Below are 54,546 nucleotides of genomic sequence, written 5' to 3'. Positions count from 1 at the left end.
AAGCGTACATCCGGAACAACTACGGCATCACGCTGGAGGACGAGTAAAATGGCAACAGGACCACGATACCGCGTCCCGATGCGTCGCCGTCGCGAGGTTCGGACCGACTACCATCAGAGGTTGCGCCTGCTGAAATCCGGCAAGCCGCGCCTCGTCGCGCGCCTGTCGAACAAGCACGTCAGGGCGCAGCTGGCGACACCCGGTCCGAACGGCGACGAGATTCACGCCGCCGCGACCAGCGAGGACCTGTCGGAGTACGGCTGGGAGGCGCCGACCGCGAACCTCCCCGCAGCGTACCTGACGGGCTACCTCGCCGGCACGCGCGCGGTCGAGGCCGGCCTCGAGGAGGCGGTCCTCGACATCGGTCTCAACACGGCGACGCCGGGAAGCAAAGCGTTCGCAGTACAGGAAGGCGCAATCGACGCGGGGCTCGAGATTCCCCACAACGAGAGCGTGCTGGCGGACTGGTCGCGTAACCGCGGCGAGCACATCGCCGAGTACGCAGAGCAGCTCGACGAGCCGCTCTACGGCGGGGAGTTCGACGCCACCGAACTGCCCGAGCACTTCGACGACGTGCTCGGTCGACTGCAGGAGGACGACTCATGAGCCGAAACAACAACGGCTGGGAGCCGCGCACGCGGCTCGGCCGCAAGGTACAGGACGGCGACATCACCGACATGCAGCAGGCCCTCGACTCGGGCCTGCCACTGAAGGAGTCCGAGATCGTCGACCAGCTCCTCCCCGGACTGGACGACGAGGTGCTGGACATCAACATGGTCCAGCGCATGACCGACTCCGGTCGGCGCGTGAAGTTCCGGTGTGTCTGTGCGGTGGGCAACCGGGACGGGTTCCTCGGCTACGCCGAGGCTCGCGACGACCAGGTCGGCTCGGCCATCCAGAAGGCCATCAACGTCGCCAAGCTGAACATCATCTCCGTGGACCGCGGCTCCGGTTCGTGGGAGGACCGCCCCGGCGGCGTCAACTCCCTCACCCGGAAGGCCGAGGGGAAGGCCGGCTCGGTCACCGTCGAGATCATCCCCGCCCCGCAGGGACTGGGGCTCGCGGCGGCGCCGACCGTCCGTAACATCCTCGAACTCGCCGGCGTGCAGGACGCCTGGACGCAGTCCAACGGGAACACGCGTACAACGGTCAACCTCGCGAAGGCGACCTACAACGCGCTGACCAACGCCTCGCAGTCGCGGATGCCCCGACGGGCCCGCGAGAAGCGCCGCGAGGTGGAGCGATGAAAGCGGTCGTGCAGCTCCGCGGCGAGAAGGACCTGCCGCAGGACAAGCGCGACACGCTGAAGATGCTCAACATCCACAACGTGAACCACTGCGTGTTCATCCCCGAGAGCGACACGTACACCGGGATGGTGACGAAGGTCAACGACCACGTCGCCTACGGCGAACCCTCAGTGGAGACGGTCGCCACCCTGCTCGCGAAGCGCGCCGAACCCCTCCAGGGGAAGGAGGCCGTCGACGAGCAGTGGCTCGCCGACAACACGGAGTACGACTCCTTCGAGGCGCTCGCCGAGGCCATCCACGCCGAGGAGACGCACCTCAAGGAGCAGGGGCTCTCGCCTGCGCTCCGCCTCCACCCGCCGCGCGGCGGGCACCGTGGCATCAAGCACCCGACCAAGGAGGGCGGTCAGCTCGGGAAGCACACGACCGAGCAGATCGACGAACTCCTGGAGGACATGCGATGACGGACAAGAAGCGACGCCAGCGCGGCTCGCGCACGCACGGCGGCGGCACGCACAAGAACCGGCGCGGCGCCGGAAACCGCGGCGGTCGCGGGAAGGCGGGCCGCGACAAGCACGAGATGCACAACTACCCCTCCCGTGAGAAGCACGGGTTCAAGCGCCCCGAGGACGCCCAGGAGGACGTCCTCGAGGTGCGCGTGCAGAAGCTCGACGAGGACGCGGCGCTGTACGCCGCCGACGGTCTCGCCGAGGAGGAGGGTGACGGCTACCGTCTCGACGCCCGCGATGTCGTCGAGGACGCCTACGACGCCGACGTGGTGAAGGTGCTCGCCGGCGGGCAGGTCCGCCAGGAGCTGCACGTCGTCGCCGACGCGTTCACCGACCGCGCCCGCGAACTCATCGAGGACGCGGGCGGCAGCGCGGAGCTCTCCGAGCGCGGCGAGGAGCGCGCGGAGCGGATGGCGGCGTCCGACGAGGACGACGACGAGTCGGACGAGTAAGCCGGCCTTTTCCCTTCACCGTCGTTTCGCCGTTTTCGGATTTTGGTCACGCGAAGTACGCTTCGTGAGCGTCGCCGCTCCGTTCACGACCGGGTCGGTCGTGTGACTTCGACCCTGGTAGTATCGACTCCGAGTGCGTTCGTGTCTAGCAAACCGAGAGTAGAGCGAGCTACAGTTTCCGGACGAATTGACGAAAGCCCCCGCCGTCTCGGCGGTTCTGACTCGCTGTGCGCCTCGGCTCACTCACTCCGTTCGTTCGCCTCCGGTGCTTGCTTCGTCAGCTACCGCCGAGACGACGGCCCCTTTCGAAGTCCCACCTACAGCACAGCCTCACACCTCCCCAGCCTCCGGACGGCCGCCACGGGAGCGGCCGCGGTCCTTCGCGCGAGAGCCGACGCGACACAGAGGTCGCGTCGGCGCGCGCCGCCGCGACTCAGCCACTGGCGTCGCCGACGACGGTGCCGCCGGCTGCAAGCGGGACCTTCGGTCCCGCACGGCTCCCTACTCCCGGCTCACTCCAGCGCGTCCACCACCACGGAAGACTCCCAAACATCCGCGAACTCTCGGTACAGGTGCGCCAGCGCGGCGCGGTGATTCTCCTCCGCCGTCAACGACACGTCGCCCGGCCCCTCGCGGGCGAACGTCGCCGTCGCGTCCGAGACGAGCACCACGTCGAACCCCCGGTTCTCGGCCATCCGCGTCGTCGTCGACACGCAGTGGTCGGTCGTCAGCCCGCAGACGACGAGCGTCCCCACGCCGCGCCCGGTCAGCCACTCCTCCAGACCGGTCCCGGCGAACGCGCCGTTCACCCGCTTGACGACGGTGTGTTCGTCCTCCTCCGGCTCCAGTCCCGGCTTCCAGTCGAATCCCGGCCCGTCGCCGCGGAGCGGCGAGTCGGCCTCCTGTGAGTCGTGGCGAACGTGGACGACCGGCCGGCCGGACTCGCGCCATCCGACGAGGAGGTCGGCGGCGCGGCTCTCTGCGTCGGGATTGTTGCGCTCGCCCCAGACGGCGTCGTCGAAGCCGACCTGGAAGTCGACGAGGACGAGCGCGGCGTCGGGTGGGAGGTCGAGGTCGTCCGCGTTCGGCGTCGTCGCCTCCGAACCCGCGCTCGAATCCGCCACGCCTCAGTCCCCCAAGACCGCCCACTGCTCGGGGACGGTCGCCTTCGGGTGTTGGCGGGTCACCCGCAGCGGACACTCGTCGGGCGCCTGGTCGGGGTCCCCCGAGAGGAGGTACTGCGGCCACTCGCGGTCGCCATCGACGCCCCAGTCACCGATGTCGGCGTGGGGACAGACCGCGTCGTAGGCCTCAATGCGGGACTGGATGACCTCGCGGGCGTGCTGGCCCGCTTCGGTGTCGGCCGTGATGCCGTCGAACAGCGCCCGCGGTTGGAACGTGATTTCGAGGCCGACCGGGCAGTACCGACTCATCCGAGCGTCGTAGAACGGCGCCCGACAGGTCGGGAACATCGGCGTCCCGGCGAAGCAGAACTCCCAGCGCGAGTCGTCGGGGTCGGTCGGGATGTCCGCCGGCCACGGCTCGGGGTCGTGGACGTGGAGGAACTCGAGGACGTTCCAGAGGCGCTCGTGGTAGTCCGCCTCGGTCGTCACCTCGGGGTCGGGCCGGAAGAAGGCGACGAGGGGCGACGGGGCGTCACGCTTGGGGAAGCGGTCGAGATACTCGAGCAGGGTGCGCCGGAGGGTGAACAGCGCGTCGGGGTGCGTCGTCGACTCGACGAAGGTGTAGAAGTTGTCGCCCGCCCGTTCTGACTCGACGCCGAAGTAACAGGGGAACGGCTCGCCGTCGCGCTCGCCGAGCATCCCCTCGCGGAAGGAGTCGTAGTGCTCGACAGCCCAGTCGGGGAGGTAACCCGCCGTCTGTCGGTCGTGGAGCGTCTCCTGGTCGAGGAGCGCTCCGGTCTCCGCCTCGTTCATACCGGTACGCGGGACCGGAGGGTTATCGCGGTTACGCCTCGGCGCGGAGGGGACCACACCCAGTGGCGTCGGGCCGGGCCGCCCAGTGTCGGTAGTCGTCCGTCGACCAGTGTCTATCCCGGTTAGGCAACCGACGAACGAGCGTATTGAAGAAAAATTCTCTTCGGTATCTTCTATTGGTGGCTTCAATCCAAACATACTAAGTCAGGTGACTCCTACTGACCGGTACGCGATATGGCACGACAGAATCCGTCGACCTCGTCGGCGACCGACGGCGGCACCGTCTCGGTGTCACAGGTGATGGACCGCATCCCGGTGGGGCGCTACCACCGCAAACTGCTCGCCATCTGTGGGAGCGCGTGGGCGTTCGACGGGATGGAGGTCATCATCATCAGCTTCACCCTCCCCGTTCTCATCGGCGCGTGGGGGCTCTCCGGGTTCGCGGCCGGCCTGCTCGGCGCCGCGAGCCTGATGGGGATGATCGTCGGCAACTGGGGCTGGGGCTGGTACGCCGACCGCTACGGCCGTAAAGGGGCGTTCCAGTGGACCGTCCTCACCTACTCGCTGTTTGCCGGGCTGACGGCGTTCGCGACGGGGTTCGGCTCCGGGTTCGCCCTGCGATTCCTCACCGGCGTCGGCCTCGGCGGCGCGCTCGCGGTCGACACCTCCTACCTCTCGGAACACCTGCCGACCGACCGGCGGGGCCGCTACCTCGTCTACCTCGACGCGTTCTGGCCCATCGGCAACATCCTCGCGGTCGCCCTCGCGTGGACGTTCCTCGCCGCGTTGCCCGGCGAGGCTGGCACCATCGCGGTTCCCGTCCTCGGTGAGGTCGCTGGCTGGCGGCTCCTGTTCGCGAGTTCGGCGTTCCCCGCCCTGCTCGTGTTCGTCATCCGTTCTCAGCTCCGCGAGACGCCGTACTTCCTCGCCCGCACGGGCGACGTGGCGGGCGCGAACGAGCGCATCCGCGAAATCGCCGAGGCGAACGGCGAGGAGTACACCCCCATCGACGCCGCCGACGTGCGGGAGACGCCCGCCGCGGACTTCTCGCGGCTGTTCGAGGCCGACATCAGAACGCAGACCGTGATGATCGCCGCCGCGTGGTTCGCCATCAACTTCGGCTACTACGGCGTGTTCATCTGGCTGCCCCAGACCGTCGGCGCGGCGAACGTCGTCGGCAACGTCTACCTCTACTTCGTGCTCATCGGGCTGGTGCAGATTCCGGGGTACTTCAGCGCCGCGTACCTCGTCGAGAAGGTCGGCCGCAAGGCGACGCTCGGCTCGTACCTCCTCCTCTCGGGGGTGTTCACGTTCGTCTTCGCGGCGGCGATGCCGGGCGTTGGCCTGTTCGGCCTCGGACTCTCCGGCTTCTGGCCGTTCTTCGGCGGCCTGCTCGCGGCGAGTTTCTTCACCCTCGGCGCGTGGGGCGCCATCTACGCCTACACCCCAGAACTGTTCCCGACCGAGGCCCGCGCGACGGGTAACGGGTTCGCGGGCGGCGTCGGCAAGATCGCGGCCGTCGTCGGCCCCATCCTGGCCGGCGCGCTCGTCACCGACGGCTACCTGCTCGCGCTGACCCCCCTCGCCGTGGCGTTCGTCCTCGGCGGGCTCGTCGTTCTCGCGTTCGGCCGCGAGACGATGGGCGAGCCGCTGTTCTGAGTCCGGTCCATCCCCCCTTTTCGCCCGCCGTCCCGGACGACCCGCTTAAACCGTTCTCCAGTACGATAGGTATTTCCGGCGGGGGCAACTTATATAAGGACGAGCGGTTTCACCCGTCTCGGATTCACCATCATCACCCCACGGAGGGGATTCCATCATGGACGACACATCCAAATACCTCATTCACGCGGCGATCACGGCAGACGGCGTCGTCGAGCGGAGCGACGTCGTCGGTGCCGTCTTCGGGCAGACCGAGGGGTTGCTCGGGGACGACCTCGACCTCCGCGACCTCCAGCAGTCCTCGAAAGTCGGGCGTATCGACGTCGAAATCGGCAGCGAGAACGGCCAGTCCTTCGGCGAAATCACCATCGCCAGCAGCCTCGACAAGGTCGAGACGGCCATCCTCGCCGCCGCCCTCGAGACTATCAGTCGGGTCGGCCCCTGCCGCGCCCGGGTCGAAGTCACCGAGGTCGAGGACGTGCGCGCCGCCAAACGGCGTGAGGTCGTCGACCGCGCGAAGGAGCTGCTCGGCGAGGCGTTCGACGACAGCGTGATGAGCTCCCGGGAGATACTCGACGAGGTCCGCGAGTCGGTCCGCGTCGAGGACATCACCGAGTACGCCGGCTACCCGGCCGGCCCCCACGTCGAGAGCTCCGACGCCGTCATCGTCGTCGAGGGGCGTGCGGACGTGCTCACCCTCCTGCGCTACGGCATCAAGAACGCCGTCGCCGTCGAGGGGACGAACGTCCCCGACGCGGTCGCGGCCCTGTCGGAGGAGCGCAACGTCACCGCCTTCCTCGACGGCGACCGCGGCGGGAAGCTCATCCTCCGCGAACTCGCGCAGGTCGGGGACGTGGACTACGTCGCCTTCGCCCCCGAGGGTCGCTCCGTCGAGGACCTCGCCCGCCACGAGGTGATGACGGCCCTGCGCGGGAAGGTACCGTACGAGCGCTACGTCGCCGACGAGGGCGTCGAGGTCGAAAGCGACGAGGGGACCGCGGCGGCCGCCACCGCCGACACGCCGCCCGACCCCTCGACGGCCGTCGCGGCCACGGACGGGAGCGCCACGCCCGCCCCGGAGGAACCCACGGACCCTCGGACGGAGTCGCCGGAGACGACTGACGCTCCCGCGACTCCCACCCCCGACTCGGAGACCGAAACCGAGACCGACGAGCCCACCGGCGGCGGCTCGGCCGGTGACGAGTCGACCGGCGACGAACCGAACGGCGAATCGACCCCGGAAGCCGACGAGTCCGGTGACGGCGACGCCGAGACGACTGCCGAGACCGAAGCCGGGGTCGACTCGGCGTCGGCCGCCGGCAACGAACCGGACGACCCCGACCGGCCCCCGACGCTCGCCGAGCACGTCGAGCAGGTCGTCGACGCCGATTCCGGGCTCGTACGGCTGCTCGACGCCGACCTCGGGACGGTCGACGAGGCGTCGGTCGGCGACGCCTTCGACGCGGTCCGCGACGCAGACCCCGTCCCGCACGTCGTCGTCGTCGACGGCGAGTTGACTCAGCGCGTGCTCGACGTGGCCGCCCAGCGCGGCGTCGCCCACGTCGTCGCCCGCTCGACCGGCGAGTTCGTGAAGAAGCCGGTGAGCGTGCGGATTCGGACGGCCGACCAGCTGAAAGTGGACTGACGGGACGTTCGTCCGCCGGACACGTCGACGCCGGGAGCGAAGTCCCGCTCACCGGGCCGCACAGACCGGCCCGCCACCGGCCGAGTTCTTCGCGGAGACGCTGAACGCCGCTGTCAGCCCCTTGTCCACCGGGTCGGGCACCTCGGCGACCCACGCGTACTCGCCGGGGTGCAGGTCGACGTGGACGTACTGGGTGACCGGCTCCCCGTCGAGCAGGTCCGGCGTGAGAACCGTCTCCGCCCCGCCGAGAAACGGCCCCGGTTCGGTCCCGTCGGACACCAGCCCGTCGGCCGTCATCCAGTTCGTCCAGTCGTTCACCGCGTCGACGGTGGTGTCGGCCAGCGACACGAGGTGGGCATCGTGGCCAAGGTCCTTCGAGGCGACCCCCATCGACGACAACTGCTCGCTGTGTGGCGCTCCAACGACCCTCACGTACCGCGACGGCTGGCTCTTCCTCTCCTGTACGGCCTGTGAGGGGTTCTTCGGCGACCGGGAGGATTTCCCGCCGGGGACGAACATCGCGACGACGTTCGACCCGGGTGGCGCCGCCGGTCGCGAACCCCTCGAGATGCTCCGTGCGGCCCGTCTCCGCGCGCAGTGGGCCTTCGAGTGTTCCCTCGAAGGGGTGTGTAACACCTGCTCGGGCCCCATCGAGGCCCGGCTCGACTGCTGTCCCGACCACGCCTCGGATGGTGTCTGTCCGACCTGTGAGCGCCGGAAACGCGCCATGGCACAGTTCACGTGCCCCGTCTGCAAGCAGCATCGCGAGTGTTCGCCCTGGGGTGCCTGCCTGCTCCACCCGGCGGTGGTCGCGTTCTTCTACGACCGCGACGTCCTGCTGACACACAGCCCCGCCGGCGTCGGCGAACCCACCCGCGCATCGCGCTGAAGACCGACGCGGCGGTCGAGGAGGAACTCGTCTCGACCGACCCGCCGCGGGTTCGCATCACGTTCGGGTACGACGGGGACGAACTGGAACTGACGGTCGGCGACACGCTCGCGGTCACGGACGTGAGCCGACCTGCCTGAGTCGAAGCGGGGTCAGACGCTCGGGCGCGAACCGCTCACCGGCCGTCCGTCGTCTCGGCTTCCCGCTCCCGCGACACCGACCGCGACAACACCAACGCCGGCCCGCCTGCGAAGTACCCCTCGCGCTCCTCGACGACCTCGAAGCCGTACCCCTCGTACAGCGCCAGCGCGGCGTCGTTGTCCGGAGCGACGGCGATGGTCACCTCGTCGCCCGGCGGGAGGGAGTCGAACAGCGCGTCGAGCAGCGCCGTGGCGCGCCCCTCCCGGCGGTGGTTCTCGCCGACGACGAGTTCGGCGACGTGGGCGCCGTCGCCGTGGGCCGGGAGGAGGTAGCCGACCGGCCGTCCCCCCGCCGTGGAGACGAGCACGTCGCCGACGACGACGCCGTAGTCGAGGAGTTCGGGACTGCGCTCGGGGAGGCGTCGCTGGAGGTCGACGAGGGTCGGGCGGTCGGCGGTGGTCGCCCGGCGAATCTCGGCACCTCCGGCCGGTTCTCTCGAAGCGCCCGTCACGGAACCACCACGAACAGGGCGACGAGCGTGGCGGCGACGGCGCCCGCGAGCGTCGCGAGGAAGTTCACGGCCTCGTTGCCGACGCGGTCGCCCTCGACGAGCGCGCCGAGGAGGCTGTCGACGGTCATCCCCACCACGCCGCCGACGAGGACGACCCCGGCGCCGAGGAGGTCGACGCGCTCGAACAGCGCGAAGGCGATGAGCGCGACGAGCGCGGCGCCGGCGACGCCCGCGAGTTCGCCCTGCCACGTCACACCGCCGTCGGTGCCGGGTTCCACGCGTTCGAGGGAGGTGATGAGTCGGGGCGTGTCGAAGAGGCCGCCGATCTCCGAGGAGAGGGTGTCGCTCATCGCCGCCGCGAGCGAGCCGGCGAACGCGAAGAGAAACAGCGTGGCGTCGACCGGGAGGCCGGCGCTGGCGGCGTAGGCGAGGACGGCCGCGAGGGCGACCGCGGAGTTGCCGAGTACGTTGCCCGTGCCGCGGGCGCCCTCGTTCTCCTCGGCGACGCCGCGGCTCAGCTTCGCGTCGTAGCGGAACTTCGTCGAGAGGCCGCCGACCGCGAAGAAGGTGATGAGGACGGCGAACCAGCCGACGCCGCCGAGGACGATAGTCAGCAGGCTGAGGAGGACGCCGGTGAGCATCCCCTCGATGGAGGCCGTCTGGAGCACGTAGGAGACGATGCCGAGGCCGACGGTGACCGCGAGCGCGACCGCGACACCGGTCGTCGTCACGTTCGTCGGGAGGTAGCTGAGAAACCACAGGAGCAGCCCGACCGAGAGCATCACGAGCGGGTCGTCGCGTTCGAACAGCATCGACCGGAGGAGCGCGGCCGTCAGCGCCCCGGCGGCGGCGAGAAAGGCGGCGTCGGCGACGGTCACCGTGACGACGGGACCGGCTCCGGCCCCGGCGTCGATGCCGGCGACACGGCCGACCGTCGAGACGACAAGCTGACCGAGGAACGCCGCGAGAAAGCCGACGACGGTGAAGCCGGCGGCAGAGAGGAAGGGGTCGTCGCGGACCGTCTGGACCAGTCGCTCGCCGAGGTTCCCGTAGCCGAGAACGAGCACGCCCGCGACGAAGGCGTAGACGGGGAGCGGTGCCCCAGTCTCCCGGGAGAACTGCGGAGCCGTCGCGAACAGCGACAGCCCGGCCGCCGCCAGCGAGAACCCGAGGAGGCCGTTGAGCCGGCCGTCCTCGCGGTCGCCGACGCGGGCGAACAGTTCGAACAGGGGTCCGTCGTCGACGAGGAACGCGACCGCGGCGACGGCGCCGAACGCGACGGCGATTCCGACGCCGAGCGGCGCCGCGGCGAGCGAGAGCGTCCCCACGGCGGCGAACCCGCCGGCACGACGGAGTGGGGTCGTCACGCCCGGAGATTCCGCAGAGGGCCACTTAACCCTCCCGACACGAAGCCGTTTAGGCGTTCGACCGCGACGTGCGGCCGTGGGACTGTACGACGCCTACCTCGCCGTCCGCCACCGCCGACACGACGCGCCGCCCCCGGCTCACGTCGCCGTCGTCATCACGGAGCGTGACCTGCTGGAGAACGGCGCCTACGACACCCTCGCGGAGTTTCTCGACTGGGCGTTCGAGTACGGCGCCGACCGCGTCACCATCTCCGTCTCGGTGCTCGACGAGGCCGTCGTCCCGACGCTCGAACGCGAACTCCGGGAGGTCGACGCCCCGCGGTCCGTCGCCGTCCGGAGCCCGGGCGACACCGAACGCGCCGACGCGCCCATCCAGGTGAGCATCGGCCTCGGCGGCAAGCGCGAGTTCGCGGAGGCCGTCCGGGGGGTCGCCCAGGAGGTCGCCGCCGGCGAGGTCGACCCCGAGGAAATCGACGAGACGGACGTAGAGTCCCGACTCGTCTTCCCCGAGGAGCCGGACCTCGTCATCAAGACCGGCGCCGAACGCCTCTCCGACTTCATGATATGGCAGTCGGTCTACTCGGAACTGTACTTCACCGACGTGAACTGGCGGGACTTCCGCAAACGCGACTACCTCCGGGCGGTGCTCGACTACCAGAACCGCTTGCGGCGGTTCGGACGCTGAACGAAGTGAGGCGTCCGAGCCTCGTCGCGAACGAGGTGAGCGACGGCGGTTCGGGCGTTGAGCGTAGCGAGACGCCCGAAACTCGGTGAGCACAGCTCACCGGTGGTTCGGGCGGTAGGCCGAAACGTGGCGAGCCGTGCTTCCCAGGCTCGGCCGAGACACCGACCCCCGTCTCGGCTCGCCCGACCGACCTCGTCTCCGTACCGAACCGTGTGAAACAGTGACCAACTCTCCCGGGAGTTTATGACAGGTGCACCCATACGACGCGTTGGTCGGTAACACGGCACACTCACTACGGTGATTCCCATGCAATGTACCCAGTGCGGACACGTCAGCGACTGGATCGGCGCCGAGAGCGACTGGAACCCCGTCGGCGAGGGGAGCGCCCACTCGATGTACCAGTGCGGCCAGTGCGGCCACGCACAGCACGGCCGCTGAACGGCCGGTTCGTTCCTGTCCCTCGAACTCGGGACTACTCGACGCCTCGTCGACGCCCGCCAGCCGCCGGCTACTCCGTCGCGTCCTGCCGTTCCAACTCGGCGGACACCTGCTTCGCCCCGCCGCTGGGGAGCTGTTCGCGGAGCCGCGCGGCGACGGTGCTCGCCTCCTCCAGTTCGACGCCCGCGATGGCCCGGACCAGCGCGACGGCCCGTTCGGTGCGGGTGCGCTGCCACGACGCTTCCCGCGACTGGTAGGTGCGGATGCCCCGCAGGAGGTCGACCTTCGAGAACTCCGGCCAGTAGGGCGCACAGAAGTAGACGGCGGCCTCGTTCCCGTTCGCGTGCCACGGGAGGAAGTTGGAGGTACGCTCGTCGCCGCCGGTACGGATGATGAGGTCGACGTCGCGGACGCTCCCGCGGTAGAGCCGGCGTTCGACCTCTTCTGCCGTGACCTCCTCGGGGTCGAGCCCCTCCTCCTTCACGGCGGTCGCCACGTCGCGGGCGGCCCGGAGCAGTTCGTTCCGGCCGCCGTAGGCGAGCGCGACGTTCAGCGTGAGTTCGTCGTAGTCGGCCGTCCGCGCCTCGGCGTAGTCGACGGCCTCGCGGACGCGCTCGGGGAGCCGTTCGATGTCGCCGATGGCGCGGATGCGGATGTTCCCGTCGTGGACGCGCTCGGCGTCCGCGAACTCGTACAGCTTGTCCTCGATGAGGTCGAAGAGCGGTTCGCGCTCCTCGGGCGGGCGCTCGAAGTTCTCCGTCGAGAAGGTGTAGAGGGTGAGCTCCTCGACGCCGAGCTCCTTGCACCACTCGGAGACCTGCTCGGTGGTCCGGGCGCCGGCGCGGTGGCCCTCCGGCGCGTCGTCCCCCTGACTGCGGGCGTAGCGGCGGTTGCCGTCCTGGATGATGGCGACGTGACTCGGACCCTCGCCCACCTCCCCCTCCCGGTGGAGCAGTCGCTCGTAGGCCCTGACGAACCCCGACCGCGCCCGACGCAACATACCCGCACCGTCGCCGTCGGGGTTGATGTGTCTTGTGCAACGGACGACGGCTGGCCGACGCGGGCCGTCGTCGGAGGGGCCTCGGAGGTGACCGGACGTCGACGGCTGCGGCGCGACCCCCGCCGACGAACCGCCACCCGTATTACCGACCGGCGGCCACCGTAGGCCATGAGCGACACGCTCGACGACGACCTCTACCGCCGGACGAAGGCGCTGCTCGAACCCGGCGACATCCAGCTCAACGGGCTCATCGTCCACACCGACCTCGGGAGCGACGAGGACCTCGAGATGCACGAACTCACCGTCGAGCTCAACGACGCCATCGCCGAGCACGCCGGCAAGGGCGAGACGTACATCTACGCTGGCAACGACGACACGAACTTCGCGTCGAACCAGTTCCACGGCCTGACACTGGAGGACGACGAGTTCGTCTGGGAGTGTCAACAGCTGCTGCGCGAGGGGACGTTCGACATCGTGTTCTACTACGAGGCCGACGCCGACCAGGACGCCCTCGTCGCCGACGTGGAAGAGCGCGGCTACCGCGTCACGAGCGTCCTCGGCGACTGAACGACGCGCCCGCGGTCGGCCGGCATGCAACCTGGGGCGGCGTCCACACACTTGTCGAAAAATCTGTATGTGACGAAGATTTATGTACTGGGGGTGCTTCGCTTCGCGTGCTTCTCACCAGGGATGGGAAGTCCGGGAGTCGTCGGGTGGTCCAGCGGGGACCGGGGGAAACGCACCTGACGCCCCACGCCGCATCGAGTCGTCGAGCGGCGGCTCCGAGACGCTTATCCCGCGTCCGTCCCGAGCCTCGCGTATGCAACGCGAACGGGTCGACGCCGACCTCTCCACGCTCGACCGCGCCGTCCTCAACGCCTTCCAGGGCGGGTTCCCGGTCGTCGAACGCCCCTTCGAGCCGGCCGCCGCCGCCCTGCGCGAACGCGGCGTCGAGGTGTCGGCGGTCGAGCTCTGTGCCCGCGTCCGCGACCTCGACGAGCGCGGCGTCCTCTCGCGGTTCGGCGCGCTCGTCAACGCCGAGGAAATCGGCGGCGCGGCGACGCTCGTCGCCACCCACGCCCCGCCCGAGCGCTTCGACGAGCACGCCGAACTCGTCAACGCCCACCGCGAGGTCGCACACAACTACGAGCGCGCCCATCCGCACCTCAACATGTGGTTCGTCGTCTCGGTCGCCGACCCCGACCGCGTCGACGAGGTGCTCGCCGAAATCGAGGAGGAGACGGGCGAGGAGACGTACAACCTCCCCAAGGAGCGGGAGTTCCGCGTCGAGGCGAAGTTCCTCCTCGACGGTCCCATCCCCGACGGCAACGTAAACCTCTCTGACCTCGGTCCCGCGGTCGAGCGCTCCGGCCGCGACTCGCTCACCCCCGAGGAGCGCGACCTCGTCCTGGAGATTCAGGGCGGACTCCCGGTCACGGAGACCCCCTACGCCGACGTGGCCGACGCGCTCGGCACGGACACCGAGTGGGTCGTCCGGACCATAAAACGGTTCGAGCGGGAGGGGAAGGTCCGCCGCGTCGGGGTCGTCCCCAACCACTACGCGCTCGGCTACACGGAGAACGGGATGACCGTCTGGGACGTCCCCGACGACCTCGTCGCCGAGGTCGGTCCCGAAATCGCCTCGCTGGACTTCGTCACCCACTGCTATCAGCGCCCGCGCCACGAGGGCGTCTGGCCGTACAACTTCTTCGCGATGACCCACGGCCGAAGCGAGGCGGAGAGCGGGGAGCGCATCGAACAGGTGCGCGACCGGATGGCCGACTTCTGGGCGGTAGACGAGGAACCGGCCACGGAGGCCGACGGCGAGTCGAACTGGGACACGCTGTTCTCGACGCGCATCCTGAAGAAGACGGGCATCAGGCTGGACGAGCGCGCCGCGGCGAACACCTTGGAGTGAATCGTTTCGGGATGAGCAGGAATCGTCATCGGGCCATTCACCGAAGCCGTGATGCACGCGAAAGCCCCCCGGCTCTCGGGTCGGGGGCCTCGCCGTGCTCCTCAGTCGCTCGCGTTGCTCGCTCCCTGCGGTGCCTGTGTCGGCCGCCTTCCCCGAGAGCCGGGCCCCTTTCGAAACCCCACCCGACCACGGGTGTGGCGGCTCGCGTCGTCGCCGGCTGTCAGGCCCGAGTCGACGCCGACTGCGGCGCTCGCACCGTCACCCACCGCGGGGGTCGTCGCCGATGATACCCCTGTTCCACGACTTCGCGGGTGAGACCGTGCTCGTCGTCGGCGGCGGCTCCGTTGGGGCACGGAAGGCCCGGCGGTTCGCCCGGGAAGCGCGCGTGGTCGTCGTCAGCCCCGCGTTCGACGCGCGGTTCGACGACGCCGAGTCGTGGGGCGACGACGTGGAGGGCGAGGGTGCCGGCGTCGACCTCGTGCGAGCGGCGCCGACGCCCGATTCCGTCGGCGAGTGGGTCCGGCGGGCGGAGCCGGTCCTCGTCGTCGCCGCCACCGACGACGGCGAGTTGAACGCCGCGGTCGAACGGGCGGCCCGCGAGGCGGGTGCGCTCGTCAATCGGACCGACCAGTCCGGAGGTCGGGAGGCCGGGAGCGTCGTCGTCCCGGCGACGGTCCGCGACGACCCCGTGACGGTGGCGATATCGACCGGCGGGGGGAGTCCCGCGCTCTCGAAACACCTGCGCGAGCGTCTCGAGGACGAACTAGCCGGCGCCGGGGCGATGGCGACGCTGAGCGCCGAGGTACGGGCCGACCTGAAGGCTCGCGGAATCGCCCCGGAGCGACGGCGAACGGCCGTCAGAGCGGTGGTTCGGAGCGATACTGTTTGGAAGGCTTTACGTACGGGGGATTCCAAGGCGGGGCAAGAGGCAGCGCGCGTGATACGGAACGAACTCGACGAACTCGACGCCGAAGATGTGGGGAACAGCGGGGGTGACCCGTCACGGTGACCGCCGGAGTCATCTCGAGCGTCAGCGTCTCGCACCGGCGCGCGGGCGTCGACGAAATCGAGGCCGTGGCGCCGACCGACGAACGGACGGCCGTCTCGGACCTCTTGGGACGCGACGGCGTCTCGGAGGCGTTCGTCCTCGTCACGTGCAACCGCGTCGAGGCGTACGTCGTGAGCGACGACGCCCCCGCCGGCCGTGCGGCGCTCGAGGATTTCGTCCCTCTGGCCCGCGAGGACGCCGTCGAGCGCTTCGGTCACGAGGAGTCCATCCGCCACCTGATGCGTGTCGCCTGCGGGCTGGAGTCGCTCGTCGTCGGCGAGGACCAGATAATCGGCCAAGTGAAGACGGCGATGGCGGAGGCCGGCGCCGTCGGCGGCCTCGGCCCGACGCTCGAGGACGCCCTCACCAAGGCCGTCCACGTCGGCGAGCGCGCCCGCACCGAGACCGCCATCAACGAAGGGGTCGTCTCGCTGGCGAGCGCCGCCGTCGAACTGGCCGCCCGGGAGACCGACCTCGACGGCGTGACCGCGCTCGTCGTCGGCGCCGGCGAGATGGGGACGCTCGCGGCCCGGTCGCTGACCGCCGCCGGCGTCGGCACCGTGCTCGTCGCCAACCGCACCGTCCCCCACGCCGAGCACGTCGCCGAGGAGTTAGCGACCGAGGCCCGAGCCGTCGGCCTCGACGCGGCCCCCGCCGCCGCCACGGAGGCGGACGTCGTCATCACGGCGACCGGGGCCCCCGAGTACGTCCTCGACCGGTCGGCGCTCGAAGCCGCCGGCCGGACCGTCGTCGTCGACATCGCCCAGCCCCGCGACGTGGCGCCCGGCGTGGAGGCGGTCGACGACGTGGTCGTGCACGACATCGACGCCCTCGAAGCCGTCACCGACGAGACGAAGGCCCACCGCGAGGCGGCCGCCCGCGAGGTGGAGGCGCTCATCGACGACGAGCTCGACCGCCTGCTGGACTCGTTCAAGCGCAAGCGCGCCGACGAGGCCGTCAGCGCCATGTACGAGGGTGCAGAGCGCGTCAAGAGCCGCGAGCTGGAGACGGCACTGAACAAGCTCGAATCGCAGGGCGAGCTCACCGACGAACAGCGCGAGACGGTCGCCGCCCTCGCCGACTCGCTGGTCGGTCAACTGCTCGCGGCGCCGACGAAGAGCCTCCGGGACGCCGCCGCCGAGGACGACTGGTCGACCATCCACACCGCGATGAAGCTGTTCGACCCCGAGTTCGACCGCGCGCCCGAGTTCGCCCCGTCGGCGGTGCCCGAGGACGCGGACATCCCCGAGAGCGTCGTCGAAGGGTTCGCAGACGACTGATTCTCCCCTCGACGAGCACGTTCTAGCACTTTCTCCCACCGTCCACGGGCAAACCATTAACCGCCCACCGGTCGACAGTGCGGCCATGGCCGAAGTACTCGACGCCGACGAGGTCGACAACCGCGTGCCCGAAGGCTGGGAACGGGAGGACGACGAGATCGTCCGCGTCTACGAGTTCGACGACTACCTCAAGGGCGTCTCCTTCGCTCAGAGCGTCGGTGAGGTCGCGGAGGAGGAGTTCCACCACCCGACCATCACCATCCGGTACGAGGAGGTCGAGGTCCGCCTCACCAGCCACGAGGAGGGCGGCATCACCGAGAAGGACATCCGCCTCGCCGGGCTGTTCGACGACGAGTTCTGAGCCGCCGGAGAGGACGAATGAACGCCGCCTACGTCTTTCGCGTCCGCTTCCGCCTCGACCCCGAGGGGGCCCGCGTCGACCCGAACGAGTTCGAGACCGTGCTTCGGATACCCGCCGACCCGCCGGGCGAGGACGGCTGGCTGTTCTTCCGTGACAACCTCTGGCGCGGCGAGGCGGGCGACGAGCGCCACCTCCGTGACGAGGCGGAGTCGCTGCTCTCGGTTCCCGTCTCCTCGGTGCGGTTCAGCGAACTCGAGACCGACCCCGAGTACCTCTCGGCGCTGAAGCGTGCCATCGAGGACGATATCGAGGGAACCGACGGGACGAACAGCTTCAACGCGACGACCGTCGACGAGACCCTCTCGAAGTACCTCGGCAGTTCGATTCGGGTGCGCGAGAGCGACCGGGGCGAGTGAGTCGGCAGGGGCAACGGCTCGAACTGCAGAACACGAATCGTGAGTCCGGACCGGACCGCGGCGGCGACACGGGCCGGGCAACCGGTGTCGGACCGGCGGTCGGTTCGGTCGTCCCTCGTTCGGAGACCGTCCGGGAGTTCCCGGACGAGTCAGAGGTAGGAGTCGCCGACGAGGTGCTGCTCTCTGCGACGTACAACGGCTTGATTCGTCGCGTTGGGGGATGAAGGCCGTTAGATACCGTCGGGGAACCGTGCGGTCCGTCGACAGGACGCCGACCGGGTCGTGTGTGGGAGTGACACGGGCTCGAAACCGACTTTACCACCCGGCTCCTACTCACGAAATCCGAACGATGGTGGAGGACTACGAGTTCTGGCTGTTCGACCTCGACGGGACGCTGGTCGACGCGGACTGGGCGTACACCCGGGACGTGTACGACCGGGTGGGCGACCGGTTGAACCACGAGTTCACCGACCGTGAGGCGGAGCTACTCTGGCACGGGCTCTCCGGGGCGCGGAACCCGCTCCTTCGCGAGTGGGGGTTCGACCCCGAGGCGTTCTGGCCGGCGTTCCACGCCGAGGAGGACCCCCAGCGCCGCGCGCGGGCGACGTACCTCCACGACGACGCCGAACGCCTGCTCGACGCGCTCGAGGACCGCGACGTGCCGATGGGCGTGGTGACCCACTGCCAGCGCTTCCTCGCGGAGCCGGTGCTCGACAGGCTCGGCCTCGCGGAGCGCTTCGACGCGGTCGTCTGCTGTACCGACGAGGTGGGCTGGAAACCGGACCCGGCGCCCGTCCGTCACGCCATGGCCGAACTCGGGGTCGCCGACTCGGGGACCGCCGAGGGCGGCTCGGGGACGGACGCCGTCAGGAGCGACGGCGGAAGCGACGTCGGGACCGGGGACGCCACCGGAACCGTCCCGGACCACCGTGGGGTGCTCGTCGGCGACGGCCCGAACGACATCGGAGCGGCCTGGAACGCCGGGCTCGACGGGGTCCACGTCGAGCGCCACGGCGCCGACCGGCGTGGCTGGTGTGTGCTCGGCGACCGCCGCGTCTCGTCGCTCGACGAACTGCTCGACGCGTCCGCTAGCTCGTCCTGAACGGTCCGTCGACCGCCGGTCACCTACCGGTCGTCGAAGACGTCGACCGCCGGTGTCCGTCTGACTGCGACCGCGCCCGCGCTCGTGACGGCGAGGTCGAGGCCGCGGTAGGGGAACCGGACGACGGTCGTCCCGTCGTCGCCCCGTCGGTGGCGGAGCAGGTCCTCGAGCGCTTCGCCGTTGACCACGTCGTAGAGGGTCGTTCGACCGTCGTCCGACCCGAGAATCCCGTCGACGGCGTCGACGACGGTGACGACGAGCTCCGCATCCGCGTCCCAGTCGTGCGTCGCGACCACCACCCAGTCGTCGCCGAGCGCACCGGCCACGACCGGGTCGGCCGCACCTCTCACCTCGCCGGTCCCGGCCAGCTCTCCCGTCTCGTGTGGCTCTCCGGCCTCAGTCGGTCCTGCCGCCTCGCCCGGGTCGTCGGTCGACGTCCGACGGTCGCTCACGTCGGTCGCGACCGCCGCCAACTCCTGCTCGAGGGTCTCGACCGACGTCTCGCCGCTCTTCTGGACGTACGCCGTCACGCCGGCTCGCTGCGCGTCGTCGGCGACGCGGTCCCACTCGGCTCCGGTGAAGAGGACGACCGGGAGGTCCGGATACTGTCGGCGGAGCGCGACGACGAACGACTCCCCGTCGCTCGTCCGAATCGAGTCGCTGACGACGCAGTCGAACCGCCCGCCGTCGAGGAGCGAGAACGCCTCTTCGGCGGTCGTAGCCGTCACGAACCGGGTACGGTACTCCTCCGCGTCGATGCGGCGACCGGTGAGCCGGAGGAAGGATGGGTCGTCGTCGACGTGGAGAACGCTCAACTGCCGGTCCATGGGTACGGTCTCGCCGGGGGCGATATAAAGTCTGGTGTAAAAATCTCACCAGCCGTCTCAGCGGTCGGTCGTCCCGGTGAGCCCGTCGATGTGCTCGGCTACGTGCTCCAGTTCCCGCTCCAGCGCGGCGACGCTCGACTTGTCGGTTCGGGCGGGGTTCGCGAGGACGGTCACGGGCTGGTCCCCGAGGGGGACGAACGAGAGTCCGAGGCTCTCGGCCGTCGCTCGGAGGCCCAGGCCGGCGTCGGCCTTCCCGGCGAGCACCTTCCGTGCGGGGCTCTCGTAAGCCTTCGCCGCGAGGTCGAACCCGTCGATTGCGTCGACGAGGTCGTGACGCGTCGACCCACGCTCCTCGGCGAGGGCGGCGAGGGCGTTCGAGAGGTCGGTTCGGAGCCCGGAGTTCGTGTCCCGGTTGACGAACCGGAGGTCGCGGTCGACGAGGTCTGCGAGCCCCGACACCGACTCGGGGTTGCCCGCGGGGACGACGAGCCCCCACTCGCGGCGCCACCCGCCGAGGTCGACGCCGTCGACGTCGCGCTCTCGCTCGCCGGCGACGACGGCCACGTCGGGAACGCCGCCACGCAGCCGGCGGAGTCCCTCGCGGCTCCCGACGGCGAGGTAGCGCGGGCGGTCCAGGCGGTCGAGCAGGCGGTTGAGGACCGGGTCGTCCTCGCCGACGCCGAGGAGGGTCGGCGGGCGCACGTCCGGCGAGAACAGTTGGACCTCGACCCGCTCGCCCTCGGCGAGGTACTCTGTGTCGGGGTGGACGGCGACGACCCCGTCGGCCTCGACGAGGCTCGTCGTCGCCCCGCTCCCCTTGTCGACGGGGTAGACCAGCGGCGCTTCGTCCCCGTCGCCGTCGGAGTCGCCTTCGAGCAGTCCCACCGGCATGTAGCGCAGTCGCCCCTCCGCGTAGCGCTCCCGGACGGCCATCCGCCCCGCGACGGTGGCGGTTCGGGGCTCGGGGAGCCCCGCCGCCTCCCGAATCGCCGGCGCGACGAACGTCCGGAAGATGGTGAGCGCCGAGACGGGGTAGCCGGGGAGGCCGACGTACGCCGAGTCGGCGAGGCGACCGACGAGCATCGGCTTCCCGGGCTTGACGGCGACGCCGTGAAGCAGGAGTTCGCCGCGCTCTTCGACGACGCGGTAGATGACGTCGACGGCGCTCGCCGACGTGGAACCCGAGGAGAGCACGAGGTCACACTCCGCGGCGGCCTCCCGGAGCACGCGCTCCATCTCGTCGTAGTCGTCGCCGGCGTGGGGGTAGAGGACGGCTTCGCCGCCGGCCTCCTCGACGCCCGCGGCGACCGTCGTGGAGTTCACGTCGTATATCTGGCCGGCCTCGCTGTCGAGTTCGTCGCCGGGCCGGACGAGTTCGTCGCCGGTCGAGACGATGCCGACCGTCGGTCGGCCGCGAACGGGCACCTCGTCGACGCCGAGCGCGGAGAGGAGACCGATTTCGCGAGGGGTGAGGAGGGTCCCGGGGCCGAGCGCCCGGCCGCCGGCGGCGATGTCGGCGCCGGCGAGCATCACGTGGTCGCCGGGCGCGACCGAGGTGCGGAACGCGATTCTCTCCCCCTCGTCGCGCTCGTCGGTCCGTTCGACCATCACCACGGCGTCGGCTCCCTCGGGCATCACGGCGCCGGTCGATATCTCGACGCAGGAGCCGGATTCGACCGCGAGACCCGGCCTCTCGCCGGCGTGGACCGCCCCGGTGAGGTCGAGGACGACCGGGTCGGCCTCGTCGGCGCCGAAGGTGTCGCGGGCGCGGACGGCGTACCCGTCCATGCTCGCCCGGTCGAACCCCGGCACGTCGAGTTCGGCGTCGACACGCTCGGCGAGCACCCGGCCGCGGGCGTCCGATAGCGGGACCGTCTCGGCCTCGGGCGTCAGGTCGAGCGACGCGATGGCGTCGTGGGCCGCCTCCGGTTCCGCGAGGTCGCGGAACTCCTTGCGGTCGCTCACGCGAGCCACCCCCCGCTGGCTCGCGTGCCGTCCGAGGGCGCGGAGCGTCCGAGTGAACTCACGCGGACCACTCCCAGTTCTCGACGGCGACGGTGTCGCCCGCGGCGTACCCCTCGACGGACTCGGGGACGACGACCCAACCGTCCGCGAGCGCGACCGAGGAGAGGACCCCGGAGCCGGAGACGCGGGTCGGCTCGGCCACGCGCTCGACGGTCCCGTCCTCGTCGGTCGTCTCGTCGAGCCTGACCCGGACGAACGTCCGCGTGCCGGGTTCGCTCGTCACCTTCCGACTCAACCGAGCCTCGACGCTCGGGTGGGCCTCGCGGGGCATTCCGCCGACGGCCTTCAGGGCGGGTCGGAGGAACTGGACGGCGTTGACGATGCAGGCGACGGGGTAGCCCGGCAGGGCGAGCACCGGGGTGTCCTCGACGACACCGAGCGCGACGGGGTGGCCCGGTTTGAGCGCGACGCCGTGAACCAGCACCTCGCCGAGGTCGTCGACGACTTCGTGGGTGTAGTCGCGCTCGCCGACCGAGGAGCCGCCGGTGAGCACCACGGCGTCTTTCGTCAGGTCGCGCTCGATGGCGACCCGGATGGCCTCGGGGTCGTCCGTCACGGTGTCGCGGTAGGTCGCCACGCCGCCCCAGCGTTCGACGAGCCGGGAGACGGTGAGCCCGTTGGTCTCGACGATTTCGCCCGGTTCGGGCTCCGACTGGACGAGCTCCTCGCCGGTCGGCACGACGCCCACGGTCGGGCGCTCGAAGATGGGCACCTCGCGCAGTCCCACCGACTTCAGGAGGCCGAGGTCGGAGGGTCGAAGGCGGTGGCCCGGCTCGTACAGCGTCGCGCCGGCGGCTACGTCCTCCCCCGTCGGGCCGACGTTCTCGCCCTCCGCGACGGCGTCGAACACCTCCAGTTCGGAGGCGGGGTCGCCGACCGCCTCGACGTGTTCGACCATCACCACGGCGTCGGCGCCGGCGGGGAGTTCGCTTCCCGTGTGGACACGGACGGCGTTCCCCGGGGAGACCGCCTCCGATTCGGGGGCGACGCGCAGAATCTCGGGCGACCGGTCCGACGCGCCGAAGGTGTCGGCGGCACGGACGGCGTATCCGTCCATCGCGGCCCGGTCGTAGTTCGGGACGGGGTTCGGCGCCGTCAGGGGCTCGGCGACGGTCCGTCCGTCGGCGTCGGCGACGCCAACCCGTTCCGTCCGGCCGTGCGGGACTACTGCGTCGAGCAGCGCCTCGCGGGCCTCGGCCACTCGGGTTCGCTCCTTGAACCCGGCGTGGCGAAGGTCGTCGTGACTCATGTCCTCGGGTTGCGGTCCCACGGTGAAAGCGTCTCCCCTCCCGCCTTGCCGGTTGGTGAGCGGGACCGCGAACGCTTGGCCCTGTCCAGTTACCGAGGTTCGGTGTCGGGTGAACGAGTCGGTGGACACGGAAGCCCCCGTCCGAAGTCCCGCCCGACTGCGGCTGTCGGGTGGTCGGTGTTTCCTCTCCGCTCGGTGGGAAGCGTAACCAAATATCGCCGAACCGGCTGGGGGAAGACACTTACTCCGTCGATTGAGTCGGTACGCCATGCACCGTCGCGCCCTCCTCACCGCCGCCGTCGCCGCCGGAGCCGGCTGTCTCGGGGCGTCGACGCAACGAGGGGATTCGGCGTCGCCGACGAGCGGCGAAACAGCGGTCGAGGAGCCGACCACGAAAGAACCGACGGGAAGCGCCACGTCGACACCCGAAGATGGCATCACGACCCACGAGTCGCTGACCGCCGGCGGGAAGGAGCTCTTCGGCGTGCTCCTCGAGGAGGGCTCGGTCGACCGTCCGTCGACCGAGGTTCCGACCGGCCTGTGGGAGGCGACGGCCGTCCGCTACGAGGGGACCACGTACACGCTGTCGAGGGAGCCACGGGAGTCCGTCGCCGTCTACTCGACGAGCGCGTCGGCCGTGACCCGCGAGACCGTGGCCGACGACGAACTGGTGCGGTACGGCGACCTCTCTCCGGATGCCCAGCGCGTCTTCGATGACGCGGCCGACAGCGGGTCGTACGACGGCCCGCCGCCCGGCGTGTTACGCGACGCCCAGTACGTCGAACGCGACGGTCGGTACTACCGGCTTCGCGTCGCGACCGGTGACGTCCGCGTGTGGCGCCTCTCCGTATCGAAGCGCTCTCTCTGGGAGTAGTCGGCCCAAGAGCTATACCGACCGCCGACGCAGCGCCGACATGGTCAGAGCCCTCCCGACGCACGGCCACACGTCGAAGCTGGTCGCCTTCTGGGTCGTCGTCCTCGCCTGGGCCGCGGTCGTGGCGGCGTCGTCGACGCTGTTCGACCCCACGTGGACCCTCGCCGTCGCAGTCGTCGCGCTGGTCGCCCTGAGCGCCGCGTCGTACCCAGTCTTCCGACGGCTCTGAGGCGCTCCTGAACCGACCGCACGACCCCCGACGACCGCAACCCTTGTAACCCCGGCCCGTTCACCACCTGCTGAACGTCCGTGAACCGCAACGACGTGGACCCGACGGCGACGCTCGTGACCCTGTGGCGGCCCGTCCTCCTCGGGGTCGTCGGCGGTGCCGCGCTGTACGTGCTCTCCGGGCAACTCGACGGTCTCTCCCTGCCGGCGGTCGCCGCGCTCCCGCATCCGACCGAGGAGCCGGTTCGGAGCGCCGTCTTCGTCGCGGCCGTCCTCGCGCTGGCGACGCTCGTCGACCGAGTCGAATCGCTGTTCGGCGTCGGCCGGGGCGGTCGGCGGGACGCCGCTACCGCGGGGTTTTTCGACCCCGCGACCGTAGACGCGTCCATGACAGCCCTGCGCGACGCGCTCCGTGAGCTGCCCGAGGCGGTGTTCGCCGACCTCCTCGAGAGCGACGACGCCTACCTCCTGGTGCTCGACCTCCCCGGCGTGTCCGCCGACTCCACGGACGTCCGTGCCGAACGCGGCCGCCTCCGCATCGAGGCCCGCCGCGAGAAGGAGCTCCCCCCGGAGTACCGCTACGTCCGGGAGGACCGCTCGCTCTTCCTCGACGCGGAACTCCCGCTCCCGCCGGACGCCTCCGACGCCGGTGCCGAGGCGACCGTCGACCGGGGCGTCCTCGAAGTGCGACTCCCGAAGCGGGAGGCCGCACCGGAGCGCTCGATACCCATCTCGGACAGCTCGTAGGCCGAGGTGGTTACGCTGGTCAACCTGCGCGCCTACTGGCGGTTCCTGATCGTCTTCTACCAGTTCTCGCCCCTCATCGTCGCCTACACGCGCGACCGCCGACGATACTTCCTGTTCGGCGGGCGCCGGCGCGTCGACCCCGAGGAGCGGGTGCGCCGGGCGGAGATTCTCCTCGACTCCCTGCTCACGCTGGGGCCCACGTTCATCAAACTCGGTCAGCTGTTGTCGACCCGGCCGGACATCCTCCCGCCGCAGTACATCGACGTACTGTCGAGCCTGCAGGACGACGTACCCGCCGCAGAGTGGAGCGAAGCCCAGCAGGTGCTCGAAGCCGAGTTGGGTCCCGTCGACGCCGTCTTCGACGAGTTCGACCGCGAGGCCATCAGCGGCGCGAGCCTCGGACAGGTGTACAAGGCCACGTACGACGGGGAACCGGTCGCGGTGAAGGTTCGCCGTCCCGGCATCGAGGCGCTCGTCGAGGCCGACCTCCGGGTCATCCGCTGGTCGCTCCCGCTGATTCAGCGATTCATCGGGCAGGGCCGGGCGTTCTCCCTCGAGAACCTCGCCGACGAGTTCGCGAAGACCATCCGACAGGAGATGGACTACACCCGCGAGAAGCGGATGTTGGAGGAGATTCGGGGGAACTTCGAGGGCGACGAGAATATCCGCATCCCCGACCCCTACGACGAGGCGTCGGGGCCGCGCGTGCTGACGATGGAGTACCTCCCGGGCGTGAAGATTTCGGACGTGACCGCGCTCGACGAACTCGGCGTCGACCGACACGACCTCGCCGAGCGCCTCGACCGCATCTACCTCCAGATGATTATCGAGGACGGCGTGTTCCACGCCGACCCGCACCCCGGGAACCTCGCCGTACAGGAGGACGGCTCCATCGTGTTCTACGACTTCGGGATGTCCGGGCGCGTCGACCCGTTCATCCAGGACAAGATCGTCGAGTTCTACATCGCCGTCGCGAACCAGAACATCGACGGCATCCTCGACACGCTCATCGAGATGGGGACGCTGTCGCCCGAGGCCGACCGGCAGGTGATGTCGGACGTGATGGAGCTCGCCATCGCCGACGCCCGCGGGGAGGACATCGAGACCTACCGCGTCCAGCAGATAATCGAGCAGGTGGAGTCGACCATCTACGAGTTCCCGCTTCGCCTCCCGAGGAACCTCGCGCTCGTCCTCCGCGTCGCCACCGTCGTCGAGGGGGTCTGTGTGACGCTCGACGAGAGCTTCGACTTCATCTCGGTGGCGACGGAGTACCTCTCCGAGGAGGGGTACCGCGAGGAGACGGTGAAGCAGGTCGTCGAGGAGACGGCCGACCAGTTCAACCGGACGGCGCAGTCGCTGGTGCGGGTGCCGCCGAAACTGGAACGTACCCTCGACCGGGCCGAGCGCGGCAACCTCACGTTCAACGTCCGCGTGGACGACAAGAACAGCGTGTTCGACCGTCTCGCGAAGCGGCTCATGTACGTCTTCTTCGTCGCCACCGGCGCGCTGTCGACAGCCATCCTCTACTCGTTCGTTCCAGACGACCCGATTCCCGCCGTCGTCGCCGCCGTCCTCACGCTCCCGTTCGCGTTTCTGCTGTATCGCGCGTTCAAGTCGAAGAGCGGCCTCCGCGCGACCCCCCAGTTCACCCGACAGAACCTCCGAGACCGACGCGAGGAGTAGGGAGGCTCCGGCCGCTGAACGTTTTTCCGCCCACGCCGCGTAGAGCGACCGACGCGAGATGCACTCCCGCACGCGCTTCGTGCTCGCGGCCGGCTTCGTCGCCGTCGCCGGCGCCGTGAGCGTCCTCGCCGCCCCCGCGCTTCCCGAGCGAATCGTGACGAACTGGAACGCCGCCGGGGAACCGAGTGGGACGATGTCGACGCCGCTCGCGCTGGCGCTCGTCCCGCTTCTCGGCGCGGTCCTCGTCGGTCTGTTCGCGCTCCTCCCCCGGGTCGACCCGCTTCGGGCGAACGTCGCCGACTTCCGCGTCTACTACGACTGGTTCGTCGTCGTCTTCGCGGCCTACCTGCTGGTCGTCCACGCGGCCCTCGTGGCGTTCAACCTCGGCTACCCCGTCGACGTCACCCAGTTGATTCTCGCCGCCGTCGGCGTCCTCCTGTTCTACGCCGGCGTCGTGTTGAACCATGTGGAGCCGAACTGGTTCGTCGGTATCCGGACGCCGTGGACACTCAGCGACGACCGGGTGTGGGACCGAACCCATCGACTCGGCGCGCCGCTGTTCAAACTCTGTGGCGTCCTCGCGCTCGTCGGCCTCCTGTTCGGCGAGTACGCCGTCTACTTCGTCCTCGTGCCCGTGCTCGCCACCGCCGCCGTCACCGTGGTGTACTCGTACGTGCTGTACGAGCGGCTGAACCGCGACGGGGAAGTGGGACCCGGAGGCAGACGTGACGGCGACGATTCGTCGTTCTGAGCCCGGAACTGTTCGACTTTCCGAACCCCGAAGACGCCTCCCCCACGAAGCGACTCGACGCTCGACGGTCGTCGCCGAAGCTGTCAATTCTTAAATCCCTCCCCGCCGTGTGACCGACCGATGCCCTCCACTCGCCCGACTCGCCGAGCGGCGCTCGCCGGCCTCGGAGCCGTCGTCGCCGGTCTCGCCGGGTGTCCCTCCCGGCCGACCGGGGACCCCGACCCAGCCATCGACGCGCCCGACGTGGCGCCCGTCGGCGACGACCTCGGCCTCCGTATCCACGGGCTCGACCCCGCCTCGACCGTGACGCTCCGGGCGGCTACGCTCGTCGGCCAGGACCGGTTCGGTTCGTACGCGACGTTCGAGGCCGACGCCGACGGCGCCGTCGACCTCGCCGAGGACGCGCCGACCGCCGGAACGTACGACGGGGTCGCACCGATGGGGCCGGTCTGGTCGATGCGTCCGCGCGAGGGCCTGCCGGCTGCGGAGCGGCTGGCTAAACCCGAGGGCGCCTCCGACGGGGAGACGGTGTTCCGGGCGTCCGTGGACGGGGAGCACGTCGCGTCGACGCGGGTCCGAAGGCGGGTCGCGCCACCGTCGGTCGAGCAGGTCGACAGCCCCGACGGCCTCGTCGGGCGGGCGTACCTCCCCGATACGGAGGAGCCGAGTCCGGGCGTCCTCGTACTCCACGGCGGCGGCCCGGGGCGGGCGATGGACCGCCCGGCGAGACAGCTCGCCGCCTGCGGGTTCGCCGCGTTCGCGCTCCGGTACGTCGGTCCGGGGGCGGCGATTCCGTCGCGACCCCGTACGATTCCGCTCTCGTACTTCGGTCGCGGAATCGAGTGGCTGACCGGACTGGACGGCGTCGTCGACGGGGCCGTCGGCACCGTCGGCTGGTCGCTCGGCGGTCAGTTGGCGCTTCTGCTCGGGGCGCGCCGGGACGACGTCGGCGCCGTCGTCTCGTACAACGGTTCCAGTTTCGTGACGCACTTCGCGACCTTCGGGGCGTCCCCGTGGGCGGTCGACGGGGAGCCGCTCCCGTACCTCCCGGTCGACGTCGCCGAACACGGCGAGCACCGGCCGGTCGGCGGGGACGGCGTCCGGGCGTTTCACACCCGACCGGCCTACGAGGCGGCGTTCTCGGAAGCCGACGAGGTGACGCTCGAACCGACGCGAATCCCTGTCGAGCGCGTCGACGGCCCGGTGCTGTACGTCGCCGGCGCGGACGACGCCGTGCTCCCCGCCGACGAGGCTGGTCGTCGGGTGGTCGACCGCCTCGACGACGCCGACCACCCGCACCGCTACGACGCGCTCGTCTACGAGGACGCCGGCCACCGCATCGGCTTCCCCTATCGGCCCACGACCGGTCGTGCCGTCGCCCGCCAGCCGAAGGGAAACCGGGCCTTCGGCGGGACTCCCGCCGGCTACGCCCGGGCGGAGGCGGACTCGTGGGAGACGGTGCAGTCGTACCTGCGGGCCGGGCTCGGGGGCGGTCAGTCGGCGTAGAACAGCACCCGGCGACACTTCGGACGGAGGTAGGCCCGAACGTCGGTCGCGCCCCCGAAATGGAAACGGACGCGAGCCACAGCCGCGGTGACTAAGGTGTCGGTGCGGCCTTCTGCAGCGCCGTCTCGGCGATGTTGCCGCCGTAGTCGGCCGCTCGCGAGACGGAGTCGACGATGAGCCCGAGCATCTGGGCGCGGGTCGGGTCCAGCTCACGGAGGAGTTCGTCGATGGCGCGGGCGCGCTCGTCTATCTCTTGGACTGCCTCGCGGGCGTCGTTGGCCATCCGGGTCGCCTCGACGCTCTCCTCCTCGAAGAGGGCGTCCATCCCGGCGTCGACCACGTCGCGGGTCTCCTCGTACAGCTTCATGAGCGCCTCCGCCACGTCGTCGGGGACGGACTCCTCCAGCGTGAGCGTGAGATGAGCGATCTTCGTCGCGTGGTCGGCGATGCGTTCGAGCTGGCGGGCCGAGGAGTGGTAGTCGAAGCAGGTCTCGCGCGGGAGGCCGAGCTCCTCCGCGGCCTTCGGGGTACGAAGCGTCGAGCGGAAGATGCGCGAGACGACCATGTAGAGGCGGTCCACGTCGTCGTCGCGCTGGATGACGTCGCGGGCCATGTCCTGGTCGCGGTCGGCGAGTGCGGCGACGGCGTCCTCGAGCATCGAGAGGGCGATGAGCCGCATACGGGTGACGGCGTTGTGAATCGAGAGCTCGGAGGAGTCGAGCAGGTCCCGGATGACGACCCGGTCGCGGGTCTCCTCCAGCACTTCGAGCCCGACGAGACTCTGAGTGGCCTGCCGGATGGTGCGGCGCTGGTCGTTCGAGATGCGGCTGTTCTCCAGCGCGATGATGTCGAAACCGCTGACGTACATCGTCATCACCGCGCGCGTGAGCTCGTCACCGCCCAGTCCGGAGATGTCGAGTGTCCCCTCGGTGCGCTCGTCCTCGGAGCGTGGAGTGAGAAACAGCGAGTCACCCTCCGGGTAGAACTCCACCTCGCTCCCGGCGCTGACCCCGTTCTCGGTCGCCCAGTCCTTCGGGATGGAGACCGTGTACGTCGACCCACCCGTCACCTGCACCTTCCGGGTTTCGACCATGTGAACAGATGACTCGCTCTCCCCTATAAAGATGCCTGTTTCTATATACCTGGGCGGACGGTGGCGGTAGGCCCCGCCCGTATCGGGGGTTCGGCAGTCGTCAACGGAGTTAGAACAGGGCGTCTTCCGGCTCCACCACTCGGACCTGAACGGCCGTCGGTTGCATCCACGAGGCTCGAGTCGACAGTCGAGTCGGGAGGACACCGGACGCGATATCTGACTCCACGAGCGAAACCCATTACCATACCCAATACTATATAGTTGTCATAGCAGGGTATTTACTCGTCAGTCGTCTCCGTTGGGACGATGACGGAGGAATCCTCGGACAAGGGCGTCTCGCGGCGCAAACTCATCGCGGCGGCCGGAACCGTCGGTGCTGTCGGCATCGCCGGCTGTACGAGCAACACGAACGCGGGCGGGGAGTCGGGCGGGAGCGAAAACGGCTCCGGCTCCGAGGGCGGCTCCGGCAACGAATCGGGTAACGAGTCCGGCTCCGGTCAGCTCTCGGGCACCATCGACGTCGCGGGTAGTTCCACCGTGTTCCCGCTCGCGACGGCGATGGCCGAGGAGTTCCGCAAGGACCACCCCGACGTGAAGATCAACATCCAGTCGACCGGTTCCGGCGGCGGGTTCGCGAACCACTTCTGTCCCGGCCGGACGGACTTCAACAACGCCTCCCGTCCCATCAAAGAGGAAGAGAAGGCGAGCTGTCAGCAGAGCGACATCAACCCCGTCGAGCTCAACGTCGCCACCGACGCGCTGACGGTCGTCGTCAGCCCGGAGAACGATTTCATCGACTGTCTCACCCTCGAACAGCTCAAGCAGATATGGTCCGGCGAGAGCAAGCCCACCACGTGGAGCGAGGTGAACTCCGACTGGCCCGACGAGCAGATCGAGCTGTTCGGACCGACGGACGCCTCGGGGACGTTCGACTACTTCAAGGAGGCCGTCCTCGGCGAGGAGACGAACCACCGCAACGACTACCAGTCGACCGAGCAGGACCGCACCATCATCCAGGGCGTCTCGAAGTCGCAGTACGCCATCGGCTACCTCGGCTACGCCTACTACAGCGAGAACAAGGACACGGTGAAGGCGGTCAGCATCGACAACGGTGACGGGCAGTGCGTGAAGCCCTCGCTGGAGACCGCGAAGTCCGGGAAGTACAAGCCGCTCTCGCGGCCGCTGTTCACCTACCCCGCCAAGGAGTCGCTGGCGGAGGAGCACGTCGCCGAGTTCGCGAAGTTCTGGATCGAGAACGCGACGAGTGAGGAGATCGTCGCCGACCAGGTCGGCTACGTCCCGCTCGACGAGGAGCAGCAGAAAGAGCAGATGACGAAGCTGGAGTCGGCCATCAGCGAGGCACAGGGGAACTGAGACCCCTCTCTCCGGCTGCCTGACAGCATCACCGACGCACAACGAAGCGTTTTTTCGACCAAACCGATACGACCAATGCGATGAGCACGGACGACCTAGAAAACGACCTCACGAGGCGGACGGAGAACGCGCCACAGGAGCTAGTGACACGCTCCTTCTTCTTCCTCTGTGCGGTGCTCTCCGTCGCGACGACGCTCGCTATCGTCGTCCTCCTCGTGACGGAGGCGGCCAAGTTCTTCGACATGACCGCCCCGTTGATGGGTGTCACGGGAAAGACGGTATCGATCGCCGACTTCCTCACGGGAACCGAGTGGAACATCCAGGGCGAGCAGTTCGGCGTTCTCGCGCTCGTGTCCGCGACCGTGATGGTCACGCTCGGGTCGGCCGTGGTCGCCATCCCGCTCGGCACCGCGACCGCCATCTACCTGAGCGAGTACGCGGGCCCACAGGTCAGGTCGCTGCTGAAGCCGGCGCTCGAAGTTCTCGCCGGCATCCCGACGGTCGTCTACGGCTTCTTCGCGCTCGTGTACGTCACGCCCGCGCTCAGGGTCCTGTTCCCCGAAATCGAGTTCTTCAACCTCGCCTCCGCGTCCCTGCTCGTCGGCGTCCTCATCATCCCGATGGTCGCATCCATCAGCGAGGACGCGATGAGCGCCGTGCCGGACGAACTCCGGCAGGCCGGCTACGGTATGGGGGCGACGAAGTTCGAGGTGTCGACGGGCATCGTCGTGCCGGCGGCCATCTCCGGTATCATCTCCTCGTACATCCTCGCGCTGTCGCGGGCCATCGGGGAGACGATGATCGTCGTCGTCGCCGCCGGCTCCGCGGCGAAGTTCCTGCTCCCGCTCCCGTCCTCGTACCTCGAAGGGGCACTCCCCATGACGGCCGCGATGGTGAAGCTCCTGACGGGGGACATCACCGGCGGCGGCCTCGCCTACCGCAGCCTGTTCGCCATCGGCCTGACGCTGTTCTTCCTCACGCTCACCATGAACGTCATCAGCGACCTCGTCGCTCAGCGATACCGGGAGGAGTACTGAGATGGCAACCGACACCAACCGAATCGAGAGCTTCGGCACGGTGAGCCGGACCGTCGGCACCGCCTTCCGCTACCTGCTGCTGGCGGCGACGCTGTTCGGCATCGTCATGCTCGCGGTGTTCCTCGTACAGGTGTTCAACGACGCCATCCAGCCGCTGACCGCCGACGCCGGCTGGCATCTCACCTTCCTCCTGACGCTCGTGGTCCCCACCGTCGCGCTCTCCGGATACCTCTACCTGCGGACCCCGAGCGCGCTGAGGCTGGGCGCCGCCGTCGTCGGGACACTCGTCGTCACCCTCATGTTCGGCGCCGGCCTGGCGATGGTGTTCGTCGACGTCGTCGTCCCGCTCGTCTGGCTCTCGTACGTCGTCGCGCTGGCGATACCGGCCGTCACCGTCGTCGGCCTCGAAGCGGCAGACAGGCGGCTCCCCTTCACGGTCCGTACGGGCCTGACCGTCGCCGTCGCGGCCCTCTCGCTCCTGTTCGTTCCCGGGGTCGTCCAGACCGTCCCGTTCGTCCCGACCGACTGGATGATTGTCGCGCTCACCATCGGCGGCCCGCTGGCGCTCGTCGTCGCCGGGCGCTTCGGGAGCCTGACGGACCGGCGTGGAGGGCTCGCCGCCGGCGTCGTCGCGCTCGGCGCCGTGGCCGTCCTCTCGCTGCTGGGGCCGTTCGTCGGCATCGACCCGCTCCCGATGTCGGTGCTCGCCGCCGTCGCCTTCGTCCCGACCGCGGCGTACGCCGCGAGCGCAGCGCTCTCACGCCCGGCCGACCGGGCCGGCCTCGCGCTCCCGGTCGTCGTCGTCGGCGGGGCGTTCCTCGGGGCGTTCGTCGCGAACCTCGCCGGCTTCGCCGGCCCCGAGTCGTGGGTCGACTGGCAGTTCCTCACGAGCGCCCACAGCTCCGACCCGGTCGCCGCCGGGCTGTACCCCGCCATCGCCGGCTCCATCCTGCTGATGGTCACCGTCGCCGCGCTGTCGTTCCCGCTCGGGGTCGGCGCCGCGGTGTACCTGGAGGAGTACGCCCCCGACAATCGCCTCACCCGACTCATCGACGTGAACATCTCGAACCTCGCCGGCGTCCCCTCCGTCGTCTACGGGCTACTCGGCCTCGGGGTGTTCGTCACCTACCTCGGCCAGTCGACCGGGACGGTGCTCCTCGGGGGTGCGACGCTCGCGCTGCTCATCCTTCCCGTCGTCATCATCTCCTCGCGCGAGGCCATCCGGTCCGTGCCCGAGGAGATGCGACAGGCGTCCTACGGGATGGGGGCGACGCGCTGGCAGACGGTGAAGAACGTCATCCTCCCCCGGGCGTTCCCGGGTATCCTGACGGGAACCATCCTCTCGCTCGGTCGTGCCATCGGCGAGACGGCGCCGCTTATCATGATCGGCGCGCCGAACGTGCTGTTCAGCACCCCGACCGAACTGTCGGACAAAGTCAGTGCGATGCCCCTGCAGGTGTACTCCTGGGCGACGACGTTCGCCGGCGACGACTTCTACAACGGACTCGTCCCGGCGGGCGTCGTCGTGCTGCTGGTCGTGCTGCTGGCGATGAACTCCGTGGCTATCGTGCTACGCAACAAGTATCAGACCGAGGCGTGAACCAATGAGCAACGACACACCCATGACACAGAACGAGGAGGCGAGCACCGAGAGCGAGACCGGGAGCGCGGACCCGACCGGCGACACGCTGGTCGAGACCGACGTGAGTTCGGGGCTCGACGGCGGGACCCCCCAGCGGAGCACCTCCCGGACCCTCATCGAGTCGAAGAACGTCAACGTCTGGTACAACGACGACCAGGCGCTCAAAGACATCTCGATGGAGATTCCCGAGAACCGCGTCACCGCGATGATCGGCCCCTCGGGCTGCGGGAAGTCCACGTTCCTGCGCTGCATCAACCGGATGAACGACCTCATCGACGCCGCGCGCGTCGAAGGCGAACTGACGCTCCGCGGGAAGAACGTCTACGACGACGACGTCGACCCCGTCGCCCTGCGCCGGCGCGTCGGGATGGTGTTCCAGAAGCCCAACCCGTTCCCGAAGAGCATCTACGACAACGTCGCCTACGGGCTCGAAATACAGAACAAGTCCGGCGACCACGACGAGATCGTCGAGCAGTCCCTCAAGCGCGCGGCACTGTGGGACGAGGTGAAGGACCGACTCGACGAATCCGGCCTCGAACTCTCCGGCGGCCAACAGCAGCGCCTCTGCATCGCGCGCGCCATCGCGCCCGACCCCGAGGTGCTGCTGATGGACGAGCCCGCCTCCGCGCTCGACCCCGTGGCGACCTCACAGATCGAGGACCTCATCGCCGACCTCGCCGAGGAGTACACGGTCGTCATCGTCACGCACAACATGCAGCAGGCGGCGCGCATCTCCGACAAGACCGCCGTCTTCCTCACCGGCGGCGAGCTCGTGGAGTTCGCAGACACCCAGAAGGTGTTCGAGAACCCCGAGAGCCAGCGCGTCGAAGATTACATCACGGGGAAGTTCGGGTAGCCGGTCGTTCTACTCCCGCCTCGGTCACCTCCCCGTCCACCGAAACCCATGCCACGTCGCGACTACCAGGACCAACTCGACGCGCTTCGACAGGACATCTGTGACCTCGGTGACGACGTCGCCGACCGACTCGCCGTCACTCTCGCCTGCTACGAGCGCGAAGACACGACCGCGGCGAGCGCCGTTCGCGACGGCGACGGCGAGATAAACCAGCGATACCTCGACCTCGAGTCCGACTGCATCGACCTGGTCGCACTCCAACAGCCCGTCGCGGGCGACCTCCGACTCGTCACCGCCTCGTTCAAGATTCTCACCGACATCGAGCGTGTCGGCGACATCGCCACCAACCTCGCCGCCTACGCCGAGGACGCTCCCTTTGGCTACGCGGAGCTGAACCTCGTCGACCTCGGTCTCGTCGCCCACGAGATGTTCGAGCGTGCGGTCACGGCCTACGCCAACGGCGACGTGGAGGCCTGCCGCGAGATTGCGGCCCGCGACGAGGAACTCGACGCGATGTGTACGGAGGTGACCGACCGCGTCATTCGGGGGCTCGCGACCGCCTCGGGCCGTGCGGACATCGAACGCGCCGCCGAGGACGTCGAGAGCGTCCTGATGACGGTCCGGGACGTCGAACGCGTCGGCGACCACGCGGTGAACGTCGCCGCCCGGACGCTGTACATGGTCGAGAACGACGACGAACTGCTGTTCTGAGCCGTCCTGTCGGCCGTCCGAACCGCCGTGCGCCGGTCGAAGAGTACATAAGTCGGCCCGTCAGAAGTTGCCGATATGCCCCGAAACGACTACCAGAAGAAGCTCTCCGAGCTCCGCGACGACGTGCTCTACATGAGCGAGGTCGTCGCCGAGCGCCTCCGGATGGGCCTCGACGCGCTCGAACAGAAAGACGAGGAGTTGGCCGACCAAGTGATTCAGGGTGACGGTGAGATAAACCGAATGTATCTCGACCTCGAACAGGACTGTGTCGACCTGCTCGCGCTCCAGCAGCCCGTCGCGGGCGACCTCAGATTCATCGCCGCCTCGTTCAAGATAATCACCGACCTCGAGCGCATCGCCGACCTCGCGACCAACCTCGGCGGCTACGCCATCGAGGCCGAGAAGGACGTCTTCCCGGACGTGGACGTCCAGCGACTCGGCGAGTACACCCTCGACATGCTCGACGGCGCGATGCACGCCTACAGCGAGGAGGTCCCCGACGAGTGTCGTGCCGTCGCCGAAGCCGACGAGGACCTGGACGCGATGTGTGGTGCCGCCAGCGAGACGGTCGTCCGCGACCTCATCGAGACCGACGAGTTCGACGCCGGTGCGGAGACGAGCGACGGAGAGATGGAAACGCTGATGCAGGACGTCTCCCGGCTCCTCCTCACGATTCGTGACCTCGAACGCGTCGGCGACCACGCCGTCAACATCGCCGCCCGGACGCTGTACATGATCGAGAGCGACGACGAGCTTATCTACTAAACCCACCTTTTTTGCGGGGGTCCTCGCGCGGCGAAGCCGCGCTCGAACCCCCGCAAAAAATCTGGACCAAAAAAGGCCGCTCGCTCGGCCTTCGGCCTCGCTCGCGGTGCGATGCGGTGGCTGCTCCGCACAGTACCGAGACGGCCTTCGCCGTAACCCGCCGCCGAGAGGGTTCCCTTCGTCGAGTGCGACCCAGCAGAAAGTACTTGTTACACTTACCTGAAACGACGGTATGCGCCGACGCAGCCTCCTCTCCCTCCTCGCTACCGGTCCGTTCCTCGGCGGGTGTGCTGGTCGAACGCCCGCGTCCGAACCGTCGAACGCGACCACCCCGTCGAGCGGTTCGACCACGACGGTGTCGACGACGACAGCGACCGAGACGGCCACACCGCAACCGACGTCTGCACCAGCGACACCGAGGAGTCCCGCCGAACTCGCCACGCCCGACTCGGTGGACTGTGCGGACACCGAACCGCTCGGCGAGTACTTCGACTCGGCAGGTGGCTCCGGCGACGTGACCCACAATCGAGCCGACGGGTTCGTCCTCTCCGCTTCGCCGTCGGCGGTGTCGAAGGGCGAGGCGCTCGTTCTCACGCTGGAGAACGTCTCTGCCGAGACTCTGGAGACCGGCGGCTACGGGCAGTTCGCGATTCAGCGACGGACCGACGACGGATGGAAACACGTCCTCTCGCTCCGGCGGTCGAACTTCACGAGTATCGCGTTCCGACACCGGCCCGGCGGCGGCTTTCGCTGGGCGTTCACCGTCAGCGAGCGCGGCTTCTCGAAGGGGCAGTACACGATGTGCACCCCATTGAAACCCGGCGAGTACCGATTCGTCTACTGGGGGTTGTCGGGAGAGAAGGCAGTGGCGACGCGATTCAGAATCGGGGAGTGAGCGTGTGCGGTGCGGTCGGCGTAGTGGTAGTACCGCGAGTGAGGGCCGTCAGGCCCGAACGAGCGGCTTTTTGTCGCCAGAAACCGGAGGTTTCTGGCTGGATAGCCAGAACGCGTCGCGTTCTGGCGAGGGCCGAGCTTTTTCGAGGAGCGGTTCCGCAGCGCGGCTTCGCCGCGCGAGGAAACCCGACGAAGAAAAAGGTCGAGGTTATTACTGGAAGCCGATTCTTCCGTCCCGCCGTTCCGCGAACTCCTCGCCGCCGCCGCCCTTGAACCGCTCCTGCATCTGCTCGTAGTACTCCATCAGGTCGTCTGTGATGGTCGGGCGCACCGACTCCATCGCCTTGCGGAAGTGACGCATCTCGACCTCGTCGGCGTCGTCGTTCTCGCGCAGCGCCTCGATGGCGGCCTCGCGGGCGATGCTCTCGAGGTCGGAGCCGACGTATCCGTCGGTGATCTCGGCGACCTCGTGGAGGCTCACGTCGGGCGCGAGCGGCATCCCGCCGGTGTGGATGTCGAGAATCTGCTCGCGGCCCTCCGCGCTGGGTTCGCCGATGAGCACCAGGCGGTCGAAGCGACCCGAGCGGATGAGCGCGGGGTCTATCATGTCCGGCCGGTTGGTGGCGCCGATAATCATCACGTCGCCCATCTCCTCCAGCCCGTCCAGTTCGGTCAACAGCTGGTTGACGACGCGCTCGGAGACGTTGTTGCCCATGTCCTGTCCGCGGGCGGGCGCCAGCGCGTCCAACTCGTCGAAGAACACGATGGTCGGGGAGACCTGCCGCGCCTTGCGGAACGTCTGGCGAATGGCCTTCTCGGACTCGCCGACCCACTTCGACAGCAGCTGCGGGCCGCGCACGGAGATGAAGTTCGCGTTCGTCTCGTTGGCGACGGCCTTCGCCATGAGCGTCTTGCCGGTGCCCGGCGGCCCGTAGAGGAGCACGCCCTTCGGCGGCTCGATGCCCATGCGCTGGAACTTCTCCCGGGCGGTGAGCGGCCACTCGACGGACTCCTTGACCTGCTGCTTGGCGTTGTCGAGTCCCCCCACGTCGTTCCAGGTAATCTTCGGGAGTTCGACCAGCACCTCGCGCATGGCGCTGGGTTCGACCTCGCCGAGCGCGCCGCCGAAGTCGTCGCGCTTGACGATCATCCGGTCGATGAGGCTCGGCGGGATGTCCTCCTCGTCCAAGTCGATCTCGGGTAGGTACCGCCGGAGGGCCTTCATCGCGGCCTCCTTGGTGAGGGACTCGATGTCGGCGCCGACGAACCCGTGGGTCTCGTCGGCGAGGTGGTCGAGGCTCACGTCGTCCGACAGCGGCATCCCGCGGGTGTGAATCTGGAGAATCTCCTTGCGGCCGATCTCGTCGGGGACGCCGATCTCGATCTCGCGGTCGAACCGGCCCGGCCGACGGAGTGCGGGGTCGACGGAGTCGACGCGGTTCGTCGCGGCGATGACGATGACCTGGCCCCTCGTTTCGAGCCCGTCCATCATCGTCAGCAGCTGGGCGACGACGCGACGTTCGACCTCGCCGGTCACGTCCTCGCGCTTGGGCGCGATGGAGTCGAGTTCGTCGATGAAGATGATGGCCGGCGACTCCTCCTTCGCGTCCTCGAATATCTCCCGCAGTTGCTGTTCGGATTCGCCGTAGTACTTCGAGATGATTTCCGGACCCGCGATGGAGAAGAAGCTCGCGGAGGTCTCGTTGGCGACCGCTTTGGCGAGGAGGGTCTTCCCGGTGCCCGGCGGGCCGTGCAGCAGCACACCCTGTGGCGGCTCGATGCCGAGCTTCTTGAATATCTGCGGATGCTTCATCGGGAGCTCCACCATCTCCCGAACGCGCTGAATCTCGTTCTGGAGGCCGCCGATGTCCTCGTAGGTGATGCCGCCGCCGGTCTTCTCGAAGCCGGAGATTGGCTCCTCGCGGAGTTCGACCTCGGTGTCCTCGGTGATGAGACAGACGCCCTCGGGGTCGGTCTCGACGGCGATGAGCGGGATGGCCTGGCCCGGCGAGCGCATGAATGGGTGATTCGTGCTCGACATCACGGGGACGATGTCGCGCTCGACGACCGGGCGCTTCAGAATCTGCCGTTTCACCATGCCGGCGGCGTCGCTGCCGAACTGGACGCTCGCCTCCTCCGGCGGGGCCAGCGTGAGCTTCTTGGCCTTCTTGGCCTCGGCCTTGCGGATGGTCACGCGCTCGCCGATACCCACGTCGGCGTTCTGGCGGGTGAACCCGTCGATGCGGACCGTGTCCGTGTTCCAGTCTTGCCGGTCTGCACGCCACACCTTCGCGGCGGTGGTCTCGCCGCCCTCGATCTCGATGATGTCGCCGGGGGAGAGCTTTAGATGGAGTAGCGTGTCCGGGTCAAGACGGGCGATGCCGCGACCCGAGTCGTTCGGGTACGCTTTCGCCACCTCGAGTTGGACTTCGTTCATGATTCTCTCGCGGAGATACTGTTGAGTCCGCGCGGACGATGGATAAGTGCTTTGTTACCCCCGAGTGTCAGAGTCTAGCTTGGGTTATAGTGTCATGGTGTGAGAATCGCCGGACGAGAGGCCGTTGGACTCTGTAGGGTCCCGTTTACCGGGTCGCTCGACGGGGCCTCCGCGGTCGGGTCGCGCACTCGGAAGGGCAGTCTCGTGACGGCGGGACTTTTGTCCGCGGCCGACCCTCTTCGACCATGACCACGCTCGCATTCGACGGCCGGATGGGCGCGAGCGGCGACATGCTGCTCGCCGCGCTCGTTGCCGCCGGCGCCGACCCCGCGGTCCTCACGCCCGTCGAGGGGACACTGGACGTACAGTACGTCTTCGGAGAGGTCGGCAAGAACGGTATCGCCGCGACGACCGCGGCGGTCCTCCTCAACGAGGACGGGGAAGGCGCGCCGGAGGGCGACGACGGTCACGACGACCGTTCCGACCGGAGCGACGGTGACGACGCGGCTCACGGGCACGGAAACGGTGGCGACGACCGAGAGAGCCACGCCCACCACCACGACGGCGGCGAGGACGGTCACGACCACGACCATCACGACCACCACCACGACCACGACCATCACGACCACCACGACGACCACCACCACGACCACCACCACGACGACCACCACCACGACCACCACCACGGGACTCCGGGAACCCCCGCCGAGGGTCACGGCCCCTACCGGAGCTACCGCGAGGTCGTCGGACTCGTCGAGTCGATGGGCCTCCCGTCGAGCGTCGAGCGCGACGCGCTGGCGACGTTCGAACTGCTCGGCGAGGCCGAGGCGTCGGTCCACGGGACGACCCTCGACGAGATTCACTTCCACGAGGTCGGCGCCGACGACGCCATCGCCGACGTGGTCGGGGCGTTTCTCCTGTTCGACGACCTCGGCGTCGACCGGGTCGTGACCACACCGCTCTCGACCGGCGGAGGGGAGGTGTCGATGGCGCACGGCACGTACCCCGTCCCCGCCCCCGCCGTCGTCGAAATCGCCGGACGCGCGGACTGGTCGCTGAAAGGCGGTCCCGTCGAAGCCGAACTGCTCACCCCGACGGGCGCCGCGATTCTCGCTCACGCCGCCGAGGGGGTCGAGTCCCTCCCGCCGCTCCGCGTTCGCGCGTCGGGGTACGGCGCCGGCGGCTACGACTTTCCGGACCGGCCGAACGTCCTCCGCGCGCTCGTCGGCGACGGCAGCGGGTCCCTCGCGCGCGACGAGATTACTGTTCTCGAGACGAACATCGACGACGCCCCGCCGGAGGTGCTCGGTGGCCTCCAGGAGACGCTCGCCGAAGTCGGCGCGCGCGACGTGTCGATTCTCCCGGCGACGATGAAGAAGTCCCGACCCGGCCACCTCGTGAAGGTGGTCGTCAAACCCGAAGACGCCGAACGCGTCGCCCGGAGACTCGCCGAGGAGACCGGGACCCTGGGCGTTCGCGAGCACGGCGCCGGCCACCGCTGGGTCGCCGACCGCGACTTCCGGACCGCGACGGTCGCCCTCGACGGCGACGACTACGAGGTGAGCGTGAAGGTCGCGAGTGACACCGCCGGCGACGTGTACGACGTGAGCGCCGAGTTCGACGACGCGATAGCGGTCGCTCGGGAGACCGGACTGTCGGTCCGCGAGGTGATGTATCGCGCCGAACGGGCGGTCCACGAAGCCGAGGAGGGTCGGGAGGCCGACGAGCGTCACGAGGAGTAGGCGTTCACCAAGGCGTTCACCACCCGGTGGGTCGCCAACGTTGAAGTACGAGGGCGGGACCACGGCGACCCGTGCCCGACTGACCCGTGTCGGGACGGTTCGCGACGGCGCGACGCCACCGTCTCGGCCGTCGACCCCCGTCGGTGTCGCCAGTCAGCCAGTTCCGGCCCCCGTTAGTCCCGTCCCGACAGATGCTATGCCGGCGCCGACCGGCGCTCGAACGCCGCGCGGACGGCCTCCGGTGGGTCGAGTTTACGAAGCTCTGCGGCGACGTCTACCGCCGCGTACGGTTCGGTGCCGTCGGCGCGCTTCTGGAGGACGCTCACCTGATAGAGGTAAGAGAGCCGGAGGAGCCACCGCGCCCGGTCGTAGTCGGCCTCCGTGCGGAGCATGAACGTGGTCCAGCCGGAGTCGGTGAGGAGGTGGTGGACGCCGGTGAGGTCGGCGTCGACGAGCACGTCGCGCAGGCGTCGGAGGAAGTTCACGTCGAGCATCCCCCACCCGTGGACGTGACCGATCTCTCGTGAGGCGACGAGGAACTCCGTTCCGCCGAACCGGTGGTCACCGACCGTCACGCCGGGCCACGAGCCCGCTTCTCGAATCAGCCGCTCGACGAGCGGTGAGTTCCGTCGAATCATCACCAGTTCCGTAGGCGCGCCGAGGAGATAACCGTGGCTCGCTGTGGTGGACACACCTGCCCGCCCGACCGCCGGCCGACTGGGTCGGACGACGGCGGTTCCGGGCCGGAGGGCGACCGTCGGCTCTCGACTCGGGGCGCTCGGCCGTCGCTCAGTCCGCCACGTCGACGTCGTCTTCGTCGCCCGGCAGTCCGTCCAGGAACGCCCGAACGAGCGGGGCGAGGTCGGGACCCATCTCCTCCTGGACGTAGTGGCCGACTCCGTCGAGTTCGTGGACCGTCGCGTCGGGGAACAACGCCTGCCACACTCGGAGCATTCCGGCGTCGAACCCGGGGTCCTCCATCCCCCAAACGAGCAGCGCCGGGTAGTCGGCGAGCGCTCCGCGACGGTCCCACAGCGAGGCGAGCCACTCGGTCTCGCCGAGAATCTCGCGGGGGAACACCCACGAGCCGCGTCGGTCCTCGGGCCTCGAGAGCGGTTCGAGGTAGTGGCGGTGAATCTCGGGGGTGAGCCGCGACGGGTCGGCGTAGAGCCGCGGCATCACGTAGCGGGCGAAGACGTTGTACCGCTTCGACAGCCCCCGTCCGAGCGGCCCGCCGAGCAGTCGGCTGAACGCGCGGGTCACCCGGTCGTCGTCGATAGGCCAGACCCACGTGTTCATGACGACGAGCGCCCGGACGTTCTCCGGGTGGTCCAGGGCGTACGAGAGGCCGATGGGGCCGCCCCAGTCCTGAACGACGAGCGTGAGGTCGGTCAGCCCCAACTCCGCGACGAACTCCGCGACGACGGCGGCGTGGTCCTCGGGTCGGTAGGAGAACCCCGGCGGGCGTTCCGAGAGCCCGAACCCGAGGTAGTCGAGCGCGATACAACGGTACTCGTCGCCGAGTCCTCGGACGAGGTGACGGTAGAGGAACGACCACGTCGGGTTGCCGTGGAGCATGAGCAGCGTCCCGCGACCGCCGTCCTCGGGGCCCTCGTCGACGTAGTGAACGGCACCGGCCGAGAGACCGACGCAGTGCGAGTCGAAGGGGTACGCCTCTCGGTCGAGCCAGGCCGTGTCGCGGCCGTGGGCCGTGTCCCGCTCGTCGGCCGACTCGCCACGAGGGGTGCTCACCGCGCTGTCGCGGTCGGCGGAGGCGTCCGTGGCGTCGGCGGCCGAGGGGACCGCCCCGGTCGAACTGTCGGAAGTCATCGCTACCAGAGTACGACAGCGGACGGCATAAGGCGTCGTTCGGGTGGCGCCGGTTCGTATCTCCCCTGTCGCCCCCGGCTCGGTCGCTCCTCGTCTCGTCGTCGGTGCACCCTCGTCCACCGCGGTCGCCCCCGCTGTCGGTTGTCCTCGGTCGCCTCAGTCGCGGTCGTCCGGGTTGTTCTCTTCGCTTTCGGCCGCTTCGTCGCTCGCTTCCCGGCGCCTCCGGTGCTCGGCGAGCGCCTCGTCGACGGTGAGTTCCCCGGCGGCGACGCGGCGGGCGAGCGCCTCGTCGATGGTCACCTCGCCCGCCGACAGCTCCCGCGAGCGGCTCTTGATGCGCTGAATCTCGCCGGCGGTGGGGTCGACCGCTCGCCCCTCGACCCGCTCGCCCGCGCGGCGGGCGATGTTGACGGCGGCGAGTACGTCCCCCATCCCTCGGGCGCCTTCGCCGAGGTACGGGGTGGTGCCGGTTTCGTCGACGAGTTCGACGGGGACGTCGTCGAGGTCGTTGACGATTCGGGCGCTCTGGAGCCGAGCGCCGTCGCCGACGCGGACGAGCGGGTCGGCCGCGTCCTCGACCTCGCGGCGGACGAGCGCCACGGCGTCGGCGAGGGGGACTTGGAAGACGGAGACGACGGTGTCGCCCACGAGGACCGCGATTCCGGGGCGAGTGCCGGGGTCGACGCCGACGACCGTCCGACCCTCCTCCCCACGGAGTGCCGTCATAGCCGCCTCGACGGCGCGTCTGGCGGCGGTTTCTGCGTCGTCTTCGGGGGCGGTGCCGGCGACGACGACCGCCACGTCCGACGCGGTCTCGGCCGCGAGGCGCTCCTCGACGCCGTCGTCGACGCCAGTGATGACGACCGAGGTTCGCTCGGGGAGGGGCGCGTCCGGTTCGACGGTCGTGAAGACGGCGCCGCGGTCGCGCAGGAGGGAGACGAGGGCGTGATACAGCGCGAAGTCCTCGGTGGCGACGACGATCACGACACGCACTCGCTCGGCTCCGGGGTAAAGCGTTGTCGTGTGAGTAGGGTCCCGGTGTCCGTCCGAGTCCCGAGCCACGAGAAAAGCCATTAGGAATGAAAGTCAGTAAATAAAAACACTATTAGTGGGGTGTCCGTTACCTCGAGACACCGCACATGTGAGTCGACACCGTTCGCGTGCCAGTGACCGACGTCCCTCGCCGTGCGGTTCTCATCTACTCCGTTTCTGAACGCAGTTCGCTTCGACTCGATTCGACCCCATTCGTCGGGTTCGGCCCCGACCGACACCCGGACGGAGAGCCACCGGAACCGACACCGGACGGTTTTTGCGCGGGCCCGCACAAGAGCGCTCGTGACCGACGTAGACGTCCACGCCGACGCGGACGCCGCCTCGCCGGTGGCGACGGGCTGTACCCCCATCGACGACCTGCTGGGCGGCGGGTTCGAGCGCGGCACCGTCACCCAGGTGTACGGCCCGCCGGCCGCCGGGAAGACGAACGTCGCCCTCACCGCCGCCGTCGAGGTCGCGGCGGCCGGGGGGACGGTCGTCTACATCGACACCGAGGGGCTGTCGCTGGACCGGTTCCGCCAGCTCGTCGAGGCCCGTGCCACCGACGAGCCCGTCGAGGAGGTCGCCTCCCGCATCGTCGTCACCGAGGCGTTCGACTTCGAGGAGCAGGAGCAGGCCGTCCGCGACGCGGAGGAGTTCGCCGAACGCGCAGATCTCATCGTCCTCGACAGCGCGACCGGGTTCTACCGGCTGGAGCGCGTCGGCGACGGCGACGGCGGGGAGTCCCTCCGCCGGGTGGCTCGGCAGGTGACCCACCTCCTGTCGCTCGCCCGAAAACACGACATCGCGGTCGTCCTGACGAACCAGGTGTACACCGACCCCGACTCCGACCGGACCCGCCCGCTCGGCGGCCACACGCTCGAACACTGGACCGGCGCCGTGCTCAGACTCGACCGCTTCCGTGGCGGGAACCGGCGCGCGACGCTTGAGAAACACCGGGCGAGACCCGCCGGCGAGAAGGCGACGTTCCGCATCACCGAGACGGGCCTCGCGGCGGCCGACGACGTCTGAACCGGGAGAGTAGCGTCGCTGAGGACGTCGGAATCGGAATCGGAGTCGTGGTCGGCCTTCGACGGAGCGACGAGTGCCGACCGGCGTCGGACGCCGAGAGGGGGAACCGGTCCCCGGGTGGCCGACCCCCGAGACGAGAAGACGAGTGCGGACCGCAGAGCGCGGGCCGCGGAGGCGACTGTCGGTGGCTCCCTTACAGTTCGTCGAGCTTCCGGAGGAGCTGGCCGCGGTACTCCTCGTCGGCGTTGAGTCCCTTCATCTCGAGCACGTTGCGCTCGAGCTTGTCGAGGGCGACGCGGAAGGCGTGTTCGGCGCCGTACCCCTCGCCGGAGCCGGCGACCTGCCCGTGACTGGAGCGCACCCGGACCTGCGCCTGGATGAGCGGGGTGCCGCGGAGCTTCTCCTTGTGTTCGTGGAAGCGGACGTGGACGTGGTGGACCTGCATCTCCTGGTACTTGTCCACGACCTCGGTGATGGCGGCGACCATGTCCTCGCGAGTCATCGTGTCCAGCAGGCCGATGTTCGTCACCTGGATGTCCATCTGCTCCTGCTGGGTGTAGGTGAGCGCACGCAGCACGTCGGTCTTCGTGAGGATGCCCGAGACGTGGGCGTCGTCGTCGCTCGGGGTGACGACGAGGCCGGCGACGTTCTGCTCGAACATGCGCTCGACGGCGTCCTGCACCGACTCGCCGGGGGTCGCGGTGAACACCGGACTGCTCATCAGGTCGTAGACGGGGAGGTCGAGCATCCGGTCGATGTCGCCGCTCCGGTCGCCCTTCCCCTGTCGGTCCATCTTCCGGGTGACGAAGTCGACGATGTCCTGCGTCGTGAGGACACCCGTGAGCTGACCGTTCTCGTTGAGGACGGGGAGTCGGGAGATGCCGTTCTCGCGGAGGCGGTTGATGGCCTGCCCGAGGCGGTCCTCCTCGCGGACGGTGACGACGTCCTCGGTGTAGATTTGTTCGACGGTGATGGCGTCGAGGTTGTCGACGACGGCCTCGAGGATGCCGTCGGTCGTGACGACGCCCCACAGATTGTCGCCCTCGAAGACGGGGGCGATCTGCACGTCGCCCTCGACGAGCATCCGGGCGGTCTCCCGGACGTCCTCGTGGCGGTCGACCTTCGGCGCCGACTTCATGATGGCGGCGGCCTTCGTGCTCTCCTCGATGTGAGACTGGATGAGCTGCTTCTGGCCGATGACGCCGGCGTACTCGCCATCGTTGGAGACGATGATGCCCTTGGGATTCTCCCGTTCGAAGATAGAACGGATCTTCCCCAGTCGCTTGTCGACGTCGACCTCGACGAACTCCGGGGTCGCGATATCAGTGATATCCATACTCCAACCTGGGGGTACACCGGCTCGCGTCTTCAAACTTGTTGCGGGTGAAATCGACCACGTCACCCGACAACGCCCCTGTTCCGACAGGTACGGCCGGTCAGTCGTCGGCCGGTCCCACCACGTCGGCGTCCGCCGGCCCCTGCGCGTCGAACTCGGCGACCAACCGGTCGACGGCGTCGGCCTCGTTGCCGGCAACGAGCGGTTCCTCGGCCGTCCGGCACTTCGCGTCGACGCCGAGGGCCGCACAGACCCGGTCGGTCGCCGCCTCCGCCATCAGTCGATGGGTCGTGAGCTTCCCGCCGACGACGCTGAGGAAGTTCTCGACGCCGTCGTCGGTACCCGGCCCCCCGCCGTTCCCGGCGTCGCTCCCGCCCTTCGCTCCGCCGTCCGACCCGTCCAGCAGGAAGAACCCGCGGGAGATGCCCCGTTCCCCGCCACGGGAGTCCTCGTCGGGGGCGTACAGGGGTCGGACGCCCCAGTACGTGTCGAGTCGCTCGACGTCCGCGACTGACGGGAGCATCGCCGCGCACTCGCGAATCGTCCGTTCGACCTCGTCCGGGTCCTCGACCATCTCGTCCGGGTCGTCGATGGCGACGCTGGTCGTCCCGAGGACGACCCGGTCGTCGTGGGGGATGACGATGTCGCCGTCGTCGGGGTCCCGACACCGGTTGAGGACGGGGCCGAGCCTCGGGTAGTCGACGCCGACCATCACGCCCTGTGTCGGACGCATCTCGACGTCGAGGCCGGCGAGCGCCGCACACTCCCCCGCCCACGCGCCGGCGGCGTTGACGACGTACTCCGGCTCGATACGGGCGTCGAGTTCGCCGCCCACCTCGGCGGCGACGACGCGACCGCCCTCGACCTCGAAGTCGAGTAACGGCGAACCGGTCGCGATTCGTGCGCCGTGTTCGCGGGCGTCCGCCCCGGTGGCGGCCACCAGCCGTGAGGGGTAGACGACCCCGTCGGGGACCTCGAAGACGCGTTCCGCGTCGTCGGCGAGGTCCGGAACGCGCTCGCGGGCCGCCTCGGGGGAGAGCTCCTCGACCGGGATGTCGTGCTCGCGGCAGGCGTCCCGCTTGGCCTCGTAGTACGCCGGGTCGTCCGATTCGAGCGAGACGAACAGGCCGCCGCTGTCGCGGACGCACGCCGGGGCGATATCTCGGATGATGCGGTTCTCCGCGATACACTCGCGTGCCCCCTGCGGGTCGGCCTCGGCGTAGCGGGCGCCGCTGTGAAGCAGGCCGTGTGAGCGACCGGAGGTGCCGCTCCCGAGCCCACCGCGTTCGACGAGCGTCACGTCGACGCCGCGCATCGCGAGGTCGCGGGCGACGCCGACACCCGTGGCGCCGCCGCCGACGACGAGGACCGTCGTGTCCATGTCGGACACTCGGCAGCGAGCGGGCAAGACCCGTCCGCTTCCGGCGTCGCCCGCCGGCTACGTGGGGGTGAAGTGTGTGCAGACCTAGCGGGGTCGAGGTCCACCGTCCGTTCCCGTCAACTCGGGTTCACTGACCCCCCTTCCCACTCGTCGCGACACGACTCGTCGCAGAAGGAGTACAGTTCCACGTCGCCGTCGTCGTGGTCGGTAACGACCGGGTAGGAGGTTCCCGGCTCGAACGGTTCGTCACAGTGGTCGCAGGTCGTAAAGAACGGGGTCGAGTTCTCACCTTCCATCGAGTCCCACTCGGTCGCGCGATACTCGGCGATTCATCATAAAATTTCACCTCTACTCGGGGTCGTCGAAGCGAGTAGACGACGGGAAGGGCAGTTCGTCGCACCCGGTCGGTCGCAGTCGACTCGGCGCGAGAAGCGGTGTGAGGGGGTCGAACGACACGTCTCCCGTCCGCGGTTACGGCCGACCCGCGGTTCGTCGTCAGGTGAGCGTCGACCTCGCCCGCCTCGCTTCGTGATGGCCTCCGAAGTCGGACTTCTCCGTCCCGGCCCTCGATACTACGGACGCCTCGTTATTGCTCGTCGTTGCGAAGAATCCGAGGATGGGTCGGGGCAGATTCGAACTAATCGAGAGACGGTCGCTCCCGTTGGTCGCGCTGCGTCTCTCTGAGTTCGAATCTTCCGTACTCGGATTTCACGCCACGGACCGCTCGCTGGCGCTCGCGGTCGTTGTGGCGCGAAAATGGGTTGGGGCAGATTCGAACTGCCGACCTGCTCCGTGTGAAGGAGCCGTCATAACCGGACTAGACCACCAACCCGGCACCAGAACGTACCTCCGGTCCGGACTTAAGGGTTGTCTTGTCTGCCGGCTACCTGCCGGGATTTAGGTGAGCCGAAAACACAACGCTTTTTAAAGAATTAGGCATACCTAAAGTCGATGCGTCGCCGCGAGGCCGCATCGCGTCTGTCCCGACCGTGGGCATCAATGGTCGGTTCAGCTCCCCTATCATTCTCTCACCGATGACGGTCAGAACTCCACAAGCGTCGGGTTTATCGCGCGCTCGGTCGTCGGGTAGGGTATGACCTCCCCGAAGGTGCTCGTAACCGACCCCGTCGGAGCCGTCGGGTCGGCGGTCGTCGACCACCTTCTCTCCGCCGAGCGGGAGGGCGAACGGACACTCGACACGACCCCTCACGGCGCGACCGACGCCCGGCCCATCGTCTACGCGCTCGTCGACGACCCCGACACCGAGGCCGGTCGTCGACTCGCCGGACGCGGCGTCCGACTCGTCCGCGGGACCCTCTGGAACCGACCCTCCCTCGACCGGGCGATGCGCGGGATGGACGGCGTGTTCCTCACGACACCCACCGACCGCGGGACCCAGCCCGAAATCGCGGCCGGCGAGAACGCCGTCGACGCGGCGGCCGCCGCCGGGGTCGCCCACCTCGTCTTCTGCTCGTCGACGGGGGCGGCAGTGTCACCCCCGGACGGTCGTCCCGACCCGAAGCGACCGGTCGAGGGGTACCTCCGCGAGTTGGGGCTCCCCTCGACGGTGTTGCGTCCGACCTTCCGCATGGACCGGTTCCGGTCGTACTGGGCGGACGCACTCGACGGGACCATCGGTCTCCCGCTCCCGGAGGGCGTCCGCCTCTCGATGGTCGACGCCCGGGGAGTGGGTGCGGTCGCCGCGGCGGTCCTCCGGGAACCCGGCCGGTTCGTCGGGCGCGACATCACCGTCGCCGGCGACCGACTGACGCTCCCCGAAATCGCCGAGGAGTTCTCGCTCGTCCTCGGACGGCCGGTCCGGCCCGTCCACCTACCCCCGGAGTCGGCAGAGGAGCTGTTCGGTGTCGAAGCCGCCGCGGAGTTCCGGTCGTTCGAGGCCACCGACCGGGAGGTCGACACCTCGGCGCTCGAACGCGAGACCGGCGTCGAGCTACGCACGCTGAAGGAGTATCTCGGCGACGCGGAGTGGGCCGAGCGCCCCTCCGAAGCACACGAGCGGTGAGAAGTCGGCGGCCGAGAGCGGCGGCGACCGGTTCGCGGTTCAGTACGTCGGCCGTTCTTCTTTCTCCCCGTCGCGCTGGTTGACCAGTCGGCCGAGGGTGAAGAGGAGGTCCGACAGCCGGTTGAGGTAGGTGACGGCCTCCGGGTTGACCGCCTCGTCGCCGGCGAGGCGCACCGAGCGCCGTTCGGCCCGGCGCACGACCGCCCGGGCGTGGTGGAGCGCCGCCCCCGCCTCGCTCCCGCCGGGGAGGACGAACGACCGGAGTGGCTCCAGCTCCTCGTCGGCCTCGTCGATCCACGCTTCGAGTCGCTCGACCTGCGCTTCGTCGACCTGCGGGTCGTCCTCGTCGGCGTCGGGGTTCGCGAAGTCCGCCTGCACGACGAACAGGTGGTTCTGTACCGCTTCGAGGGTTTCGTCCACGTCGTCGTACCCGGTCGGGCGCACGGTGCCGACGAGTGCGTTCGCCTCGTCGACCGTCCCGTAGGCTTCGATTCGCGGACTCGTCTTCGACACGCGGGACATGTCCCGCAGGTCGGTCATCCCCTCGTCGCCGCGGCCGGTGTAGATGGTCATCGGGCCAGCGTCTGCTCGACGTAGCGGAGGATGTTCTCGCTCTCGCTCATGGTGACGCCGTGGTCGTCGTCGACGAGCACCGGGACGCCGCGCTGGCCGCTCACGCGCTTGACCTCGTCTCGCTTCGAGTGGAGCGCCTCGACCCACTCGGTCTCGTACTCGACGCCGTTCTCGTCGAGGGCGTCGTGGACCTTCTCACAGTACGGACAACCGTCCAGCGAGTACAGCGTAATCGCCATAGCCTCGCTTGGGTCGGGCGAGAGAAGTACCTTGGCCTCGCGGCGCCGGGGAGCCGCCCCCGTCTTCGCGTTCGACCGCGCCGCCCGCACCGACCGCGTCGGCCCCACCGACCCCGGAACCAACATCTTCAACACGTCCCCTCCCGGATTCGTTGCTATGAGCCTGGAGATGGAGCACGACTGTCCGCAGTGTGGCGGGAGTCGCGAGTTCTACCGTTCCGCGAGCACGACCCTCCACCTCGGCGAGAAGTCGAAGTGGCGCTGCACCGACTGTGGCTACGGTTTCGTCCGCATCGGCGACGAGATAGACAGCTCGGCCTGAGTCGCCGCTCGCCACTTCCCGCTCTCCCGTTCCCCCGTGAGCGACGGCTCCGGGCGTCGTCGCGTCTCGAACGGACCGACTCGCCGGCGACCCGGCTGGCTCCCGTCTACGCCGACTCGGTCGCCTCGACCTGTTCGTCGTAGTCGGGTCGGGTCTCGGGGACGCCGTTCGCGACCTCGTCCGTGAAGCCGGGTACGACGTCGTCTTCGAACGCCGTCTCCGAACCCGAAGTTCGCGTGTGGCTGAACGACGGGGAGCGAGGGAGGCGACGGAGACTCACGCCACCGACTCGAACAGTCCGCCGTACCCCTCGTCCTGTGGCAGCTGCGAGAGCACGTCCGCTATCTCGGTCTCCCGCCCGAGCGCCTCCTGCAGGGTTCGAACGACGGCGTTCGTCGCGTCCTCGGGGTGTTCGGCGACGGCGTCGTGCTCGGCCCGGTCGGCGACCCGTTCGAGGAACGTCTCGAAGTCGAACTGCTCCCCGTGGTCACCGCCGGTCAGATGCTCGCCCACCTCGGCCGGAAGCTGGGCTGCGAGATCCTCGGCCTCGCCCTCGTCGATGCGTTCGCCGAGGGTCGCGAGCGTCGCCCGGGTCGCGCTCACTGCCTCGCCGCTCCCCGCGTACTCGCCGTGCTGCTGGACGGTGCCGATGAAGCTGTCGTAGTCCATTGCGGTCACGGCTAGGGACCAGTTCGGGGAGTGGTTTGTGGCCGCGGGAAACCGCCCGACTGCGGGCCGACGACTGTGTGTATTTCCTCCGGCCGTCGACCCACGTCGCCGCACCTGTCCGCCGGGTCGGGAACCGGGCTGTCGACCCCCGACGCCGCTCGGCGGCCGAACTCAGTCCTCGCCGTCGTCCTCGCCCTCGTCGGCGAGCGCCTGCCACGACAGTCGGGGACTGCGCGCCGCACTAACCTGGTCGATGCGGCGGGCGGTCGTCCGGCGGGGCGCCTCGGCGAGCGTCTCGTCGTCGTCGGCGACGGCCTCGTTGAACGCGGCCGCGAGGTCGTCGAGGGAGGCGCGGCTCTCTATCTCCGTCGGTTCGGTGAGCATCGCCTCCGACACCATCTCTGGCCACTTCGTCGTCGGCGGGTGGACGCCGTAGTCGAGCATCCCCTTCGCCACTTCGGCGGCGTCCCGGTCGCCCGCGGTCGCCGCGAACTCGTGGTGGAACGGGCCGTACGGGATGTCGAGGTCGATGCGGTCGGCGAGGTAGTTCGCGTTGAGGACGGCCTTCGCGCTGGCGTCGCGCAGGCCGGCGTCGCCGAGCCGGGCGATGTACGCCCACGCCTTCACCAGTACGAGCCAGTTGCCGGCGAACCCGTGGACCTTCCCGACCGAGCTCTCGGGGGCGTAGGTCTCGTAGACGCCGTCGTCGGTCTCGCGCACGTGTGGGTCCGGCAGGAACTCGGCGAGTTCCTCGACGACGCCGACCGGGCCGGCGCCGGGGCCGCCGCCGCCGTGGGGCGTGGCGAACGTCTTGTGGACGTTGTAGTGCATGATGTCGAAGCCCATGTCGCCGGGTCGGGCGCGGCCCAACAGCGCGTTGAGGTTCGCGCCGTCGTAGTACAGCAGGCCGCCGGCGTCGTGGACGATGTCCGCGATGTGTTCGATGTCGCGCTCGAACAGTCCCACCGTGTTCGGGTTGGTGAGCATCAGCGCGGCGGTCTCCTCGCTCACCGCCGCTTCCAGCGCCTCCACGTCGACGCGCCCGTCCTCGCCGGAGGGGAGTTCGACGACCTCGTACCCCGCCATCGCCGCCGTGGCGAAGTTCGTGCCGTGGGCGGAGGCGGGGATGACGACCTCGCTTCGGTCGTCGCCGCGAGCCTCGTGGTACGCCTTCGCCACGAGGATGCCCGTTAACTCGCCCGCGGCCCCGGCGGGGGGCTGGAGCGTCACCGCGTCCATCCCGCCGATGCGTCCGAGGTAGTCCTGCAGGCGGTGGTACGCCTCGAGGACGCCCTGCGAGGCGGCGTCGGAGCGGTCGGGGTGGACCGCGCCCTGCGGGAGCGCGGCCACGTCCTCGGTGAACTTCGGATTGTACTTCATCGTACACGACCCCAGGGGGTACGGTCCCGAGTCGATGGACCAGTTCATCTGCGAGAGCCGGGTGTAGTGGCGGGCGAGTTCGGGTTCGGAGAGGGAGGGGAGCGTCACCTCGTCGCGGGTCAACTCCTCGGGGAGCGGTGAGTCGTCGTCACCGACCTCGACGGTCGTCTCGTCCTTCTCCGAGAGCAGCGGTTCGTACAGGTCCTCGCGGCTGTATCTGGCTTGGTCGTAGTCCATCGGCATCTCAACGCACCTCCTTCATCGCCGCGACGAACTCGTCGACGGCGCCTCTGTTCGCGTCGGTCACACACACCTGAATCAGGTGTTCGCCGACGACGTGGACGGCGAATCCCTCGGTCTCTAGGTCGCCCGCGACCGCCTTCGCCGGTTGGTCGACGTGGGCGACGAACTCCCGGAAGTGGTGGCGGTCGTGGTGCGGCGCGATGACCCCGTCGATGTCAGTCAGCCGGCCGGCGAGTTCGCGGGGGAGACGGACGCACTCCTCCGCGAGGTCGACCAGCCCGTCGGCGCCGAGCCAGTTCGCGTGCATCGCCGTCCGAAGTGCGACCCACGCCTGGTTCGTGCAGATGTTGCTCGTCGCGCGCTCCTTGCGGATGTGCTGTTCGCGGGTCTGGAGCGTGAGGGTGTACGCCCGCTTCTCGGCGGCGTCCTCGCCGACGCCGACCAGACGACCCGGAACTTGCCGGAGGAAGTCGTCCCGACAGGCGAAGAGGCCGAGACCCATCCCGTAGGCCGTCGGCAGCCCGAGCACGCCCGCCTCGCCGACGACCACGTCGGCGCCGACGCTCGCCGGCTCCTGCAGGAGCGCCATCGCGAGCAGGTCGGTGCCGAGACAGAACAGCGCGTCGTGCTCCTCGGCGAGGTCACCGACCGCCGAGAGACCCTCCTCGATACTCCCCCGAACGGTGGGGTTCTCGACGTACACCATCGCCACGTCGTCGGCCATCGCCTCCGCGAGGGCGTCGCGGTCGACGTTGCCGTCCTCGAACGGGTACGTGTCGAGTTCGAGGTCGGTACCGCCGACGTAGTTCTCGAGGACGCCGCGCTTGCCCGCCCGGAGGAACGCCGCCTCGGGAACCAGAACCCGGTCACCGTCGAAGTCCCGCAGGCGGTTGGCGAGGCGTGCGGCCTCGCCGAGTGCCGTCGCGGCGTCGTACATCGAGCAGTTCGCCACCGGGAGCCCCGTCAGCTCCACGAGGAGGGACTGGTACTCGAACAGGGCTTGCAGGAACCCCTGCGTGATTTCGGGCTGGTACTGCGTGTAGCTCGTCAGGAACTCCGCCCGGTCGGCGAGGTGGTCGACGAACGACGGGACGTAGTGGTCGTAGTGGCCTCGACCGAGAAACTCCGTCAGGTCGCGGTTCTTTCCGAGCGTCTCGGCGGCCTCCTGACGGATTCCCCGCTCCGTGCGGGGCTCGATGCCGAACTCGCCCTCGAACGATACGCCGTCGGGGATGTCGAACAGGGCGGCCTCGTCGTCGACGCCGACGGCGTCGAGCATCGCCCGCGTCTCGTCCGGCGTGTGCGGGGCGAACGGCGTCCCGCGCGGTCGGTTCCCGCTCATCGGACCGTACGGCCTCCGGTGTGTGAGATTCGGACCATCTGCGCTTGTTCGGTACTACGGCCGGGGGCACATAGACGTGCCGGGATTGGGCCGCACGTACG

General features: G+C 69.2%; 57 protein-coding genes and 1 tRNA gene (1 of these 58 running past the window's edge). 34 read left to right on the top strand and 24 right to left on the bottom strand.

Annotated features, from left to right (window positions below; translation table 11 throughout):
* The 5 genes in view from N5095_RS08835 to N5095_RS08815 are tightly spaced (at most 1 nt apart) and all read left to right on the top strand, a layout consistent with a single transcriptional unit that may run on beyond the window.
* Positions 1-47, top strand: partial view of a 50S ribosomal protein L19e gene (locus tag N5095_RS08835; protein ID WP_267622406.1) — the end only. 415 nt of this gene lie to the left of the window's left edge; only the last 47 of its 462 coding nucleotides appear in the window; its start codon lies off the left edge, out of view; its stop codon occupies positions 45-47.
* 1 nt (position 48) lies between these two features.
* Positions 49-606: a 50S ribosomal protein L18 gene (locus N5095_RS08830; protein WP_267622405.1), complete on the top strand. Its 558-nt coding sequence runs from the start codon at positions 49-51 to the stop codon at positions 604-606.
* The gene (locus tag N5095_RS08825; RefSeq protein ID WP_267622404.1) at positions 603-1,247 is read left to right on the top strand and encodes a 30S ribosomal protein S5; all 645 of its coding nucleotides are present in this window, start codon (positions 603-605) and stop codon (positions 1,245-1,247) included. Before N5095_RS08830 ends, N5095_RS08825 begins: the two co-directional genes overlap by 4 nt.
* Positions 1,244-1,708, top strand: coding sequence for a 50S ribosomal protein L30 (locus tag N5095_RS08820; RefSeq protein WP_267622403.1), 465 nt, complete (start codon positions 1,244-1,246; stop codon positions 1,706-1,708). The genes N5095_RS08825 and N5095_RS08820 overlap by 4 nt, the downstream gene beginning before the upstream one ends.
* Positions 1,705-2,205, top strand: coding sequence for an uL15m family ribosomal protein (locus N5095_RS08815; RefSeq protein WP_267622402.1), 501 nt, complete (start codon positions 1,705-1,707; stop codon positions 2,203-2,205). The genes N5095_RS08820 and N5095_RS08815 overlap by 4 nt, the downstream gene beginning before the upstream one ends.
* A 512-nt stretch (positions 2,206-2,717) precedes the next feature.
* On the opposite strand, the gene N5095_RS08810 is transcribed toward N5095_RS08815, so the two are convergent.
* Both N5095_RS08810 and N5095_RS08805 read right to left on the bottom strand, forming a co-directional pair.
* A complete protein-coding gene (locus N5095_RS08810; protein WP_267622401.1) occupies positions 2,718-3,329 on the bottom strand; it encodes a cysteine hydrolase family protein in 612 nt (203 codons plus the stop codon).
* Between the two features lie 3 nt (positions 3,330-3,332).
* Positions 3,333-4,142 (bottom strand): YqcI/YcgG family protein, encoded by an 810-nt coding sequence (locus N5095_RS08805; protein WP_267622400.1) that lies wholly within the window; start codon positions 4,140-4,142, stop codon positions 3,333-3,335.
* 234 nt (positions 4,143-4,376) lie between these two features.
* Here N5095_RS08805 and N5095_RS08800 point away from each other — a divergent pair, with 234 nt between their 5' ends.
* Both N5095_RS08800 and dnaG read left to right on the top strand, forming a co-directional pair.
* Positions 4,377-5,801 (top strand): MFS transporter, encoded by a 1,425-nt coding sequence (locus N5095_RS08800; RefSeq protein ID WP_267622399.1) that lies wholly within the window; start codon positions 4,377-4,379, stop codon positions 5,799-5,801.
* A 157-nt stretch (positions 5,802-5,958) separates the two neighbouring features.
* A complete protein-coding gene (dnaG, locus tag N5095_RS08795; RefSeq protein ID WP_267622398.1) occupies positions 5,959-7,446 on the top strand; it encodes a DNA primase DnaG in 1,488 nt (495 codons plus the stop codon).
* Positions 7,447-7,494: 48 nt separating this feature from the next.
* Here dnaG and N5095_RS08790 read toward each other — a convergent pair whose 3' ends face one another.
* A complete protein-coding gene (locus N5095_RS08790) occupies positions 7,495-7,794 on the bottom strand; it encodes a hypothetical protein (protein WP_267622397.1) in 300 nt (99 codons plus the stop codon).
* Here N5095_RS08790 and N5095_RS08785 point away from each other — a divergent pair.
* Positions 7,778-8,335, top strand: a complete 558-nt coding sequence (locus N5095_RS08785; RefSeq protein ID WP_267622396.1) for a DUF7351 domain-containing protein — start codon at positions 7,778-7,780, stop codon at positions 8,333-8,335. The two genes, N5095_RS08790 and N5095_RS08785, sit on opposite strands and share 17 nt — an antisense overlap.
* 175 nt (positions 8,336-8,510) lie before the next feature.
* On the opposite strand, the gene N5095_RS08780 is transcribed toward N5095_RS08785, so the two are convergent.
* Together N5095_RS08780 and N5095_RS08775 are read right to left on the bottom strand one after the other, a co-directional pair.
* A complete protein-coding gene (locus tag N5095_RS08780; RefSeq protein ID WP_267622395.1) occupies positions 8,511-8,987 on the bottom strand; it encodes a GNAT family N-acetyltransferase in 477 nt (158 codons plus the stop codon).
* Complete coding sequence (locus tag N5095_RS08775) at positions 8,984-10,354, bottom strand: DUF92 domain-containing protein (protein WP_267622394.1); 1,371 nt, start codon at positions 10,352-10,354, stop codon at positions 8,984-8,986. The genes N5095_RS08780 and N5095_RS08775 overlap by 4 nt, the downstream gene beginning before the upstream one ends.
* 76 nt (positions 10,355-10,430) lie before the next feature.
* On the opposite strand from N5095_RS08775, the gene N5095_RS08770 reads away from it, so the two are divergent.
* Together N5095_RS08770 and N5095_RS08765 are read left to right on the top strand one after the other, a co-directional pair.
* Positions 10,431-11,039, top strand: coding sequence for an undecaprenyl diphosphate synthase family protein (locus N5095_RS08770; protein ID WP_267622393.1), 609 nt, complete (start codon positions 10,431-10,433; stop codon positions 11,037-11,039).
* A 306-nt stretch (positions 11,040-11,345) separates the two neighbouring features.
* Positions 11,346-11,477, top strand: a complete 132-nt coding sequence (locus N5095_RS08765) for a hypothetical protein (RefSeq protein ID WP_267622392.1) — start codon at positions 11,346-11,348, stop codon at positions 11,475-11,477.
* Between the two features lie 70 nt (positions 11,478-11,547).
* Here the strand turns inward: N5095_RS08765 and uppS are convergent, their stop codons facing one another.
* Positions 11,548-12,477, bottom strand: a complete 930-nt coding sequence (gene uppS / locus N5095_RS08760) for a polyprenyl diphosphate synthase (RefSeq protein ID WP_267622391.1) — start codon at positions 12,475-12,477, stop codon at positions 11,548-11,550.
* 168 nt (positions 12,478-12,645) lie between these two features.
* Between uppS and N5095_RS08755 the strand changes: the two genes are divergently transcribed.
* From N5095_RS08755 to N5095_RS08725, 7 genes are all read left to right on the top strand, one after another.
* Positions 12,646-13,044, top strand: a complete 399-nt coding sequence (locus N5095_RS08755) for a DUF5778 family protein (protein ID WP_267622390.1) — start codon at positions 12,646-12,648, stop codon at positions 13,042-13,044.
* Between the two features lie 253 nt (positions 13,045-13,297).
* Positions 13,298-14,395, top strand: a complete 1,098-nt coding sequence (gene ahbB / locus N5095_RS08750) for a siroheme decarboxylase subunit beta (protein ID WP_267622389.1) — start codon at positions 13,298-13,300, stop codon at positions 14,393-14,395.
* A gap of 283 nt (positions 14,396-14,678) precedes the next feature.
* Complete coding sequence (locus N5095_RS08745; protein WP_267622388.1) at positions 14,679-15,404, top strand: precorrin-2 dehydrogenase/sirohydrochlorin ferrochelatase family protein; 726 nt, start codon at positions 14,679-14,681, stop codon at positions 15,402-15,404.
* On the top strand, positions 15,401-16,723 hold the full coding sequence (gene hemA, locus N5095_RS08740) for a glutamyl-tRNA reductase (protein WP_267622387.1): 1,323 nt from the start codon (positions 15,401-15,403) through the stop codon (positions 16,721-16,723). Before N5095_RS08745 ends, hemA begins: the two co-directional genes overlap by 4 nt.
* 85 nt (positions 16,724-16,808) lie before the next feature.
* Positions 16,809-17,084 (top strand): 4a-hydroxytetrahydrobiopterin dehydratase, encoded by a 276-nt coding sequence (locus tag N5095_RS08735; RefSeq protein WP_267622386.1) that lies wholly within the window; start codon positions 16,809-16,811, stop codon positions 17,082-17,084.
* 17 nt (positions 17,085-17,101) lie between these two features.
* Complete coding sequence (gene lwrS / locus N5095_RS08730) at positions 17,102-17,500, top strand: LWR-salt protein (RefSeq protein WP_267622385.1); 399 nt, start codon at positions 17,102-17,104, stop codon at positions 17,498-17,500.
* A 349-nt stretch (positions 17,501-17,849) separates the two neighbouring features.
* A complete protein-coding gene (locus tag N5095_RS08725; RefSeq protein WP_267622384.1) occupies positions 17,850-18,602 on the top strand; it encodes an HAD family hydrolase in 753 nt (250 codons plus the stop codon).
* A 23-nt stretch (positions 18,603-18,625) separates the two neighbouring features.
* Here N5095_RS08725 and N5095_RS08720 read toward each other — a convergent pair whose 3' ends face one another.
* The 3 genes from N5095_RS08720 to N5095_RS08710 are packed head-to-tail and all read right to left on the bottom strand — an operon-like array spanning position 18,626 to position 22,703.
* Entirely contained in the window at positions 18,626-19,429 is an 804-nt protein-coding gene (locus N5095_RS08720; RefSeq protein ID WP_267622383.1) for a response regulator, read from the bottom strand.
* Between the two features lie 57 nt (positions 19,430-19,486).
* Complete coding sequence (locus tag N5095_RS08715; RefSeq protein WP_267622382.1) at positions 19,487-21,394, bottom strand: molybdopterin biosynthesis protein; 1,908 nt, start codon at positions 21,392-21,394, stop codon at positions 19,487-19,489.
* A 58-nt stretch (positions 21,395-21,452) separates the two neighbouring features.
* A complete protein-coding gene (locus N5095_RS08710) occupies positions 21,453-22,703 on the bottom strand; it encodes a molybdopterin molybdotransferase MoeA (RefSeq protein ID WP_267622381.1) in 1,251 nt (416 codons plus the stop codon).
* Positions 22,704-22,971: 268 nt separating this feature from the next.
* On the opposite strand from N5095_RS08710, the gene N5095_RS08705 reads away from it, so the two are divergent.
* The 6 genes from N5095_RS08705 to N5095_RS08680 all read left to right on the top strand — a co-directional run bounded on the left by N5095_RS08705 (position 22,972) and on the right by N5095_RS08680 (position 28,492).
* The gene (locus N5095_RS08705) at positions 22,972-23,577 is read left to right on the top strand and encodes a DUF7979 domain-containing protein (protein WP_267622380.1); all 606 of its coding nucleotides are present in this window, start codon (positions 22,972-22,974) and stop codon (positions 23,575-23,577) included.
* 40 nt (positions 23,578-23,617) lie between these two features.
* On the top strand, positions 23,618-23,806 hold the full coding sequence (locus tag N5095_RS08700; RefSeq protein ID WP_267622379.1) for a hypothetical protein: 189 nt from the start codon (positions 23,618-23,620) through the stop codon (positions 23,804-23,806).
* Between the two features lie 386 nt (positions 23,807-24,192).
* Positions 24,193-24,552, top strand: a complete 360-nt coding sequence (locus N5095_RS08695; protein WP_267623024.1) for an Hsp20/alpha crystallin family protein — start codon at positions 24,193-24,195, stop codon at positions 24,550-24,552.
* A 6-nt stretch (positions 24,553-24,558) separates the two neighbouring features.
* Positions 24,559-26,235: an ABC1 kinase family protein gene (locus N5095_RS08690; RefSeq protein WP_267622378.1), complete on the top strand. Its 1,677-nt coding sequence runs from the start codon at positions 24,559-24,561 to the stop codon at positions 26,233-26,235.
* Between the two features lie 58 nt (positions 26,236-26,293).
* Positions 26,294-26,986, top strand: coding sequence for an SdpI family protein (locus tag N5095_RS08685; protein ID WP_267622377.1), 693 nt, complete (start codon positions 26,294-26,296; stop codon positions 26,984-26,986).
* A gap of 120 nt (positions 26,987-27,106) precedes the next feature.
* The gene (locus N5095_RS08680; RefSeq protein WP_267622376.1) at positions 27,107-28,492 is read left to right on the top strand and encodes an acyl-CoA thioesterase/bile acid-CoA:amino acid N-acyltransferase family protein; all 1,386 of its coding nucleotides are present in this window, start codon (positions 27,107-27,109) and stop codon (positions 28,490-28,492) included.
* A gap of 91 nt (positions 28,493-28,583) precedes the next feature.
* Here N5095_RS08680 and N5095_RS08675 read toward each other — a convergent pair whose 3' ends face one another.
* The gene (locus N5095_RS08675) at positions 28,584-29,585 is read right to left on the bottom strand and encodes a phosphate signaling complex PhoU family protein (protein WP_267622375.1); all 1,002 of its coding nucleotides are present in this window, start codon (positions 29,583-29,585) and stop codon (positions 28,584-28,586) included.
* Positions 29,586-29,891: 306 nt separating this feature from the next.
* Here N5095_RS08675 and N5095_RS08670 point away from each other — a divergent pair, with 306 nt between their 5' ends.
* The 7 genes from N5095_RS08670 (at position 29,892) to N5095_RS08640 (ending at position 36,865) form a co-directional block, all read left to right on the top strand.
* A complete protein-coding gene (locus N5095_RS08670; protein ID WP_267622374.1) occupies positions 29,892-30,959 on the top strand; it encodes a PstS family phosphate ABC transporter substrate-binding protein in 1,068 nt (355 codons plus the stop codon).
* Between the two features lie 80 nt (positions 30,960-31,039).
* On the top strand, positions 31,040-31,996 hold the full coding sequence (pstC, locus tag N5095_RS08665) for a phosphate ABC transporter permease subunit PstC (RefSeq protein WP_267622373.1): 957 nt from the start codon (positions 31,040-31,042) through the stop codon (positions 31,994-31,996).
* Between the two features lies 1 nt (position 31,997).
* Positions 31,998-33,596 (top strand): phosphate ABC transporter permease PstA, encoded by a 1,599-nt coding sequence (gene pstA / locus N5095_RS08660; protein WP_267622372.1) that lies wholly within the window; start codon positions 31,998-32,000, stop codon positions 33,594-33,596.
* A 22-nt stretch (positions 33,597-33,618) separates the two neighbouring features.
* A complete protein-coding gene (gene pstB, locus N5095_RS08655; protein ID WP_267623023.1) occupies positions 33,619-34,494 on the top strand; it encodes a phosphate ABC transporter ATP-binding protein PstB in 876 nt (291 codons plus the stop codon).
* Between the two features lie 48 nt (positions 34,495-34,542).
* Entirely contained in the window at positions 34,543-35,205 is a 663-nt protein-coding gene (phoU, locus tag N5095_RS08650) for a phosphate signaling complex protein PhoU (protein ID WP_267622371.1), read from the top strand.
* 75 nt (positions 35,206-35,280) lie between these two features.
* A complete protein-coding gene (phoU, locus tag N5095_RS08645) occupies positions 35,281-35,970 on the top strand; it encodes a phosphate signaling complex protein PhoU (protein WP_267622370.1) in 690 nt (229 codons plus the stop codon).
* Between the two features lie 451 nt (positions 35,971-36,421).
* Complete coding sequence (locus N5095_RS08640; protein ID WP_267622369.1) at positions 36,422-36,865, top strand: hypothetical protein; 444 nt, start codon at positions 36,422-36,424, stop codon at positions 36,863-36,865.
* A 210-nt stretch (positions 36,866-37,075) separates the two neighbouring features.
* Here the strand turns inward: N5095_RS08640 and N5095_RS08635 are convergent, their stop codons facing one another.
* A complete protein-coding gene (locus N5095_RS08635) occupies positions 37,076-39,301 on the bottom strand; it encodes a CDC48 family AAA ATPase (protein ID WP_267622368.1) in 2,226 nt (741 codons plus the stop codon).
* A 245-nt stretch (positions 39,302-39,546) separates the two neighbouring features.
* On the opposite strand from N5095_RS08635, the gene larC reads away from it, so the two are divergent.
* Positions 39,547-41,043 carry a nickel pincer cofactor biosynthesis protein LarC gene (gene larC, locus N5095_RS08630; RefSeq protein ID WP_267622367.1) on the top strand — a complete coding sequence of 499 codons (1,497 nt, stop codon included), beginning with the start codon at positions 39,547-39,549 and terminating at the stop codon, positions 41,041-41,043.
* Between the two features lie 194 nt (positions 41,044-41,237).
* Here the strand turns inward: larC and N5095_RS08625 are convergent, their stop codons facing one another.
* The 3 genes from N5095_RS08625 to N5095_RS08615 form a co-directional block, all read right to left on the bottom strand.
* Entirely contained in the window at positions 41,238-41,681 is a 444-nt protein-coding gene (locus tag N5095_RS08625) for a luciferase domain-containing protein (RefSeq protein WP_267622366.1), read from the bottom strand.
* A 151-nt stretch (positions 41,682-41,832) separates the two neighbouring features.
* Positions 41,833-42,873, bottom strand: a complete 1,041-nt coding sequence (locus N5095_RS08620) for an alpha/beta fold hydrolase (protein ID WP_267622365.1) — start codon at positions 42,871-42,873, stop codon at positions 41,833-41,835.
* Between the two features lie 156 nt (positions 42,874-43,029).
* On the bottom strand, positions 43,030-43,857 hold the full coding sequence (locus N5095_RS08615; protein ID WP_267622364.1) for a hypothetical protein: 828 nt from the start codon (positions 43,855-43,857) through the stop codon (positions 43,030-43,032).
* Positions 43,858-44,208: 351 nt separating this feature from the next.
* Between N5095_RS08615 and radB the strand changes: the two genes are divergently transcribed.
* On the top strand, positions 44,209-44,937 hold the full coding sequence (gene radB / locus N5095_RS08610; protein WP_267622363.1) for a DNA repair and recombination protein RadB: 729 nt from the start codon (positions 44,209-44,211) through the stop codon (positions 44,935-44,937).
* A gap of 193 nt (positions 44,938-45,130) precedes the next feature.
* Here the strand turns inward: radB and N5095_RS08605 are convergent, their stop codons facing one another.
* The 4 genes from N5095_RS08605 to N5095_RS08590 all read right to left on the bottom strand — a co-directional run bounded on the left by N5095_RS08605 (position 45,131) and on the right by N5095_RS08590 (position 48,486).
* Positions 45,131-46,273 carry a CBS domain-containing protein gene (locus N5095_RS08605; RefSeq protein WP_267622362.1) on the bottom strand — a complete coding sequence of 381 codons (1,143 nt, stop codon included), beginning with the start codon at positions 46,271-46,273 and terminating at the stop codon, positions 45,131-45,133.
* A gap of 100 nt (positions 46,274-46,373) precedes the next feature.
* Positions 46,374-47,654: an FAD-dependent oxidoreductase gene (locus N5095_RS08600; RefSeq protein ID WP_303651558.1), complete on the bottom strand. Its 1,281-nt coding sequence runs from the start codon at positions 47,652-47,654 to the stop codon at positions 46,374-46,376.
* A 116-nt stretch (positions 47,655-47,770) separates the two neighbouring features.
* On the bottom strand, positions 47,771-47,950 hold the full coding sequence (locus tag N5095_RS08595; RefSeq protein WP_267622360.1) for a DUF7576 family protein: 180 nt from the start codon (positions 47,948-47,950) through the stop codon (positions 47,771-47,773).
* Between the two features lie 461 nt (positions 47,951-48,411).
* Positions 48,412-48,486 (bottom strand) — tRNA-Val (locus N5095_RS08590).
* A gap of 261 nt (positions 48,487-48,747) precedes the next feature.
* Here N5095_RS08590 and N5095_RS08585 point away from each other — a divergent pair.
* Positions 48,748-49,677, top strand: a complete 930-nt coding sequence (locus N5095_RS08585; RefSeq protein WP_267622359.1) for an NmrA family NAD(P)-binding protein — start codon at positions 48,748-48,750, stop codon at positions 49,675-49,677.
* Between the two features lie 39 nt (positions 49,678-49,716).
* On the opposite strand, the gene N5095_RS08580 is transcribed toward N5095_RS08585, so the two are convergent.
* Both N5095_RS08580 and N5095_RS08575 read right to left on the bottom strand, forming a co-directional pair.
* Complete coding sequence (locus N5095_RS08580) at positions 49,717-50,250, bottom strand: cob(I)yrinic acid a,c-diamide adenosyltransferase (protein ID WP_267622358.1); 534 nt, start codon at positions 50,248-50,250, stop codon at positions 49,717-49,719.
* Positions 50,247-50,489, bottom strand: coding sequence for a glutaredoxin family protein (locus N5095_RS08575; RefSeq protein ID WP_267622357.1), 243 nt, complete (start codon positions 50,487-50,489; stop codon positions 50,247-50,249). The genes N5095_RS08580 and N5095_RS08575 overlap by 4 nt, the downstream gene beginning before the upstream one ends.
* Before the next feature lie 157 nt (positions 50,490-50,646).
* Here N5095_RS08575 and N5095_RS08570 point away from each other — a divergent pair, with 157 nt between their 5' ends.
* Positions 50,647-50,811, top strand: a complete 165-nt coding sequence (locus N5095_RS08570; protein WP_267622356.1) for a DUF7838 family putative zinc beta-ribbon protein — start codon at positions 50,647-50,649, stop codon at positions 50,809-50,811.
* A gap of 106 nt (positions 50,812-50,917) precedes the next feature.
* Here N5095_RS08570 and N5095_RS08565 read toward each other — a convergent pair whose 3' ends face one another.
* From N5095_RS08565 to gcvPA, 4 genes are all read right to left on the bottom strand, one after another.
* Positions 50,918-51,091, bottom strand: coding sequence for a hypothetical protein (locus N5095_RS08565; RefSeq protein WP_267622355.1), 174 nt, complete (start codon positions 51,089-51,091; stop codon positions 50,918-50,920).
* Positions 51,088-51,480, bottom strand: coding sequence for a DUF2267 domain-containing protein (locus tag N5095_RS08560; RefSeq protein ID WP_267622354.1), 393 nt, complete (start codon positions 51,478-51,480; stop codon positions 51,088-51,090). Before N5095_RS08560 ends, N5095_RS08565 begins: the two co-directional genes overlap by 4 nt.
* 171 nt (positions 51,481-51,651) lie before the next feature.
* Positions 51,652-53,097: an aminomethyl-transferring glycine dehydrogenase subunit GcvPB gene (gcvPB, locus tag N5095_RS08555; RefSeq protein ID WP_267623022.1), complete on the bottom strand. Its 1,446-nt coding sequence runs from the start codon at positions 53,095-53,097 to the stop codon at positions 51,652-51,654.
* A gap of 7 nt (positions 53,098-53,104) precedes the next feature.
* Entirely contained in the window at positions 53,105-54,445 is a 1,341-nt protein-coding gene (gene gcvPA, locus N5095_RS08550; protein WP_267622353.1) for an aminomethyl-transferring glycine dehydrogenase subunit GcvPA, read from the bottom strand.
* Positions 54,446-54,546: the final 101 nt, after the last annotated feature.

This window comes from Halobium salinum (assembly GCF_026586625.1).
In the GTDB taxonomy this organism is placed as follows: domain Archaea; phylum Halobacteriota; class Halobacteria; order Halobacteriales; family Haloferacaceae; genus Halobium; species Halobium salinum.
Note: the sequence above shows the minus strand (reverse complement) of the source record. Positions and strands in the feature narration are given on the sequence as shown.

What these genes read in the sequence shown, in the direction of transcription:
- N5095_RS08675 (WP_267622375.1), bottom strand. Translation starts at nt 29,585, where the DNA reads ATGGTCGAAACCCGGAAGGTGCAGGTGACGGGTGGGTCGACGTACACG.
- N5095_RS08755 (WP_267622390.1), top strand. Translation starts at nt 12,646, where the DNA reads ATGAGCGACACGCTCGACGACGACCTCTACCGCCGGACGAAGGCGCTG.
- N5095_RS08680 (WP_267622376.1), top strand. Translation starts at nt 27,107, where the DNA reads ATGCCCTCCACTCGCCCGACTCGCCGAGCGGCGCTCGCCGGCCTCGGA.
- N5095_RS08820 (WP_267622403.1), top strand. Translation starts at nt 1,244, where the DNA reads ATGAAAGCGGTCGTGCAGCTCCGCGGCGAGAAGGACCTGCCGCAGGAC.
- N5095_RS08670 (WP_267622374.1), top strand. Translation starts at nt 29,892, where the DNA reads ATGACGGAGGAATCCTCGGACAAGGGCGTCTCGCGGCGCAAACTCATC.
- N5095_RS08685 (WP_267622377.1), top strand. Translation starts at nt 26,294, where the DNA reads ATGCACTCCCGCACGCGCTTCGTGCTCGCGGCCGGCTTCGTCGCCGTC.
- N5095_RS08560 (WP_267622354.1), bottom strand. Translation starts at nt 51,480, where the DNA reads ATGGACTACGACAGCTTCATCGGCACCGTCCAGCAGCACGGCGAGTAC.
- N5095_RS08580 (WP_267622358.1), bottom strand. Translation starts at nt 50,250, where the DNA reads ATGACCATCTACACCGGCCGCGGCGACGAGGGGATGACCGACCTGCGG.
- N5095_RS08825 (WP_267622404.1), top strand. Translation starts at nt 603, where the DNA reads ATGAGCCGAAACAACAACGGCTGGGAGCCGCGCACGCGGCTCGGCCGC.
- N5095_RS08605 (WP_267622362.1), bottom strand. Translation starts at nt 46,273, where the DNA reads ATGGATATCACTGATATCGCGACCCCGGAGTTCGTCGAGGTCGACGTC.
- N5095_RS08705 (WP_267622380.1), top strand. Translation starts at nt 22,972, where the DNA reads ATGCACCGTCGCGCCCTCCTCACCGCCGCCGTCGCCGCCGGAGCCGGC.
- gcvPB (WP_267623022.1), bottom strand. Translation starts at nt 53,097, where the DNA reads ATGGACTACGACCAAGCCAGATACAGCCGCGAGGACCTGTACGAACCG.
- N5095_RS08585 (WP_267622359.1), top strand. Translation starts at nt 48,748, where the DNA reads ATGACCTCCCCGAAGGTGCTCGTAACCGACCCCGTCGGAGCCGTCGGG.
- N5095_RS08595 (WP_267622360.1), bottom strand. Translation starts at nt 47,950, where the DNA reads ATGGAAGGTGAGAACTCGACCCCGTTCTTTACGACCTGCGACCACTGT.
- N5095_RS08805 (WP_267622400.1), bottom strand. Translation starts at nt 4,142, where the DNA reads ATGAACGAGGCGGAGACCGGAGCGCTCCTCGACCAGGAGACGCTCCAC.
- N5095_RS08800 (WP_267622399.1), top strand. Translation starts at nt 4,377, where the DNA reads ATGGCACGACAGAATCCGTCGACCTCGTCGGCGACCGACGGCGGCACC.
- phoU (WP_267622370.1), top strand. Translation starts at nt 35,281, where the DNA reads ATGCCCCGAAACGACTACCAGAAGAAGCTCTCCGAGCTCCGCGACGAC.
- N5095_RS08815 (WP_267622402.1), top strand. Translation starts at nt 1,705, where the DNA reads ATGACGGACAAGAAGCGACGCCAGCGCGGCTCGCGCACGCACGGCGGC.
- N5095_RS08600 (WP_303651558.1), bottom strand. Translation starts at nt 47,654, where the DNA reads ATGGACACGACGGTCCTCGTCGTCGGCGGCGGCGCCACGGGTGTCGGC.
- N5095_RS08710 (WP_267622381.1), bottom strand. Translation starts at nt 22,703, where the DNA reads ATGAGTCACGACGACCTTCGCCACGCCGGGTTCAAGGAGCGAACCCGA.
- lwrS (WP_267622385.1), top strand. Translation starts at nt 17,102, where the DNA reads ATGAACGCCGCCTACGTCTTTCGCGTCCGCTTCCGCCTCGACCCCGAG.
- N5095_RS08695 (WP_267623024.1), top strand. Translation starts at nt 24,193, where the DNA reads ATGACAGCCCTGCGCGACGCGCTCCGTGAGCTGCCCGAGGCGGTGTTC.
- larC (WP_267622367.1), top strand. Translation starts at nt 39,547, where the DNA reads ATGACCACGCTCGCATTCGACGGCCGGATGGGCGCGAGCGGCGACATG.
- N5095_RS08635 (WP_267622368.1), bottom strand. Translation starts at nt 39,301, where the DNA reads ATGAACGAAGTCCAACTCGAGGTGGCGAAAGCGTACCCGAACGACTCG.
- N5095_RS08700 (WP_267622379.1), top strand. Translation starts at nt 23,618, where the DNA reads ATGGTCAGAGCCCTCCCGACGCACGGCCACACGTCGAAGCTGGTCGCC.
- N5095_RS08765 (WP_267622392.1), top strand. Translation starts at nt 11,346, where the DNA reads ATGCAATGTACCCAGTGCGGACACGTCAGCGACTGGATCGGCGCCGAG.
- N5095_RS08720 (WP_267622383.1), bottom strand. Translation starts at nt 19,429, where the DNA reads ATGGACCGGCAGTTGAGCGTTCTCCACGTCGACGACGACCCATCCTTC.
- gcvPA (WP_267622353.1), bottom strand. Translation starts at nt 54,445, where the DNA reads ATGAGCGGGAACCGACCGCGCGGGACGCCGTTCGCCCCGCACACGCCG.
- N5095_RS08830 (WP_267622405.1), top strand. Translation starts at nt 49, where the DNA reads ATGGCAACAGGACCACGATACCGCGTCCCGATGCGTCGCCGTCGCGAG.
- ahbB (WP_267622389.1), top strand. Translation starts at nt 13,298, where the DNA reads ATGCAACGCGAACGGGTCGACGCCGACCTCTCCACGCTCGACCGCGCC.
- pstB (WP_267623023.1), top strand. Translation starts at nt 33,619, where the DNA reads ATGACACAGAACGAGGAGGCGAGCACCGAGAGCGAGACCGGGAGCGCG.
- N5095_RS08725 (WP_267622384.1), top strand. Translation starts at nt 17,850, where the DNA reads ATGGTGGAGGACTACGAGTTCTGGCTGTTCGACCTCGACGGGACGCTG.
- pstC (WP_267622373.1), top strand. Translation starts at nt 31,040, where the DNA reads ATGAGCACGGACGACCTAGAAAACGACCTCACGAGGCGGACGGAGAAC.
- phoU (WP_267622371.1), top strand. Translation starts at nt 34,543, where the DNA reads ATGCCACGTCGCGACTACCAGGACCAACTCGACGCGCTTCGACAGGAC.
- N5095_RS08575 (WP_267622357.1), bottom strand. Translation starts at nt 50,489, where the DNA reads ATGGCGATTACGCTGTACTCGCTGGACGGTTGTCCGTACTGTGAGAAG.
- pstA (WP_267622372.1), top strand. Translation starts at nt 31,998, where the DNA reads ATGGCAACCGACACCAACCGAATCGAGAGCTTCGGCACGGTGAGCCGG.
- N5095_RS08625 (WP_267622366.1), bottom strand. Translation starts at nt 41,681, where the DNA reads ATGATTCGACGGAACTCACCGCTCGTCGAGCGGCTGATTCGAGAAGCG.
- N5095_RS08620 (WP_267622365.1), bottom strand. Translation starts at nt 42,873, where the DNA reads ATGACTTCCGACAGTTCGACCGGGGCGGTCCCCTCGGCCGCCGACGCC.
- N5095_RS08735 (WP_267622386.1), top strand. Translation starts at nt 16,809, where the DNA reads ATGGCCGAAGTACTCGACGCCGACGAGGTCGACAACCGCGTGCCCGAA.
- uppS (WP_267622391.1), bottom strand. Translation starts at nt 12,477, where the DNA reads ATGTTGCGTCGGGCGCGGTCGGGGTTCGTCAGGGCCTACGAGCGACTG.
- dnaG (WP_267622398.1), top strand. Translation starts at nt 5,959, where the DNA reads ATGGACGACACATCCAAATACCTCATTCACGCGGCGATCACGGCAGAC.
- N5095_RS08745 (WP_267622388.1), top strand. Translation starts at nt 14,679, where the DNA reads ATGATACCCCTGTTCCACGACTTCGCGGGTGAGACCGTGCTCGTCGTC.
- N5095_RS08570 (WP_267622356.1), top strand. Translation starts at nt 50,647, where the DNA reads ATGAGCCTGGAGATGGAGCACGACTGTCCGCAGTGTGGCGGGAGTCGC.